The sequence below is a fragment of the Streptomyces sp. NPDC048419 genome (genome assembly GCF_043200415.1).
Lineage (GTDB): Bacteria > Actinomycetota > Actinomycetes > Streptomycetales > Streptomycetaceae > Streptomyces.
This window is the reverse complement of sequence record NZ_JBICXT010000006.1, coordinates 1-55,498: the sequence shown is the minus strand read 5'-3', so window position 1 is coordinate 55,498 and position 55,498 is coordinate 1. Positions and strand designations below refer to the sequence as shown.

The window sequence follows — 55,498 nt, the reverse complement described above, 5'->3', positions numbered from 1 at the left end:
GGAGGTCGTACAGCTCGACCATGTGCACCTCGGCTTCGCCGCGCAGACCGAGCGGGGCCTCGTCGTGCCGGTCGTACGGGACGCGCACGCCCGGGACGCGGAGGCACTGACCGCGGAGTTCGCCCGGCTGACCGAGTCGGCCCGGACGGGACGCCTCACGCCCGGCGACCTCACCGGCGGCACGTTCACGCTGAACAACTACGGGGTCTTCGGGGTTGACGGCTCCACGCCGATCATCAACCACCCCGAGGCGGCCATGCTGGGCGTCGGCCGTATCGTCCCCAAGCCGTGGGTGCACGAGGGCGAGCTGGCGGTGCGTCAGGTCGTCCAGCTCTCGCTCACCTTCGACCACCGGGTGTGCGACGGCGGCACCGCGGGCGGCTTCCTGCGCTACGTGGCGGACTGTGTGGAACAACCGGCGGTCCTGCTGCGCACGCTGTGATTGCGCGGCCACCCATACGTTCCCTGTGATCGCCACGGCACGCATACTCGGGGGGTGACCTCGTACGAGCCCTCCGGTGATCGCGCCGCCGTCCCGCCGTACGACGCCGTCGTGCTCGCGGGCGGCGCCGCGCGGCGGCTCGGCGGCGCGGACAAGCCCGGCGTCCACGTGGGCGGCCGGGCGCTGCTCGACCGCGTCCTGACCGCCTGCGCCGACGCGCGCACGACCGTCGTGGTGGCCGACGCCCGGCCCACCGCGCGGCCCGTGCTGTGGGCCCGCGAGGACCCGCCCGGCGGGGGACCCCTCGCCGCGCTCGGCGCCGGGCTGCGCCGCACCACGGCCGGCGAGCTGCTCGTCCTCTCCGCGGACCTGCCGTTCCTCGGGGCGGCCACGGTAGGGCGGCTGCTGACCGCGCTGCGCGCGAGCGACGCCGACGGCGTCCTGCTCACCGACACGGACGGCCGCGACCAGCCCCTAGTGGCGGCCTATCGCGCGGAGGCGCTGCGCCGCGGGCTGGCCGCGCTGTCCACCGAGCACGGCGGCCTCACCGGCCTGCCGCTGCGCCGGCTGACCGGCGCCCTCGACCTCACCCGCGTCCCGGACCCCGTCGCGTCCTTCGACTGCGACACCTGGGACGACATCGCCGCCGCCAGGGCACGTATCAGGGAGCATGGGCACGTGTTGGATGAATGGATTTCCGCAGCCAAGGACGAGCTGGGCATCGACCTTGACGTCGACATGCGACTCCTGCTCGACCTCGCCCGCGACGCCGCCCACGGTGTGGCCAGGCCCGCGGCGCCCCTGACCACCTTCCTCGTCGGGTACGCGGCCGGCCGGGCGGGCGGCGGCCCCGAAGCCGTCGCCGAAGCCTCCCGCAAGGCCGCCGCGCTCGCCCAGCGCTGGGCGGACGAGGCCGCCGCCGCCAAGGCCGACGCGGCACCGGACGCCACGCCCGACAGTCGTCCGGACGCCGGATGACCGCCCGCTCGGCCCGCACCGGCGAGGACGCCGAGGACCTGGACGTCGAGGAGGTGCTCGCCCTCGTGAACGACCACGACGGCCGCGTCGCCGGCGAAAGTGTGCCTGCGCCCGCCGCTTCCGGTCACCACCACGGCGCGCCGCACAAACCCGATGCCCACCACCGCGCCACCTCCTGGCCCGAGGCCCGGGTGATCGCCGCCCGCGCCGCCCGCGCCGGCACCCGCCGCGCCCTCGTCTCGGTCCCCCTCGCCTCCTCTCTCGGGCTCACCCTCGCCGCCCCGCTCACCGCCCTCACCGACCTGCCCTCCTTCGACACCTCCGCCATGGACGGCTGGGCGGTCGCGGGCCCCGGTCCCTGGGACGTGCGCGACGAGGGCGTCCTGGCCGGGCACACCGAGCCCGAGGCCCTCACCGACGGCGAGGCCGTCCGTATCGCCACCGGCGCCCGTATCCCCCTCGACACCACCGCCGTGATCCGTTCCGAGCACGGCCGCACCGACGACAAGGGCCGGCTGCACGCCACCCGCGACATGCACCACGGCCAGGACATCCGCCCGCGCGGCCAGGAGTGCCGCTCCGGCGACCAGCTCCTGCCCGTCGGCTCCCTCGTGACCCCGGCCGTGCTCGGTCTCGCCGCGGCCGCCGGCTACGACACGGTCACCGCGGTCCCCCGCCCCCGGGTCCATGTCTTCGTGCTGGGCGACGAGTTGCTCACCGAAGGAACGCCGCACGACGGGCTGATCAGGGATGCCCTCGGCCCGATGCTGCCACCCTGGCTGCGCGCGCTGGGCGCCGACGTCACCTCCGTACGACGGCTCGGCGACGACGAGAAGGCCCTGCGCAAGGCCGTCACCGGCTCGGACGCCGACCTGATCGTCACCACCGGGGGCACGGCCTCCGGCCCCGTCGACCATGTCCACCCCACCCTGCGCCGTATCGGCGCCGAACTCCTCGTGGACGGCGTGAAGGTGCGCCCCGGCCACCCAATGCTGCTGGCCCGCACCAAGGACGACCAGCACCTGGTGGGCCTTCCCGGCAACCCCCTCGCCGCCGTCTCCGGCCTGCTCACCCTCGCCGAGCCCCTGCTGCGCACGCTGGCCGCACGCCCTGCCCCGGAGCCGTACACGCTGCCGATCCAGGAAGCGGCCCACGGGCATCCGTACGACACCCGGCTCATCCCCGTCGTGCTGCGCGGCGACCGTGCGGTGCCGCTGCACTACAACGGCCCGGCCATGCTGCGCGGTATCGCGGCGGCCGACGCCCTCGCCGTCGTGCCACCGGGCGGCGCCGGCTCCGGCCAGGAGCTGGAACTTCTCGATCTGCCCTGGGCCTCCGCCGGAATCGGAGTGTGTTTCACGTGAAACTGCCGGGCCATGACGCGATCGCCCGCCAGGCGGACGAACATCTCGTGACCCACCGGGTGAAACTGCCGAGGAAGGTGGTGGAGCGCCCGATCCGGCAGGTGGGCAGGCGACTGCTGCTGGCGCTGCTGGTGCTGTTCGCGACCGCCCTGATCGTCTACGCCGACCACGAGGGCTACAACGACACCTCCGACCAGTCGGTCGACCTGCTCGACGCCTTCTACTACGCGACCGTCACCCTCTCCACCACCGGATACGGCGACATCACCCCGGTCAGCGACGCCGCCCGGTTCACCAACATCTTCGTCGTCACGCCGCTGAGGGTGCTCTTCCTGATCATCCTGGTCGGCACCACGCTCGAGGTCCTCACCGAACGCACCCGCGACGAGTGGCGACTCAACCGCTGGAGGTCCACCTTGCGTGAGCACACCGTCGTCGTCGGCTTCGGGACGAAGGGGCGCTCGGCGGTACAGACCGTCTGTGCGACGGGCCTGAAGAAGGAGCAGGTCGTCGTGGTCGACCCCAGCTCCAAGGTGATCGACGCCGCGACGGCCGAGGGCTTCGCCGGGGTGATCGGCGACGCGACCCGCAGCGACGTGCTCAAGCGGGCCGAGGTGCACCGGGCGCGGCAGATCATCATCGCCACCCAGCGCGACGACACCGCCGTGCTGGTCACGCTGACGGCCCGGCAGCTCAACCGAGGGGCCAAGATCGTGGCGGCGGTGCGCGAGGAGGAGAACGCGCCGTTGCTGGAGCAGTCCGGCGCCGACGCCGTCATCACCAGCGCGAGCGCGGCCGGCCGCCTGCTCGGCCTGTCCGTGCTCAGCCCCGTGGCCGGCATGGTGCTGGAGGACCTCATCCAGCAGGGCACCGGGCTCGACATGGTCGAACGGCCGGTCGTGAAGGCCGAGGTGGGCCGGGGCCCGAGGGAGACGGAGGACCTGGTGGTGAGCGTCATACGAGGGCACCGGGTGCTCGGCTACGACGATCCGGCCATCGGGACACTGCAGTTGACGGACCGTCTGATCACGATCGTCCGGGCGACGCCGGGCGCGCAGGTCACGCCCGGCGTCCGGTCCATGTCAAAGGAGTGATCACTTGCGGACGCTCCTCTCGGCGCAGGCCCGCGGTCCGGGTCGCCCGCGTGGCGAGGAGTAGCGTCCCCCTCATGCATGCGATCACGATTCCCGAACCTGGTGGGCCCGAGGCGCTGGTGTGGGACGAGGTCCCCGATCCGGTGGCCGGTGAGGGCGAGGTGCTGGTCGAGGTGGTGGCCGGCGCCGTCAACCGCGCCGACATCCTGCAACGGCAGGGCTTCTACGACCCCCCGCCGGGATCGTCCCCCTACCCCGGCCTGGAGTGCTCCGGCCGTATCACCGCGGTCGGCCCCGGCGTCTCGGGCTGGGCCGTCGGCGACGAGGTCTGCGCGCTGCTCGCGGGCGGCGGCTACGCCGAGAAGGTCGCGATCCCGGCCGGCCAGCTGCTGCCGGTGCCCAAGGACATCGACCTCAAGCAGGCCGCCGCGCTGCCCGAGGTGGTCTGCACCGTCTGGTCGAACGTCTTCATGGTCGCCCATCTGCGCCCCGGCGAGACGCTGCTGGTGCACGGCGGTTCCAGCGGCATCGGCACCATGGCGATCCAGCTGGCCAAGGCGGTCGGCGCCAAGGTCGCCGTGACGGCGGGCACCAAGGAGAAGCTGGAGCAGTGCGCCGCTCTGGGCGCGGACATCCTGATCAACTACAAGGAGCAGGACTTCGTCGAGGAGATCAAGAAGGCCACCGACGGCGCGGGCGCCGACGTCATCCTCGACAACATGGGCGCCAAGTACCTGGACCGCAACGTCCGGGCCCTCGCCGTCAACGGCCGCCTCGCCATCATCGGCATGCAGGGCGGCATCAAGGGCGAGCTGAACATCGCCATGCTGCTGAACAAGCGGGCCGCGGTCAGCGCGACCTCGCTGCGCGCCCGTCCGCTCGGGGAGAAGGCGGCGATCGTCGCGGCCGTACGCGAGCATGTGTGGCCCCTGCTCGACGGCGGCCACGTCCGCCCGGTCGTCGACCGTGAGCTCCCGATGAGCGACGCCGCCGCGGCCCACCGGGTCGTGGAGGAGAGCGGTCACGTGGGCAAGGTGCTGCTGGTCGTGCGCTGAGGCCCGGTGGCCGCCGGGCTTCCTAGGCCCGCCGCAGCCGCAGGCCGATGAAGGCGAACCCCAGACCGAGCCCGATCAGGACCAGGCCGCTGCCGAGCGGCAGGATCCGCAGGACGGGCTCGGCCGGGGTCGCGGCCTGCTGGGCGGGGTGCCGCGCCGGCTGCGACGGCACCATTCCCGCCTCCGCGGGCGGCGTCGCGGACGCGTCACCCGTCCCGTCCCCTTCGTCCTGCCCCTGCGGGTACCCCGGGTCCGCGCCCTGGTCGCTCTGGTCCTCCCCTTGGTCCGAGGAGTCGCCGGCCGACTCGTCCGCCGACGGCGTCTCCCGCCGCCCGGGCCGCTCCCGCCCCTCACCCGCCACACTCCCGGCGCGCGACGGCTTCGGCGTGACCTCGGGGGAGTTGGACCGGCGGGGCGCGGCCTCCGGGGTGCCGGCGTCGTGCGTGTGCCTGGCGTGGGACCCCATCCCGGTCTCGTCGCCCGATCCGGCCTCGTCTCCGCTCCCGGCCTCGTCCCCCGAGTCGCCCTCGTCCCCCCGTCCGGCTTCGTCCGACGGGGCGGGCCCGTGCGTCGGACCTGGCTTGTGGGTCGATCCGGGGGAGTGCGTCGCGACAGGCCCATGGCCGGACAGAACCGCCCCCGACGACCCGGCCGCGTACGACGAGACGGCGCGGTCCGACGAAACGCTCCCGTACGACGAAACGCTCCCGTCCGACGAGACAGCCCGGTCCGACGAAACGCTCCCGTACGACGAAACGCCCCCGTACGACGCGACAGCCCCGTACACCTCAGCCCCGTACGCCACCCCGCCCCCGCAGGGGGACACGAGCACGCCCGTGCCCACCCCCACCACCAGTCCGGCCCCCTGCAAAGCACGCAGCCATGGAGTCACGCCTCAAGGCTCACACCGGGCCGCACTTCCGGCACGCTGTGTACCGCCAAAAATCCGAAATCGCTGCACAATCCGGGTATGTCGATACGTCATGGACTGCTGGCGCTCCTCGAACAGGGCCCCCGCTACGGCTCACGGCTGCGCACCGAGTTCGAGGCGCGCACCGGCGGTACCTGGCCCCTGAACATCGGACAGGTCTACACCACTCTCGGCCGACTGGAGCGGGACGGGATGGTCGTCCACGACGGCGAGGACGAGGCCGGTCGGGCACTGTACGCGCTGACGGGGACCGGCCGGACCGAGCTGGCGGCCTGGTTCGCGCGCCCCGTGGAGCGGGCCGGCCCGCCGCGCGACGAGCTGGCGATCAAGCTGGCGCTGGCGGTCGGCGCACCCGGCGTCGACGTACGCGCGGTCGTCGAGGCGCAGCGCCACCATGTGGCGGAGGCGCTGCACGAGTACGTGCGGCAGCGGGCGCAGGCGCTCGCGCGGACGCCCGGGCACCCGGACGAGGTGGCCCGGCTGCTGGTCCTGGAGCAGATCATCTGCCACGCGGAGGCCGAGATCCGCTGGCTGGAGCACTGCGAGGCCCGGCTGCTGCGGCTGCGCACGGAAACTCCCGCCCCGTAAACGGTGGATCACCGCACACGGGGGGCACCACGGTGATGAGATGCATGGGTGCGAGAGAATGGCGGCATGGAGATGCCGAGGAACGACAGGTCGCCGGAGAATCCCCAGATCCTGGTCGTGGGCCAGGACGGTATGGCGATTGGCGGCGGCACAGACGAGGACTCCCGCGAGATTCCGGTGACGGAGCAGGTCGAGCAGCCGGCCAAGGTGATGCGGATCGGCAGCATGATCAAACAGCTCCTGGAGGAGGTGCGCGCGGCTCCCCTGGACGAGGCGAGCCGGGCCCGGCTGAAGGACATCCACCGCAGCTCGGTGAAGGAGCTGGAGGACGGGCTGGCGCCCGAGCTGGTGGAGGAGCTGGAGCGGCTCTCTCTGCCGTTCACGGACGACGGCACTCCGAGCGACTCCGAACTGCGTATCGCGCAGGCCCAGTTGGTGGGCTGGCTGGAGGGTCTCTTCCACGGGATCCAGACCACGCTGTTCGCCCAGCAGATGGCCGCGCGGGCCCAGTTGGAGCAGATGCGGCGCGCGCTACCGCCGGGCGTCGGCCCTGACGGTACCGAGGACCGCCAGGCCGGCGGCCACTCGGGCGGACCGTACCTCTAGGAACTCGAGAGAAAGGGCCCGGCAGCCGAGGCTGCCGGGCCCTTCCATGTCTGGCGCGCCGGTCAGGACGGCGGGTTGCCCGACGAGACGCTGAGCTCGATCTGCGGCATGTTCTTCGGGTCGAGGTCCGTCGTGGCGGAGGGGAACTGGTCGATGACCGAGCCCTCGCCGTACGTGTTCTCGTCGACCTTCTTGATCTTCAGCTGCCAACCCGCCGCCTGCAGGCACTCCTTGACCGATCCGATGTACTTGAACCGGAAGTTGGGCAGCTGGATCTTGTCGGGGTCGTTGTACGACTCCTGCGGCTCCTTGCACTCGCTCACGTCGATCTTCTTCGACGTGTCCGGCCCGCGGTAGCCCGCCGCCTTCGTCGTCGACGCGCTCGCGCTGCCGCCGCCGCCCTTGCCCTCGTCGCCGCTGCCGCCGCCGTTGAGCATCAGCGCGGCGACCAGACCGCCGACCGCGATGATCGAGACGACGATCGAGCCGATGATCACCGGCTTGTTGGTCCTGCCGCCGCCCGCGGGGGCCGCGGCGGGCTGAGGCGTGAGGTTGTACGGCGGCGGGGTCGACGGCTGCCCGTACGGGGACGGCGTCTGGTAGCCGCCCTGCTGCGGGTAGCCGTAGGCCGGGGACGGCGCGGACGGGGCGCCGTACGGGTTCGGGGCCGGCTGGTACGGCGTCTGCACGGGGCCCGTCGGCGCCGTGGTCGACTGGTCGACCGGCGGGAAGACCGCGGAGCCGACGCCGGAACCGGCCTGGGCGGGCGCGCCCGGCACGATGCTCGGCGGGGTGGCCTGGAAGGACGCGGCCACGCGCAGGCACTCGTCGCGCATGGACTCGGAGTTCGGGAAACGCTCGTTGGGGTTCTTCTTCAGCGCGCGGGCGACCAGCGCGTCCACCGCGGGCGGCAGCGCCCGGTTGATCGACGACGGAGCGACCGGCTCCTCCTGCACGTGCGCGTACGCGATCGCGAGCGGCGAGTCCGCGTCGAACGGCAGCCGCCCGGTGACCAGTTGGAACAGCATGATGCCGACCGAGTAGAGGTCGGACCGGGCGTCCACGCCCCGCCCCAGCGCCTGCTCGGGCGAGAGGTACTGGGGGGTGCCCACGACCATGCCGGTCTGCGTCATCGAGGTCACACCGGACTGCATGGCGCGCGCGATGCCGAAGTCCATCACCTTGACCACGCCGCGCTTGGTCATCATGACGTTGCCCGGCTTGATGTCGCGGTGGACCAGGCCCATCTCGTGGCTGATCTCCAGCGCCGCGAGCACGTCCGCGGTGATCTTCAGCGCCTTGTCGGCGGGCATCGCGCCGAACTGCCGTACGTCCTCGTCGAGCACCGAACCCAGCGGGCGGCCCTCGATGTACTCCATGACGATGTACGGCGTCGTCATCCCGTCGAGGTTGTCCTCGCCGGTGTCGAAGACCGAGACGATGTTCGTGTGCGTGAGCTTGGCCACGGCCTGGGCCTCACGGCGGAAGCGCTCGCGGAAGGCCTGTTCCCGGCCCAGGTCGGTGTGGAGCGTCTTGATCGCGACCTGTCGGTCGAGCACGCTGTCGTACGCGAGGTGGACCGAGGCCATGCCGCCTTCGCCGAGCAGGTCGCGCAGCTGATATCGGCCACCGGCCAACGCCCGCCCCTGGTACCGGTCCTGTGCGCCGTCCTGGCTCATGTTCCGCTTCCCCCGTGGCCCTACAGGCGCCATTGACTGTCGTTGATCCAAAGTGCTATTCCCGGCCAAGTCTGCCCCAGGGCAGTGACACGTCAAGTTCGGTGCCCGATCCGTGACCGTACGCGATACAAGCGTCGCGGGAGCGTTACAGACGCTGTACGGGCGGTACACACAATTTGCACGAGAGTGCCGGATGACGGTTTGATGGCCGGTCCGTCCCGATCCGGTTCCGGCCCTCTTCTCGGACCGGCGGGTTGCGTTGAGGCTGTAGCGTGGCCGACGGAGACCGTAACAACACCGCGCTCACCGCGGGCAGAAACGACGGCGAGGACTGATGGCACAGCAGCAGCGCGCTCAGGGCCCGTCCGACCCCGAGGCGACTGGCGGCGGTATGTCAGATGCGCCGGAGATGTGGGGTAACGGCGGGCTTGTCGGGGACGGCCGGTACCGGCTGACCCGCAGACTCGGCCGCGGCGGCATGGCAGAGGTGTTCGCCGCCGAGGACGTGCGCCTCGGGCGCACCGTCGCGGTCAAGCTGCTGCGCGCCGACCTCGCCGAGGACCCGGTGTCCAAGGCCCGGTTCACGCGCGAGGCCCAGTCCGTGGCCGGCCTCAACCACCACGCGATCGTCGCCGTGTACGACTCCGGCGAGGACTTCGTGGGCGGCCAGGCGGTCCCGTACATCGTCATGGAGATCGTCGAAGGCCGCACCATCCGCGACCTGTTGATCAACGCCGAGGCGCCGGGTCCCGAGCAGGCCCTGATCATCGTCTCCGGTGTCCTGGAGGCGCTCGCCTACTCGCACCAGCACGGCATCGTGCACCGCGACATCAAGCCGGCGAACGTCATCATCACCGACACCGGCGCCGTCAAGGTGATGGACTTCGGCATCGCCCGCGCCCTGCACGGCGCGTCCACGACGATGACGCAGACCGGCATGGTCATGGGCACCCCCCAGTACCTCTCCCCGGAGCAGGCGCTCGGCAAGGCCGTCGACCACCGCTCCGACCTGTACGCGACGGGCTGCCTGCTCTACGAACTCCTCGCACTGCGGCCCCCGTTCGTCGGCGAGACCCCGCTGTCGGTGGTGTACCAGCACGTCCAGGACGTGCCCGTGCCGCCCTCGCAGACCTCCGGCGGCGCAGCCCCGCCCGAGCTCGACGGTCTTGTCATGCGCTCGCTGGCGAAGGAACCGGACGACCGCTTCCAGACCGCCGAGGAGATGCGCGGGCTCGTCCAGTACGGCCTCCAGATGCTCTACGACCAGGGCGGCCACACCGGCACCTGGAACACCGGCCCGGTCGACATGCACGAGGGCCGGCACACCCCTGCGGCGGGCTTCGCCGGCACCCAGGTGCTGCCGCACCCCGGTGACGCCTCCGGGACCACGCAGATCCCGCAGCAGGGCATGCCCGGCGGCTACGGCGGCCGGGACGACGGCGGCTTCGAGGGGCACGGCAACAGGGGCGGCGGCCGCGGCAAGCTGTGGATCCTCGCCGTGCTCGCGGTGATCGCCATCGCGGCGGGCGTCGCCCTTGCGCTGAACAAGGGCGGCGGCGGTGGCGCCGACCCGGGCACCACCAAGTCGCCCAGCGCCACCCACTCCACGAAGGACGACTCGGCCAGCCGGACGCCCAGCTCCGAGCCGACCGACGACTCGACGGACACCTCCACGGACGACAACTCCACGAGCGGCGGCTCGGGGGACTACACGCCCTCGTACACGCCGTCGTCCACGCCGTCCGCGAGCGAGACGAACCAGCCCACCGACGAGCCGACGGACCAGCCGACGTCCTCGAAGCCGACGGCGCAGCCGACCCAGTCGCAGACCGACCCGACGGGAGACCCGACCGGGGACCCGACGGACGGCGGTGCCGCCAACGGCGGCGTGACCCAGGGCATCGGCGGCTGACGGATCAGTCCACGAACGCCCCGCACACCGCGTCGTACTCCCGCGTCCACCACACCGCCAGGGCGGAGGCGGCCGGGAACTGGGGGTCGGCGCGGGTGTCGCCGCGTTCGTAGTGCCAGCGCAGCATCCAGAAGTCGTTGAGCCGCTCCCACCACACGCGGTGCACGGCCGCCGCGAGCTCGGAGGGCGTGGCGCCCGCCGCCCGCCGGTACGCGCGCGCGTAGGCGCGCACCTTGGGCAGGTCGAGCGCGCCGGCGGGCCGTACGAAGAAGATCGCGGCGGCCCGCACCGCCTCCTCCGCGCGCGGGCCGAGGCCCAGCCGGTCCCAGTCGACGATCGCCGCGGGCGCGTCTCCCCGGTAGAGCAGGTTGAACGGGTGGAAGTCGCCGTGCACCCAGCCCACCGAACTCCCGCAACGGGGACGCCTCTCGGCGTGCTGCTCCAGGAGCGTGCGGCGTTCCAGGAGCCGGTGGCGGGCCAGCTCGTCGAAGGAGTCGGCGGGGTGGTGCCGGCGTACCCGGCCCAGCAGGTCGTCGATGAGGGTGAAGGTGTCGGCGGGGTCGGCGGCCTCGGGCGCGGTGCGGGCACGCGCGTGTGCCGGCATCACCCGATCCAGGCTCGCGTGCACCACCCCCAGCAGCGCCCCGAGCCGGCCGCACTGCACGGTGGTGAGCTGCCCGCCGTGCCGATGCCGTCCCTCGACCCAGGGGTGCAGCGCGTACGCGTGCCCGCCGACGACGGCGACCGTACGGCCGTCCCGGCCGGGCAGCGGGGGCGCGACCGGCACGCCCAGGTCGGCCAGGCGCTGGGTGGCCCGGTGCTGGCGGGCGATGGCGGCCGGGTCGGCGGTCTCGGGGTCGAAGTGGTGCTTGAGGAAGTAGCGGCCGCGCGTGGTGCACAGCCGGTAGCCCCGGTTGAGCAGGCCCTGGTCGACGGGCTCGCAGGTGACCGCGGAACCGGCGGTGTACTGGCGCAGCAGGTCGCCCAGCGGGGGCGCGTGAGGCACGGGGGGTGGTACGGAGGAGCGCGGCACGCGCCAGATGGTAGGGCACGAGCCAGGCCTGTGAGCTGGGCGTTGTCACAGGCAGTCGCAATCGGTCACAGCATGTGCGCGAAATGGCGTTCCAGGCCGTCGTCGGCCGAGTGCACCGTCCCGAACCGCGGCTCGATGCGCAGATGGACGGGCTCGTACGGCACTCCGTCCACCAGCCGGGGCGCCGCCCCGAACCGCTCGGCCTCGGCGGCCGTCGGCTCGTGGGCCGTGCACTCGCCGACGATCTGGACGCACCACAGGCTCTCGCCCGGCCGCACCGAGCTCAGGTTGTCGGAGCCGTACGCGACGACGCTGCCGACGCAGGCCCGGTGGTAGCCGCAGCTGCGGGGCAGGCGCAGCAGTACCCGGCCGTCCTCGACGACGTGCCGGGCGAAGGCGAGGAAGGGCAGGGCGCGCATGCTCGTGGCGACGCGGCCGTAGTCGGTGCGGGCCGGCAGGTCGACGGCGAGCCGTTCGTCGGAGTGCATGCACTCACTGTGCGTGCGGGCGAGGAGCGGCGGCAGGGACGTAAGTCCTCAATTGCTCGTTTCCCGATCACTCTCAGTGCTTTTCCGCCTGCATTCGTGCCACGTACGCGGCTGCCTGGGAGCGCCGCTGCATGCCGAGCTTGGGCAGCAGGCTCGACACGTAGTTCTTGATCGTCTTGGCCAGATGCAGCTGCTCGCCGATCTGGCGGTTGGGGAGGCCCTCGCCGACGAGGTCGAGAATCCTGCGCTCCTGGTCGGTGAGGTGCGCGAGCCGGTCGTCCTGCTTGGGGCCGCCCCCGTCGCGCAGCCGCGCCGGCACGCGCGCGGTGGCCACCGGGTCGAGCAGGGACCTGCCGGCCGCCACGTCCCGCACGGCCGTCAGCAGCTCGAACCCCCGGATGGCCTTGAGAACGTAGCCGGAGGCGCCCGCCATGATCGCTTCGAACAGGGCCTCGTCGTCGGCGTACGAGGTGAGCATCAGGCACTGCACGGACTCGTCCCGGGAGCGGACGTCGCGGCACACCTCGACGCCGCTGCCGTCCGGGAGGCGTACGTCGAGGACCGCGACGTCGGGCCGGGTGGCCGGAATCCGTACCAGCGCCTCGGCGGCCGTGCCCGCCTCGCCGACCACCTCGACGTCGCCCTCGACCGACAGCAGTTCGTGCACACCGCGCCGGACCACTTCGTGATCGTCGAGGAGGAATACCCGGATTTTTCCTTCTCCGCGCACGTACGCAGTCTCACACGGGGGTAGGAGTACCGCCCGAGGTGGACTCTTCCCGTGAGCTGGGTCACCGGGATAACGTGCCGTTGTTCCGGCCCCCTGCAAGGCTGTGACCAGGAGTTGTTCCAGACTTTCGCGATTTACTTGGAAATCCAAGCAAAATCGCAGGTCAGGAGGGGTTTCACAGAATTGTGGAGCACTGGGTAACGTGCCTTCTGCAGGGCGCTCGCCGGGGCACCTGTCACACCTGTTCCCGACCGGGCCGCACCCACCCTGTGCGTCCGTGGGACAACAGGTGAGCCGCACTGGCACCCGGCGAACCCGGGTAGCCGGACCGACGGAGGAGCACACGTGACCGTGGAGAGCACTGCCGCGCGCAAACCGCGACGCAGCGCCGGAACCAAGAGCACGGCCGGCAAGCGCACGACCGCAAGGAACGCGCCGGGCACCGACCCCGAGCTCGTGCAGCTGCTGACGCCCGAGGGCGAGCGGCTGAAGCACGCAGACAACGCGGTGTACGAAAAGTACGTCGCCGACATCACCCCGGATGAGCTCCGCGGCCTGTACCGCGACATGGTGCTCACCCGCCGCTTCGACGCCGAGGCCACCGCGCTCCAGCGCCAGGGCGAGCTGGGTCTGTGGGCCTCGCTGCTGGGCCAGGAGGCCGCCCAGATCGGCTCCGGCCGGGCCACCCGCGAGGACGACTACGTCTTCCCGACCTACCGCGAGCACGGCGTCGCCTGGTGCCGCGGGGTCGACCCCACCAACCTGCTGGGCATGTTCCGCGGCGTGAACAACGGCGGCTGGGACCCCAACAGCAACAACTTCCACCTCTACACCATCGTCATCGGCTCCCAGACGCTGCACGCGACGGGCTATGCGATGGGCGTGGCCAAGGACGGTGCGGACAGCGCGGTGATCGCCTACTTCGGCGACGGCGCCTCCAGCCAGGGCGACGTCGCGGAGTCCTTCACCTTCTCCGCGGTCTACAACGCGCCGGTGGTCTTCTTCTGCCAGAACAACCAGTGGGCGATCTCCGAGCCGACCGAGAAGCAGACCCGCGTCCCGCTCTACCAGCGCGCCCAGGGCTACGGCTTCCCGGGCGTGCGAGTGGACGGCAACGACGTGCTGGCCTGCCTCGCCGTCACCCGGTGGGCACTGGAGCGGGCGCGCAACGGCGAGGGCCCGACGCTCGTCGAGGCGTACACCTACCGCATGGGCGCGCACACCACCTCCGACGACCCGACGAAGTACCGGGCCGACGAGGAGCGCGAGGCCTGGGAGGCGAAGGACCCGATCCTGCGCCTGCGCCGGTACCTGGAGGCCGCAAACCACGCGGACGAGGGATTCTTCGCGGAACTCGAGGCCGAGAGCGAAGCGTTGGGCAAGCGAGTGCGTGAGGCGGTCCGCGCCATGCCGGACCCGGACCACTTCGCCATCTTCGAGAACGTGTACGCGGACGGGCACGCGCTCGTCGACGAGGAGCGAGCCCAGTTCGCCGCCTACCAGGCGTCGTTCACGGATGCAGAGGGGGTCTGACCATGGCAGCGGAGAAGCTGGCCCTGGCCAAGGCGATCAACGAGTCGCTGCGGCGCGCCCTGGAGGCCGACCCCAAGGTTCTCGTCATGGGCGAGGACGTCGGCAAGCTCGGCGGCGTCTTCCGGGTGACGGACGGACTGCAGAAGGACTTCGGCGAGAGCCGGGTCATCGACACCCCGCTGGCCGAGTCCGGCATCGTCGGCACCGCGATCGGCCTGGCCCTGCGCGGCTACCGCCCGGTCGTGGAGATCCAGTTCGACGGCTTCGTCTTCCCGGCGTACGACCAGATCGTCACGCAGCTCGCGAAGATGCACGCGCGCTCGCTGGGCAAGGTCAAGCTCCCGGTCGTCGTCCGCATCCCCTACGGCGGCGGCATCGGCGCGGTCGAGCACCACTCCGAGTCCCCGGAGTCGCTGTTCGCGCACGTGTCGGGCCTGAAGGTCGTCTCGCCGTCCAACGCCTCGGACGCCTACTGGATGATGCAGCAGGCCATCCAGAGCGACGACCCGGTGATCTTCTTCGAGCCGAAGCGGCGTTACTGGGACAAGGCCGAGGTCAACAGCGAGGCCATCCCGGGACCGCTGCACAAGGCGCAGATCGTCCGCCCCGGCACCGACGTCACCCTCGCCGCGTACGGCCCGATGGTGAAGCTCTGCCAGGAGGTGGCCGACGCGGCCGCCGAGGAGGGCAAGTCCCTGGAGGTCCTGGACCTGCGCTCGGTGTCCCCGCTGGACTTCGACACCATCCAGACCTCGGTGGAGAAGACGCGCCGCCTGGTCGTGGTCCACGAGGCGCCGGTGTTCTTCGGCTCGGGCGCGGAGATCGCCGCCCGGATCACGGAGCGCTGCTTCTACCACCTGGAGGCCCCGGTGCTCCGGGTCGGCGGCTACCACGCCCCGTACCCGCCGGCCCGCCTGGAGGAGGAGTACCTGCCGGGCCTGGACCGGGTGCTCGACGCCGTCGACCGCGCCCTGGCGTACTGAGGAGAGGGTCGTGACGACGATGACGGAAGCGTCCGTACGCGAGTTCAAGATGCCGGACGTGGGCGAGGGCCTCACCGAGGCCGAGATCCTCAAGTGGTACGTCCAGCCCGGCGACACGGTCACCGACGGCCAGGTGGTGTGCGAGGTCGAGACCGCGAAGGCGGCGGTCGAACTGCCCATCCCGTACGACGGGGTGGTCCGCGACCTGCGCTTCCCCGAGGGCACCACGGTGGACGTGGGCACGGCGATCATCGCGGTGGACGTGTCCGGCGGAGCGGCCGCCCCCGCGCCGGAGTCCGAGGAGACGGCCTCGGATGTCTCGGACGGCTCGGACGCCTCGGAGGAGAAGAAGCCCGAGGGCTCCGGCCGCCAGCCGGTCCTGGTGGGTTACGGCGTGGCCACGTCCTCCACCAAGCGCCGCCCGCGCAAGGGCCCCGAGGCCGTGGTCTCCCAGGCCTCCACGGCCCTGCAGACGGAGCTGAACGGCCACGGTCCGGCCGACACGGCTGCCGCCCCCTCCGCCGCCTCCGCCGCCTCTGCGGCCTCCGCGGGGACGGCCGAGAAGCCGCGCCCCCTCGCCAAGCCGCCGGTGCGCAAGCTGGCGAAGGACCTGGGCGTCGACCTGGCCACGATCACCCCGTCCGGCCCGGACGGCATCATCACGCGCGAGGACGTCCACGCCGCGACCGTACCGGCCCAGGCGCCGCAGCCGGCGGTGGAGGCCCCCGCGGCCCCCGCCCCCGCCCCCGTCGCGGCTCCGGCGCCGGCGTACGACGCGGCCCGTGAGACCCGTATCCCGATCAAGGGGGTGCGCAAGGCCACGGCCCAGGCCATGATCGGCTCGGCGTTCACGGCGCCGCACGTCACGGAGTTCGTGACGGTGGACGTGACCCGCACGATGAAGCTGGTCGAGGAGCTCAAGCAGGACAAGGAGTTCGCGGGCCTGCGGGTGAACCCGCTCCTGCTGATCGCCAAGGCCCTGCTGGTCGCGATCCGGCGCAACCCGGACATCAACGCCTCCTGGGACGAGGCGGCGCAGGAGATCGTGGTCAAGCACTACGTCAACCTGGGCATCGCGGCGGCCACACCGCGCGGCCTGATCGTCCCGAACATCAAGGACGCGCACGTCCAGACCCTGCCGCAACTGGCCGAGTCGCTGGGCGCGTTGGTGTCCACCGCGCGCGAGGGCAGGACGTCCCCGGGCGCGATGCAGGGCGGCACGGTGACGATCACGAACGTCGGCGTCTTCGGCGTCGACACCGGTACGCCCATCCTCAACCCCGGCGAGTCCGCGATCCTCGCGATCGGCGCGATCAAGCTCCAGCCGTGGGTCCACAAGGGCAAGGTGAAGCCCCGTCAGGTCACCACCCTGGCGCTGAGCTTCGACCACCGACTGGTCGACGGTGAGCTGGGCTCCAGGGTCCTGGCGGACGTGGCCGCGATCCTGGAGCAGCCGAAGAGGCTGATGACCTGGTCGTGACGGTCCGGCACGGCACCCGCTGAGACGAAAGGGCCCCGTCACCGATGGCGACGGGGCCCTTCGTGCGTCATGCGTGCCGCGCGGGCTTCAGATCTTGGCGAAGCCGTAGGTCATGAGCTTCTTCGCGTCCGACTCGCGCTGGGCGATCGAGGAGGAGGCGAGGACGGTGCCGATGACCGTCTTGCCGCCGCGGGTGGCGGCGAAGACGAGGCAGTACTTGGCCTCGGGGCCGGAGCCCGTCTTCACGCCGATGGTGCCGCTGTAGCTGCTGAGCAGGCCGTTGGTGTTGGTCCAGGCGGCCATCGTGCGGGTGCTGCCCGTCTTGGTGACGGTCTTGGCCGTGTACTTCTTCGTCTTGACGACCGTGCGGAACATGGAGTTCTTCATCGCGCTGCTGGCGATCTTCGTCAGGTCGCGCGGCGTCGAGTAGTTGGACCCATTCCCTATGCCGTCGAACGAGTCGAAGTGGGTGTGGGTCAGGCCCAGGTTCTTGGCGGCGGTGTTCATCTTGCCGATGAACGACTTCACCCGCGCGGCCCGCGTCGAGCCCGCGCCGAACTTGTCCGCGAGCGCGTAGGCGGCGTCGCAGCCGGAGGGCAGCATCAGGCCGTACAGCAGCTGGCGGACCGTCACCTTGTCGCCGACGATCAGATGCGCCTGGGAGGCGTTGTTGGCGACGACGTAGTCGCTGTACGCCTTCTGGATCGTCACCTTGGAGTCGAGGTTCAGGTTCGACTGCGCGAGCACGACCTTCGCGGTCATGATCTTGGTGGTGGAACCGGTGGAGCGCTTGGTGTCCGCGGCCTTGGTGTACAGCGTCTTGGCGTTGGAGTTGTTCATCACGAAGCCGCCCTTGGCCACGATGGAGGGCGTCGTGACCGCCTGTGCGGGCGCGGCGGCCAGGGCGCCGGTCACGAGCACCGCGCCTGCGGTGACGCTGACCGCGGCGGCTCTGCGCAGCCGGCGACCCTTCATGCCGATGTTGGCACTAATCAACTGAGATACCCCGATTACGTTGAATGCCCCTGATGCGCGGCCGAGTTGAAGGGGAAAGAAAGGAGGGCCGCAGGTGTGTGACACGTAAGTAGCACAGAAGGTTGTGTTCTTGCTGGGGCGGATTATCTCCGACGCGGGGCCGTCCGGATGATGGACCGGATCTTTCATGCGTACCTGTTGTATCTATGCTGTCCGCATGAGCACCCCGGGGACCCTGGCCACCAAGCAACCACCTGCCGCCGATCGCGTGTACACCCACGTCAAGCAGGGTGTCCTGGAGCGGCGCTACGAGGGTGGCACCCTGCTGACCGAGGGTGAACTCGCCGAGGCCGTGGGGGTGTCGCGCACCCCGGTGCGCGAGGCGCTGCTGCGGCTGGAGGTGGAAGGGCTGATCAGGCTCTACCCGAAGAAGGGAGCCCTGGTCCTGCCCGTGTCCGCGCAGGAGATCGCGGACGTGGTGGAGACCCGGCTGCTGGTCGAGGAGCACGCGGCGCGCAAGGCCGTGCCCGCGCCCGCGGGCCTGGTGGAGCGGCTCGGGGAACTCCTCGCGAAGCAGCGGGAGCAGGTCGCCGCGGGTGACCTCGCCGCGGCCGCCGTGACCGACCGCTGCTTCCACGCCGAGATCGTCCGCAGCGGCGGCAACGAGATCCTCTCCCGGCTCTACGACCAGCTGCGCGACCGCCAGTTGAGGATGGGCGTCGCCGTCATGCACTCCCACCCCGACCGGGTCGCCAAGACCCTCGCCGAGCACGCGGAGATCCTCCAGGCGCTGCGCTCGGGTGACGTGGAGGCGGCGGTCGACGTCGTCCACCGGCACGTCAGCTGGTTCTCGCACCTGGCGCGGGGTGAGGTCCGATGAGCTCCGCCTCGTCCTCCTCGGTCACCCTGCCGGGTGATCCGCCGGGCGGCCGCCGCGCGATGACCGTGTGGAGCATCGGCGTCTCCGTCTACTTCGTCGCCGTGATCTTCCGTACGTCCCTCGGGGTCGCCGGACTCGACGCCGCCGACCGCTTCCACGTCAACGCCTCGGCGCTGTCCACCTTCTCGATCCTTCAGCTGCTGGTCTACGCCGGCATGCAGATACCCGTCGGCCTGCTGGTCGACCGGCTCGGTACGAAGAAGGTGCTGACCATCGGGGTGGTGCTGTTCACGGCGGGGCAGCTGGGCTTCGCCTTCTCCCCCTCGTACGGCACGGCGCTCGCCTCGCGCGCGCTGCTCGGCTGCGGTGACGCGCTGACGTTCATCAGCGTGCTGCGGCTCGGCACCCGCTGGTTCCCGGCCCGCCGCGGACCGATGATCGCGCAGCTCGCGGGTCTCGTCGGCATGGCGGGCAACCTGGTCTCCACGCTGGTGCTGTCCCGGCTGCTGCACGGCGTGGGATGGACGGCCGCCTTCGCGGGCAGCGCGCTCGCCGGCGTCGTCGTCCTCGTCCTGCTCCTGCTGTTCCTCAAGGACCACCCCGAGGGCCACGAACCGGAGCCGCTGCCGCACCAGGGCGCCGCGTACGTGCGGCGGCAGATCGCGGCCTCGTGGCGGGAGCCGGGGACCCGGCTCGGGCTGTGGGTGCACTTCACGACCCAGTTCCCGGCGATGGTGTTCCTGCTGCTGTGGGGCATGCCGTTCCTGGTCCAGGCGCAGGGCCTCTCCCGCGCCACGGCCGGCGAACTGCTGACGCTGGTCGTCCTGTCGAACATGGCCGTGGGCCTCGTCTACGGCCAGATCATCGCCCGGCACCACGCCGCGAGGCTGCCGCTGGCGCTCGGGACCGTGGCGGCGACGGCGACGGTGTGGGCGGCGACGATCGCCTACCCGGCCGACACGGCGCCGATGTGGCTGCTGATCGTGCTGTGCGCGGTGCTCGGCGCGTGCGGTCCGGCGTCGATGATCGGCTTCGACTTCGCGCGGCCCGCCAACCCGGCCGCGCGTCAGGGGACGGCCTCCGGGATCACCAACATGGGTGGTTTCGTGGCGTCGATGACCACCCTCTTCGCGATCGGCGTGCTGCTCGACGCCACCGGCGACGACTACTCCATCGCCTTCTCCGCGGTGTTCGTGCTCCAGGCGCTCGGGATCAGCCAGATCCTTCGGCTGCGCAGGCGGGTCGCGCGGCGCGAGCGGGAGCGGCTGGTGGCGAGCCGGGTGGAGACGCTGCACGTGCCCGTGTGAGGCGGTGCGGTGCACCGCGACAGGCCTTTCACAGCACAGGTGTTGCTCTGTCCCAGGCGTGTGACAACGGTGTCGTGAAGCGAGGACAGGCGTGACCTGAGGGACCTCCGGGCCCTCATAGTCGGAGAACGCAGTCCTCGCCTCCGAAGGGAACCCGTCGATGAACCGCCAGGTCCGCAAGGCCGCCCTCGTCACCGCAGCGATCACCGCCGGCCTGCTGATGACGGCCTGTCAGAGCGGCTCCGCGCACAGCGGCTCGTCGAGCGACGGCGCCAGGAACGGGAGCGGCTCCCAGCACCGGTCGGTGTCGAAGACGTCCCGGCACGGGACGTCGTCCTCGGGCTCGTCCGCCAAGCACGGCTCTTCCGGCGCGGCCGCGCGGAACGCGTCGAGCACCAGGCACGGCGTCACCGGCGCCTTCACCGGCGGCACGGTCAGCTACCTCGCTCCCGGCAAGTACATCGTGCACGCCCCCGGAAAGACCGACCAGGAGTTCTTCGTCGCCGACGACACCGCGGTCTACGGCGCCGGCAAGGTGTGCGGCAGCCCCCGCTCCGAGGCCCGCCCGCGCTGCACCCTCGACCAGCTGGAGACGGCCACCGAGAAGGCGGCCGTCACCGCCGACGTGACGCTGAAGAACGGCATCGCCACCGTCGTACGCGAGCGCCACGACGTCGAGAACGGCTCGGGCACCGGCGCGAAGGGCGTGAGCGGCACCTGGCTCGGCAACGTGAGCTACCTCGCGCCGGGCAAGTACACGGTCTCCGACATGAAGGGCGTGGAGCAGGCGTTCTACGTCGCCGACGACACCGCCGTCCGAGGCGCCGGCACCATCTGCGGCAGCCCGATGTCCCAGTCGATGTACACGTGCACGCTCGACCAGCTCGAGGCCGCCGCCAAGAAGGGTGTGTCGGCCAAGGTCGTGATCGCCGGCGGTGTCGCCACCTCGGTGACCGAGGACCGCTGAGCCGGCCCGCGTCCTACGACGTCACCGTGAAGTTCCGCAGTATCGCCGACGTCAGCTCCGGGTCGCCCTCCGCCTTCACCCGGTCGGCCACGGCCTCCGCAGTCACCCGGCCGCAGGCCAGGCGGACGAAGGTCTCCCAGTCGAGGGTGAGCGTGGCGGCGGGGCCGAGCGCCGGGGCGGTCTCGAGGGTGCCGCGGCCCTGGATGTCGACGCGGATGGTGCGCAGGAACTCGATCGGGCCGTGCACGTCGAAGACGATCGCCGAACTGCGCGGCGCGCCCGCCATGTCGGCGACGACCTCCGGCAGCTTGGCGAGGAGCACGTCCCGGGCGATGTGCGCGCCGGGGGAGTCGAGGTCGCCCGGGCGCCCGAGGGCGGCGCGCAGGTCCTGCTCGTGCACCCACACGTCGAAGGCGTGCTTGCGCATGGATTCTTCGAGCGTGGTCTCGGCGCCGAGCGGGCCGCGCACCTTGGTGCCGGGGTCCCGGTTCTCGTTCCGCAGCTGGCGGTTGCGGCGGATGATCACGTACTCGAGCTCGGAGGTCATCTCCGGTGCCGTGTGGTGGCGGCGGACGTCGACCTGGATCTCCGTGTAGCGCTGCTGGTCGTTGGTGACGTGGTACAGGTCGCGCGGCAGCGTGTGGATGGGGCGCGGGTCGCCGAGCATCTCGCAGTCGAGGCCGATGACATGGGAGACCACATCACGTACGGACCAGCCCGGGCACGGCGTTCGCCTGTTCCACTCTCCCTCCACAAGCGGCCCCACCAGTTCGGATATCGCTTCGATGGAGTGGGTCCAGGCGTCGGCGTAGGGCTGGAGGGTGGGATGCAGACTCACGGAACGGGACCCCTCGGCGGTCGGTACACGGGCGGTTGGTGGCAGCGTTGCCAGCGGGAGGTGGCTGCACTCGGCGGGTGTCTTGAGACGCTAAGTTACGCTGCTGTGAGGCACCCCGGCAGTGCTTTCGTGTGACGATCGTAGGCCCGTGTGGACGGCTCGAATGCCAGGACGGTGGTACTGTGCGCGCCTCTGTGCTCCAGATCGACGTGAACGAGGGCGAATCGGTCGAATCGCGTCGGCGCCGGGTGGCGTCGCTGGTACGGGATCAGGCCGGGGCCGATCTGGTCGTGCTGCCGGAGCTGTGGACCACGGGCGCCTTCGCCTACGAGGACTTCGCCACCGAGGCCGAACCGCTCCAGGGCCCGACTCTCGAAGCCATGGCGAAGGCCGCGAGCGACGCGGGCGTCTGGCTGCACGCGGGCTCGATCCCCGAGCGCGACCCGAAGGGCTCCCTCTACAACACCTCGCTCCTCCTCTCCCCCTCCGGCGACCTCGCCGCCGCCTACCGCAAGATCCACCGGTTCGGCTTCGACAAGGGCGAGGCCGTGCTGATGGGCGCGGGCCAGGACCTGGTGACGGTTCGTCTGCCCGGGACCACCCTCGGCCTTGCGACCTGCTACGACCTCCGCTTCCCCGAGCTCTTCCGCGGTCTCGTCGACGCCGGCGCCGAGACCCTTGTCGTCCCGGCGGGCTGGCCGGAGCGCCGCCGGTCGCACTGGACGCTGCTGGCCCAGGCGCGGGCGGTCGAGAACCAGGCGTTCGTGCTCGCCTGTGGAACGGCCGGGACGCATGCCGGAGTTCCGCAGGCGGGTCACTCGATCGTGGTGGATCCGTGGGGCGAGGTGCTCGCGGAGGCGGGCGCCGGCGAGGAGGTCCTCACCGTGGAGTTCGAGCCCGGGAAGGTCGCGACGACCCGGGAGCAGTTCCCGGCCCTCAAGGACCGCATGCTCGGCCTGGAGCCGCCGCGCCGCCGCTAGGTCCTGTCGCGAACGCCCCGCCTCCCTACGTCGGTTCTCGCATTCCTCAGTCCTCCCGTTCCTCAGTCCTCCCGTTCCTTCTCCGCCAGGTGGATCACGCACACCGCCACGGCGATCAGCAGCGCCGGGTCCGCGTCGTCGCGCACCACGTCGACGCCGTACGTCTCACGGACGTGCAGCCAGCGCCGGGAGATCACCGCCAGCAGCTCCCCGTCGTACTCGACGGCGAACTCCCGATCCAGGATCTTGCCGCTGACGTCGAGCTCGGTGCCGTCGACCAGGGCCACCCGGTAGTGGTTGCGCAGCAGGGACAGGCGCTTGCGCCTGATGGTGGCCAGGGCCTCGCCCTCGCGCTCGATCACCATCGTGTCGCGCAGGGCGAACATCTTCTGGTGGATGTCGATCAGGACGCGCCCGCGCGTGTCCTTGATCTCGAAGGTGTCCCTGAGGCGCATGGCCTTGCCGTCGACGAGGAACACCTTGTTGCCGTGGTCGTCCTCGATCCAGTAGTCGTCACCGAAGCCGAGGAGCCGGTCGCGTACGAGGAATCTCATACCGTCACCGCTTCCCCGGCGGCCGGTCCGAAACGCCGCCGGTAGGCCGACGGGCTGAGTCCGGTCCCGGCCCGCACGCGCGCGCGAAGGTTCGCCGCGGTCCCCAGACCGCTCCTCGCCGCCACCACGTCCAGCCGCTCCTCCCCGCGCTCGATCAGCCGGCAGGCGAGCGCCACCCGCTCCCCCGTCAGCCAGGCCAGCGGGGTCGTGCCGAGTTCGGTACGGAAGCGCCGGTGCAGGGTGGCGGAGGAGACGGCCGCGCGGGCCGCGAGGTCCCCTACCGTCAGCGGCGCGTCCAGCCGCTCCTGGGCCCACGCCAGCAGGGGAGCGAGCGACTCCTCGGGCACCGCGGGCACCGGACGCTCCACGAACTGCCGCTGCCCGCCGTCCCGGTGGGCGGCGAAGACCAGGCGCCGGGACACGGCGTTGGCGATCTCCGCGCCGTGGTCCTGCCGTACGACGTGCAGCCCGAGGTCGAGCGCGGCCGCGCTGCCCGCGGCGGTCAGGATGCGGTCCTCGTCGACGAAGAGCACGTCGGGCTCCAGCAGGACCTTCGGATGCAGCTCGCGGAAGGTGCCTGCCCACATCCAGTGGGTGGTGGCCCGCCGTCCGTCGAGCAGCCCGGCCTCGGCGAGCGCGAAGCTGCCGGTGCACAGGCTCATGACGCGCGCCCCGCGCGCGTGGGTGCGCCGGATCGCCTCCAGAACGGCTTCGCCGCGCGGTACGACGTTGTCCGGCCGGCCGGGCACGACGAGGGTGTCCGCGTCGTCCACGGCGTCCAGCCCCGCCACCCCGGTCAGCGTGAAGAAGCCGTGGTTCATGCGCACCTCGCGCGCGGGCGCGCACAGCGTCACCTCGTACAGCGGGGCGGGAAGGCTGAGTTCGGGCCGCGGCAGCCCGAAGAGCTCGGTCGCGACGCCCACCTCGAAGGGGTTGGTGCCCTCGTCGACGATGACCGCGACCCGGTGCGGCCGTCCTGTGCGCGTACCGGTCCGCTGCGTGCGCGTCCGTGCTTGCGAGGATCCTTGCGGCATGTGCGATTTCTAGCACTCGTGCCCGGGCCGGGCCACCGCCGACGATGGTGTGCATGACCGCCGAACCCGTCCTGCTGACCGATGCCCTCGCCTCCTTCACCGACCGGTGGAGCCCCCGCATCGTCATCTCCGTCAACGACTACGACGTCCGTGTCGCCAAGGTCGAGGGCGAGCACGTCTGGCACGTGCACGACCACACCGACGAGTTCTTCCTGGTGCTCTCGGGCGAGCTGCACATCTCCCTGCGCGAGCCGGCCGGCGAGCGCACGGTCGTCCTCGCGCGCGGTGCGGTCTTCACCGTCCCCCGCGGCACCGAGCACAAGCCGTACGCGCGCGTGCCCACCGAGATCCTCATGCTCGAACCGACCGGCACCTCGACCGTCGGCGACCGCCACGACGAGGTCCCCGGGCACGTCGACGCGACCACCGGACACGCCCTGCGCTGACCGGGCCCCGGACTCCACCGGGCCACAAGGTGTCCCGGAATTGAACTTCCCGTGCCCGGGCGGGAGTTGGCCAACCAAACGGGCGGGACCCGAGTCGGACGTTGAGCAAGCCGCACGGCTGCTCACGTTTCTCTCGGAGGTCTTTCATGCGCTTTCGTCCCGCCCGCCGCAGGCTGATACGCGCCGTTCTGGCGGTGACGCCGGCCCTCGGCGCGGCCGTCGCCGTCCCGTTCGCCGTGGCCGGACCGGCCGCCGCCGCGACGGCACCGGCCACCGCCGCGGTCAACGGCTACGACTGGCAGCTCACCTACAAGGCGGCCCCCGGCCAGACCAACACGGCCATGGTCACCGCGTCGTACACCGCGGACCGCACCGGCATCACCTACGTGATCGACGACGTCGTCCCGATCAGCGCGGGCCACGACTGCACGTACCTCGACGGGTCCGACCTGACCAAGGTCTCGTGCACGGTCACGAACGTGGACAGCCAGGACCCGTACGCCGCCCTGGTCATGGACCTCGGCGACGGCAACGACAAGGCCGCGTACAACAACGCGACCGACCAGATCTACTACTACGCCGAGATCACCCTGGGCGCGGGCGACGACAAGGCGATCGACACCGGCCGCCTCGACGGCGCCTACGTCTCCGGCGACGCGGGCGACGACACGATCACCGTGGGCGCCGAGGGCCTGGCCTGGGGCGGCGACGGCAAGGACACGATCTTCGCGAGCGGTGGCGACAACATCGTCCAGGGCGGCGCGGGCGACGACGAGCTGCACGGCGGCGACGGCGCCCAGTACCTGTCGGGCGACGACGGCAACGACAGCATCTACGGCGGCACCGGCGACGACTCGCTCTACGGCGGCAAGGGCAACGATGTCCTGTACGGCAACAGCGGCAACGACAAGCTCTACGGCAACAGCGGCAACGACCGGCTCTACGGCGGCCCCGGCACGGACACGCTCTCGGGCGGTCCGGGCAGCAATGTGATCCACCAGGACTGAGGGGGCGAGCGGGGTCCGGGGGCCGGCCCGGAAGCGGGTGCCGGGCCGGTTGTCGGTGTCGGGTGGCACCCTTGATCCATGACCGAATCCACTCCCCGCCGCGTCCGGGTTCGTGCCCCCGAGCTGATCGGCAAGGGCGGCTGGCTGAACACGGGTGACAAGCAGTACACGCTGGCCGACCTGCGCGGGCGCATCGTCCTGCTCGATTTCTGGACGTTCTGCTGCATCAACTGCCTGCACGTCCTGGACGAGCTGCGTGAGCTGGAGGAGAAGCACGCGGACACCGTCGTGGTGATCGGTGTGCACTCGCCGAAGTTCGTCCACGAGGCGGAGCACGCGGCGGTGGTCGACGCCGTGGAGCGGTACGGGGTGGCGCACCCGGTGCTGGACGACCCGGAGCTCGCGACCTGGAAGCAGTACGCGGTGCGCGCGTGGCCGACGCTCGTGGTGATCGACCCCGAGGGGTACGTCGTCGCGCAGCACGCCGGTGAGGGCCATGTGCACGCCATCGAGCGCCTGGTGACGGAGCTGGAGGCCGAGCACGCGGCGAAGGGGACGCTGCGGCGCGGGGACGGTCCGTACGTCGCGCCGGAGCCGCAGCCGACCGCCCTGCGCTTCCCGGGCAAGGCGCTCCTGCTGCCGTCCGGGACCTTCCTGGTGAGCGACACCACCCGGCATCAGCTGGTGGAGCTGGCGGCGGACGGGGAGAACGTCGTGCGGCGCATCGGATCCGGCACGCGCGGGTTCACGGAGGGCCCGGCGGACACCGCCGCCTTCAGCGAGCCGCAGGGACTCGCCCTGCTCGACGGGGGCTCGGTCGTCGTCGCCGACACCGTCAACCACGCCCTGCGGCGGCTCGACCTGGCCTCCGGCGAGGTCACCACCCTGGCGGGCACCGGCCGGCAGTGGTGGCAGGGCTCACCCACCTCGGGCCCGGCCCGGGAGATCGACCTGTCCTCACCGTGGGACGTCGCCCTTTTCGGCGGCAAGGTCTGGATCGCCATGGCGGGCGTGCACCAGCTGTGGGCCTACGACCCGGCGGCGCAAACGGTCACCGTCGCGGCGGGCACGACCAACGAGGGGCTCGTGGACGGGCCCGGCGCCGAGGCGTGGTTCGCGCAGCCCTCCGGGCTCGCCGCCACCGCCGACCGCCTCTGGCTCGCCGACTCCGAGACGTCCGCCCTGCGCTGGGTGGACCTCGACGGCGGCGTCCACACTGCCGTGGGCACCGGGCTGTTCGACTTCGGGCACCGCGACGGCGCCGCCGAACAGGCCCTGCTCCAGCACCCGCTGGGCGTCACCGCGCTGCCCGACGGCTCGGTCGCGGTCAGCGACACCTACAACCACGCGCTGCGCCGCTTCGACCCCGCGACCGGCGAGGTCACCACCCTGGCCACGGACCTGCGGGAGCCGAGCGACGCGGTGCTCGCCGGCGACGACATCGTGGTGGTCGAGTCGGCCCGGCACCGGCTGACCCGGCTGCGCCTGCCGGAGGAGGCCGTGAAGGTGGCCTCGGTGGCCCACCGCACCCGGCGCGCCGCCACCGAAGTCGCTCCCGGCAGGCTGGAGTTGGACGTGGTCTTCCAGGCCCCCGCGGGCCAGAAGCTCGACACGCGGTACGGCCCCTCGACCCGTCTGCTGGTTTCCGCGACCCCGCCGGAGCTGCTGCTCGCAGGGGAGGGCGCGGGCACGGACCTGACCCGTGCCCTGGAACTGAACCCGAAGATCACCGAGGGTGTCCTCCACGTCTCCGCGATGGCCGCGTCGTGCGACGACGACCAGGCGGGTGGCAGCTTCGGGTCGAAGACCGGGGCAGAGTACCCGGCCTGCCATGTGCATCAGCAGGACTGGGGCGTACCGGTCCGCCTCACCGAGGGTGGAGCGGACCGGCTGCCGCTGGTGCTCGCCGGGATGGACGATCAGATGCCGTAGCCGTCGCTGTAGCCGTCCCGGTGATGGTGGTGGTGGCCCTCCTCCTCCACGACCGGGGTCGTGGGCGGCACCACCACGCGCCGGCGGCGCGCGATGCTGCTGAAGGTGGTGACGCCGATCAGTCCGACGACCATGAGGATGATGCCGACCAGGTCGAGGTTGACCCCCTTCATGTGCCAGTCGGTCGCGAAGGTGAGAATTGCTCCCGCGGCGATGAGGATGATGCATCCGCCGAGGCTCATGAGTGTCGCCTCCCTGTCCGGTCCGGTTGCTTCCGGACTCCCGGTCAACTCCGTGTACCCGGAGGGCCGCTGCTCATGCGGAGGCGACCGCTCAGGCCGTGGCCACGCATCTCACGTAACGTCGACGTGGTCCTCCCGGCCGCCCCTCACCAGGTGGATGCTCGCCGGGAAGACCGGCTCGGCCACCCAAGTGCCGTCCTACGCAGGGGACCCGGGCCGGAGGCTAGCCATCCAGGAATGCCACCAGCGCGTTCGCCAGCAGATGCGGGTCGTCCGCCCCGCACAGCTCGCGGGCGCTGTGCATCGACAGGATCGCCACCCCGATGTCAACGGTCCTGATGCCGTGCCGGGCCGCGGTGATCGGGCCGATCGTGGTGCCGCACGGCATGGAGTTGTTGGAGACGAACGACTGGAAGGGGACGTTGGCTCTCTCGCAGGCGGCTGCGAAGACCGCGCGGCCCGAACCGTCGGTGGCGTAGCGGTTGTTGACGTTGACCTTGAGGATCGGCCCGCCGTTGACCCGCGGGTGGTGCGTCGGGTCGTGCCGCTCCGCGTAGTTGGGGTGAACCGCGTGACCGGTGTCCGACGACAGGCAGACCGTGCCCGCGAAGGCCCTCGCCCGGTCCTCGAAGGTCCCTCCGCGCGCGAACACCGAACGCTCCAGCACGCTGCCGAGCAGCGGCCCGTCCGCGCCGGTGTCCGACTGCGAGCCGTTCTCCTCGTGGTCGAAGGCGGCGAGCACGGGGATGTACGGCAGGTCGTGTCCGGCGACCCCGGCCAGCGCGGCCACGCCCGCGTGGACCGAGAGCAGGTTGTCCATGCGCGGCCCGGCGACGAGTTCCTTGTCCCGGCCCAGGTAGGACGGCGGCTCCACGGAGTGCGTCATCAGGTCCCAGCCGGTGACCTGGCCCGCGCCGAGCCCCGCCTCCTCCTCCAGGAAGGCGATCAGATCGCCCTCGCGCACGTCGTCGGCCAGCCCCCAGATCGGCAGCATGTGGCGCTGCTTGTCGAGCTTGAGGCCCTCGGCCGACACCGAGCGGTCCAGGTGGATGGCGAGCTGGGGGACCCTCAGCAGCGGCCGGTCGACGTTGACCAGGCGCGTCGAGCCGTCCCGCAGGGTCAGCCGGCCCGCGAGGCCCAGATCGCGGTCGAGCCAGGAGTTCAGCAGCGGCCCGCCGTAGATCTCGACCGCCACCTGGCGCCAGCCGTGCGCTCCGGTGTCCGGCTGCGGCTTGACCCGCAGATTCGGGGAGTCGGTGTGCGCGCCGACGATACGGAACGGCGTGTGGGGCGCCGCTCCCTCGGGGACGTACCAGGCCACGATCGCGCCGCCGCGCAGCACGTACCGGCCGCCGCTGCCCGAGGCGGAGACAGCCGATGCGTCCGAGTCCCAGGCGTCCGTCTCCGAGACCTGCCGGAACCCGGCCTTCTCCAGCCGCTCGGCGGCACTCGCCACCGCGTGGTACGGCGACGGGCTCGCCGCGAGGAAGGACATCAGGTCGTCGGTGTGGCCGCGGTCGAAGCGGTGGGGTTCGCTCATGGGGTTCACCTTAACGACGTACGAGGGCCCACTCCTCGTCCTGGGAGCGGGCCCTCGTGAGGGCGATATGGAATTCTGGCTACCCAGAAGCCGGGCTGCCGGAACCCCTGGCGGGTGGGCTAGAACGCGGCCTCGTCCAGCTCCATCAGGTCCAGCTCGACACCCTCGGCGAGCTTGCGCGCGCCGGTGACGCCGGGCAGGACGTTCGCCGCGAAGAACTTCGCCGCCGCGATCTTGCCCTGGTAGAACGCCTTGTCCTTGCCGGCCGCAGTCGGAAGCTTCTCGGCGGCGATCGCGGCACCCTTCAGCAGCAGGTAACCGACGACCACGTCACCGGAGGCCATGAGCAGGCGGGTGGTGTTCAGGCCCACCTTGTAGATGTTCTTGACGTCCTGCTCGGTGGCCGCGAGGTCGGTCAGCATCAGGCCGACGATGGCCTCCAGCTCGACGGCGGCCTTCGCCAGGTACTCGCGGGCGCCCGCCAGCTCCTCGCCGCCCTCGCCGAGCGCCAGGAACTTCTTGATGTCCTCGGCGAGCGAGTTCAGCGCGGCGCCCTGGTTGCGGACGATCTTCCGGAAGAAGAAGTCCTGGCCCTGGATCGCGGTGGTGCCCTCGTAGAGGGTGTCGATCTTGGCGTCGCGGATGTACTGCTCGATCGGGTACTCCTGCAGGAAGCCGGAGCCTCCGAAGGTCTGCAGCGACTGGGCGAGCTGCTCGTAGCCCTTCTCGGAGCCGTAGCCCTTCACGATCGGCAGGAGCAGGTCGTTGAGCGCGTTCTCGGCCTTGGCGTCCTCGCCGTTCGCCTCCTTGACCTGGATGTCGTCCTGGATCGAGGCGGTGTACATGACCAGCGCGCGCATGCCCTCGGCGTACGCCTTCTGCGTCATCAGCGAGCGGCGCACGTCGGGGTGGTGCGTGACGGTGACCTTCGGCGCGGACTTGTCCATGAAGTTCGCCAGGTCGGGGCCCTGGACGCGCTCCTTGGCGTACTCGAGCGCGTTCAGGTAGCCGGTCGACAGCGTCGAGATCGCCTTCGTGCCGACCATCATGCGGGCGAACTCGATGATGCGGAACATCTGGCGGATGCCGTCGTGCTTGTCGCCGATCAGCCAGCCCTTGGCGGGGTGCCGGTCGCCGAACGTCATCTCGCAGGTGTTGGAGGCCTTCAGGCCCATCTTGTGCTCGACGTTCGTCGCGTACGCGCCGTTGCGCTCGCCCAGCTCGCCGGTCTCGAAGTCGAAGAGGTACTTCGGGACGAGGAAGAGGGACAGGCCCTTGGTGCCGGGGCCGGCGCCCTCGGGACGGGCGAGGACGTAGTGGAGGATGTTCTCCTCCATGTCGTGCTCACCGGAGGTGATGAAGCGCTTCACGCCCTCGATGTGCCAGGAGCCGTCCTCCTGCTGGACCGCCTTGGTGCGGCCGGCGCCGACGTCGGAGCCCGCGTCGGGCTCGGTCAGCACCATGGTGGAGCCCCAGGTCTTCTCCACGGCGATCTTCGCGATGTGCTTCTGTACGTCGTTGCCCTCGTCGAAGAGGATGCCGGCGAAGGCCGGGCCGGAGGCGTACATCCACACGGCCGGGTTCGAGCCGAGCACCAGCTCCGCGTACGCCCAGATCAGGGAGCGCGGGGAGGTGGTGCCGCCTATCTCCTCGGGCAGGCCCAGGCGCCAGTACTCCGAGTCCATGAAGGCCTTGTAGCTCTTGCGGAACGTCTCCGGGACGGGAGCGGTGTTCGTCTCCGGGTCGAAGACCGGCGGGTTGCGGTCTGCGTCCGCGAAGGAGTCCGCCAGCTCGTTCTCCGCGAGCCGGGTCAGTTCCTCGAGGATGCTCTTCGCGGTCTCGGAGTCCATCTCGGCGAACGGCCCGGTGCCGTACACCTTGTCCCGTCCGAGGACTTCGAACAGGTTGAACTCGATGTCGCGGAGATTCGACTTGTAGTGCCCCATGGCGACGGCTCCGTTGAGAGATATCGGCGAGGCACTGGTTGTGGACCCTCGCGCTGCTTCTAGTTCACGTACCAACAAGTAGCTACGATGATGCTACCCGTCGGTAATAAGAAGCAACCCCGAATGGGTCATCTGTGACTCAGTACTCTTGCGCTCATGTACGGCTACGACCAGAACGTGGGTGCGGGTACTCAGCAGCAGTACGCCCAGGCGCCGCCGGGCCCGGGCGGCTACGGGCAGCAGCCACCGCTGTATCCCGAGCCGTCCCCGCCGTCGCTCGCCGACGCGGTGCGGGCCTTCACCACCGGCCAGCTGTCCGCGGAGGACTTCCAGCAGGTCTTCGCCACGTCGAAGGTCTACTGCCCACGCGGCGACAACCCCGGCTTCCTCGCGCTGCACAACACCCAGCAGCCGGTGATCCCGATGTTCACCTCCCTCAAGGAGCTGCGCCGGTACGCCGGCAAGGAGTCCAAGTACTTCGTGATCACCGGGGCCGAGGTCATCGACCTGCTGCCCACCGGCTACGGCTTCGTCGTCGACATGGAGGGCGAGCACCGGATGGTCTTCGACGCGAAGGCCGTGGAGCAGATGGTCGAGTTCGCGATGCGCCGGATGTACGGCTGACACCCACCCCAGGGAGCCCGGAGGGAATGCCCTCCGGGCTCCCTCTGTTGTGGGTGGCAGAAAGTTTAATACTCAACTAAACTGGTCGCACACAAGGAGGTACCGACATGCCTGCAGTGACCGTCGAGAACCCGCTGACGTTGCCGCGCGTGACCGCGCCGGCCGATGCCGTGGCACGTCCCGTGCTCGCCGTCACGACCGCGCCGAGCGGTTTCGAGGGCGAGGGCTTCCCGGTGCGCAGGGCGTTCGCCGGGATCAATTACAAGTACCTCGACCCGTTCATCATGATGGACCAGATGGGCGAGGTGGACTACGGGCCATCCGAGCCGAAGGGGACCCCCTGGCACCCGCACCGGGGGTTCGAGACCGTGACGTACATCATCGACGGAACGTTCGTCCACCAGGACAGCAATGGCGGCGGCGGCACCATCACGAACGGCGACACCCAGTGGATGACGGCGGGCTCCGGCCTGCTGCACATCGAGACCCCGCCCGAGTCGCTCGTCATGTCCGGCGGCCTCTTCCACGGCCTTCAGCTCTGGGTCAACCTGCCCGCCAAGGACAAGATGAAGGACCCGCGCTACCAGGACATCCGTGGCGGCCAGGTGCAGCTGCTGACCTCGCCGGACGGTGGTTCGCTGCTCCGCGTCATCGCGGGCGAACTGGACGGCCACCAGGGCCCCGGCATCACGCACACGCCGATCACGATGGTCCACGCGACCCTGGCGCCGGGCGCGGAGATCACGCTGCCGTGGCGCGCGGACTTCAACGGCCTTGCGTACGTCCTGGCCGGGCGCGGCAGCGTGGGCGCCGAGCGCCGCCCGGTCCACCTGGGTCAGACGGCGGTCTTCGGCGCCGGCGGCTCCTTGACCGTCCGCGCGGACGAGCAGCAGGACTCCAACACGCCGGACCTGGAGGTCGTGCTCCTGGGCGGGCAGCCGATCCGTGAGCCCATGGCGCACTACGGCCCCTTCGTCATGAACACCCGTGACGAACTCCAGCAGGCCTTCGAGGACTTCCAGAAGGGCCGCCTGGGGACGATCCCCGCGGTGCACGGGATGACGGAGGGCGGCCTGTAGATCCTCTGCAGTCCGAGAGCCGCATCGTGGCCCGGACAAGCCCCCGCCACGACATGGAGCGTTATGGCGGGGGCTGCCGGGAAGCCGAGTGCCGGGCCGCTGCTCAGGCGCTCTCGGGAGGCTTCCCGGCATCTGGCGGGCCATCGAGGTTCGCGCCACCCGCCCACGTGATGCTGACGCGTGAGCAGGCGGGTACGCCCTGTCCGGCGTGCCGGTAGGCCTTGCGGACCTCCACACGGTCCAGGAAGAGCCGGAGGAAGGCGCGCTTGTCGTCGCGGGTGGTCTGCCCCCACCATGACCCGGGTCCGATCGGGTCCGATCCGTCTTGTGGCAGCCAGACCGAGCAGGGCAGTTCCATTCGCGTGCTGTTCTCCAGCGTTGCGATGCGGGCGTCAAGCGCCCTCATGCGATCAGCGAGGATGCGGTCGGCTTCGTCCCACTCGTCTCGCGCCAAGGCGTCGGCAAAGCCGCCTTTCAGTATCGTGCGTTGCTTGTCCGCGTGATGCTGCAGCCGTGCGTGCCGCAGGTTGGACCGTTCGGCCAAGAGATCGTCTCGCTCCTGTGTGACCTGCGCAGGCTCCTGCTGCTCTTGGTCGCGTGCATACCGCGACGACGCGTTGGCGAGAACGTTCATCGCCGCTCCGTCGCTCCTTGGGGCCACCACCAGGGCCAGAATCCGGTGTGCCAGATACTCCTCGACGCCCTTGGCTCCGATGGTCACGCCGCCGGTGTGCTGTCCGGGCTTCACGACCCGCCGACGGCACCGATAGTGCTTCTTGCCGCCGCTTCCGCCATAAGTCATGAGCGCGCCGCATTCGCAGTAGAGGAGCTTCATCGCGGATAGGACGCCTGACGGCTTGCCTTGCCAGTCCCCGCCTGGGTGGCGATTTTCGACCCACTCCTGCACGCGGCGCCAACGCTCAGGGCTGACGATCGGTGTGTACGCCGATGCGGGGTCACCGTTGCCGTCCCTGATGATCCGGTACTCGACGATCTTGTTGCTCGGCGTACCGTCCCGGCGGAAGCCGTACGCGCCCTCGCAGGCGAATCCGGCGATACGCGGGTCGGTCAGAATGCGTTTTACGGTCTTGTCTTCCCAGCGTGCGTCTCGGCGTTGCTGCAGGGTCCTCTGGCCGCGCGTCAGGTGTCCTTCCGCTTCGAGTTGACGGGCAATTTTCCAGCACGAGCCGGATGTGTCGTCCGTCGTGATCCACGTCTCGACGATCTCCACGATGCGGCGGACGACGGGTGCTTCGTGCTCCGCATCGGGCGTGAGGATCTTTACGTTCACCGGTCGGCCGTCGGCAGCCATTCGTGTTTCGTGGACGAGAGTGAAGCCGAAGGGGGCCTTGCCCGTGTAGCCGCCCAAGCCGGCCTCCAGGGCCTTCGCGGCCTTGACGGCGACGCTCTTGTTCAGACTCTCTTCGTGGTTGGCCTGAAGCTTGAACAGGAGTTCCATGAGGGCGAATTGGTTGTCCGCGTGGAACTCGCGATGCTCGCCGACGCTGACGATTCGAACCCGGTTCAAGAGCAGGGGGCGAAGTTCGTCGAAGGTCTCCATGGCGGTCTTCCGACTGAGCCGGGACATGTAGTGCACCATGATCACGTTGATGCGTCCGGCTCGTACATCACGCAGCAGCTGCTCGTATGCGGGGCGCGTCACGTTCTTGAAGGCGCTTACCCCCAGGTCCTCGTACACCTCGACGCGGGCCGGCCGAACGTCCCATCGCTGCAGGGCCTTCAGACACTCGTCGCGCTGCGCAGCGGTGCTGGCTTCGCTGCCGGTGGCTCGGCGCTCGGACTGTCGTACGTACACGGCTGCGTGAATCGCCATCCCGGTAGCCACGAGGCGGTCGGGAGCGGGCAGGGCGGCGTTAGAGTCGCTGATATCCATCAGATCGGTCCTGTCGATCCTGTGGTGAGACCCCGGCGGGTGCTGGTAACACCCGACCGGGGTTGTTTGTTACCGCGAACGCTAAGTGATCGCTGAGGGGTGTCGCAGTCGATTGCGTAAAGTGATCTGCGCTGGTGGGCCCGGCAGTTGAAGCGTGAACAGTGGGAAAACGGGGGCGCCTCGTTCGGCTGTGCCTGCGCGACCCTGGGACTGACGTATGGCCAGATGGAAGGATGCAGGCGCCCCCGCAATCGCTGCTACCCGGCCCCGTCCGCCGTCTCGCCGCCTGGTGTGCCGTCATTTTGTTGGTAACCGGGGTCGTGTACGTCGGCATCCGGCTCTGCGCGGAGCTCAGGACCGCCGTCACGCCGGTGTTGCTCGCGCTGCTGGGTACGGCGCTCCTCAGGCCGCTGCACCGGCGGCTGGTGAAGGCGAAGGTCAACCGGTCCGTGGCGGCCGGGCTCACATGTGTGGCTGTCCTGGCTGTCGTCGGCGGGGCCGTGTACATCGTTGTTGCCGCGCTCATCGACACCGGGGACCAGATCATCGCCTCGCTGAAGGACGCGGGTTAGGGGGTCGCCGACCGCTTCGGCGCCGCCGGGACCTCGCTGGACGATCTCGCCTCCAACGCGAAGGACCTGCTCGGCAAGTTCGGCGGTACGGCCGCCTCCAACGTCATCAGCGGGGTCAGCGTGGTCGGGGAGAGCATCGCCATGGCCGTGCTCGCCCTGTTCCTCGTCTTCTTCTTCCTGCGGGACGCGCCCAGAGCCGTCGGCCTGATCCGCGGCATCGCGCCGGGCCAAAGCGGCGACACGCTCGAGGCCATGGCGCGACGGGCCTTCGAGGCCGTCGAGGGGTTCATGCGCGGCGCCACCCTCATCGCGCTCATCGACGCCGTCTGCATCACTGTCGGGCTGCTGGTGCTGGACGTGCCCGGTGCCGTCGGACTCGGTGCGCTCGTCTTCGTCGGTGCCTACGTCCCCTACCTGGGCGCTTTCCTCTCCGGTGCGGTGGCCGTGCTGGTCGCCCTGGCGGATCGGGGTTTCGTGATCGCGCTGTGGGCGCTCGGGGTCGTCCTTGCCGTGCAGGTCCTGGAGGGGCATGTGCTCCAGCCGATGATCCAGAGCCGGACGGTGCAGATGCACCCCGCGGTGGTGCTGCTCGCGATCACGGCGGGAGCGTCCGTGGCGGGCATCCTCGGCATGCTGCTCGCCGTACCCCTCACGGCGGCGGCCTTCGGGGTCGTCCACGAACTGCGGGCGCGCTATCCCGGGAGTGAGCCGTCCGGCTCCTCCGGGGCCGAGGCGTCGGACTCGTAGAGCTCGAACCAGATGCTCTTGCCTTCACCTTGAGGGTCCACGCCCCAGGCATCGGCGAGGAGTTCCATGAGGACCAGGCCGCGACCGGAGGAGGCCAGTTCGCCGGGGCGGCGCTTGTGCGGGAGGGCGTCGCTGGTGTCGGTGACCTGGACGCGCATCCGGCGGCTGCCGGGCTCGCCGCGCACCTCGGCCAGCAGCAGGGCGTCGGCGTCGGTGTGCACCAGGACGTTGGTGAGCATCTCCGAGACCAGCAGCACCGCCGAGTCGACCTGGTCCGGCGAGAGCCAGTCGTGCAGCAGCTCGCGCAGCTGCTGGCGGGCCACCGCCACCCGCTCCGGTTCGGCCTGCGCGACGGACAGCATGGTGCGGCGCACGGGCGGCGGCGCGAACAGGGTCTCGCCGCTGCTCTCCCCCGGCCGGTGCAGCAGCAGTACGGCTATGTCGTCCTCGCGCCGGTCGGCGAACGGGCCGGTGGTGTGGTGCGAGGAGGGCCCGTGCACGCCCTGCACCAGGGCGTCCGCCAGCTCCTCCAGATCACCCTTGTGCTCCTCGAGGATCGTGCGCAGCCGCTGCCAGCCGCTCTCCAGGTCGTGCCCGCCGGTCTCGATCAGACCGTCGGTGCAGATCAGCATGGTCTCGCCGGGTTCGAGGGTGATCCGGGTGGTCGGGTAGTCGGCGTCCGGGTCGATGCCGAGCGGCAGGCCGCCCGCCGTCGGCCGGGCCAGCACCGTGCCGTCCACCATCCGGATCGCCGGGTCGGGGTGCCCGGCGCGGGCGATGTGAAGGGTGCCGGTCGCCGGGTCGGCCTCCACGTACAGACAGGTCGCGAAGCGCAGGTCGTTGAACGCGTCGTCCTCGGTGACGCCGTCCGTCATGCCGTGGAGGAAGCGCGAGGCGCGGGAGAGCACCGCGTCGGGGCGGTGGCCCTCGGAGGCGTAGGCCCGCAGGGCGATCCGCAGCTGGCCCATCAGGCCGGCCGCCCGGACGTCGTGGCCCTGGACGTCGCCGATGACCAGGGCGATCCGTCCCGCCCCGGTGGAGGGGCCCCCGGGCAGCGGGATCATGTCGTACCAGTCGCCGCCCACCTGGAGGCCGCCGCCGGTGGGCACGTAGCGGGCGGCGACGCTCATACCCGGTATCTGCGGGCCGAGCGTCGGCAGCATCGAGCGCTGGAGGCCGTCGGTCAGCGCGCGCTCGGTCTCGGCGGCGCCGGCCCGGGACAGCGCCTGGGCCAGCATGCGGGCCACCGTCGTCAGCACGGACCGCTCGTCCGGATTGAAGGTGACGGGGTAGGCGAAGGCCGCCATCCAGGCGCCCATCGTGCGCCCGGCCACGGTCAGCGGCAGAAAGGCCCAGGAGTGGCGGCCGAACGAGGAGGCGAGCGGCCAGGTGGCCGGGTAGCGGGCCTTGTACTGATCGGGGGTGGAGATGTAGACGGCACGGCCGGTGCGGGCCACCTCGGCGGCCGGGTAGTCCGTGTCCAGGGACATGTGCGAGAAGGGGCCGTCATCGCCGGGCTGGTGCCCGTGGTGGCCGATGATCGTCAGCCGGTCGCCCTCGACGCCGAAGACCGCGAGCCCGTCCGGGGTGAACCCCGGCATCGACAGACCCGCCGCCACCCGCAGCACCTCCGCCGTCGACCGCGCCTCGGCCAGCGCACGGCCCGCGTCCAGCAGGAACGCCTCCCGGGAGCGCCGCCAGTCGCCGGTGACGGCGCTGCGCCCGGCCGGTGTGCCCGGCGTCGGCTCGGCGACCTCCTGAAGGGTGCCGATCAGCTGGAAGGCCCGCTTCTCGGGGTCGAACGACGGCTTGGAGCGGGAGCGGACGACACGGATCACCCGGCCGTGCTCGTCCATGATCCGGATCCGCACCTCGGCCAGCGTGCCCTCGGCGACGGCCAGTCCGACCACGCCCGTGATCTCGTTCCAGTCGACCGGATGGAGACGGGCCCTGGCCTGGGCCTCCGTGAGGGTGGTCTCCTCGGCGGGCAGGCCGAGCAGCCGAGCGGCCTCGGCATCGACCGTGACCTTGTCGGTGGCGGTGTCCCAGTGCCACATGCCGGTCGCGAGGGCGGCGAGGACCTCCCCCACGGCGGGCAGAGGCTCACCAGTGCGCATTGCCCCACTTTATGGAGAGGAGATCCTCAAGTGCCACCGATCGCCACCTCTTAATGGTGGGGAGCCGATCTTGGGGTGCCCGGTACGCTGGGGGTGTTTCACGTGAAACGTGCCCCCGATCCGCGAAGACTGGATGAACGACGATGCATCGGTACAGGTCCCACACCTGCGGCCAGCTCCGCTCCTCTGACGTCGGCACCGACGTCCGGCTGAGTGGCTGGCTGCACAATCGGCGCGACCTGGGCGGCATCCTCTTCATCGATCTGCGCGACCACTACGGCATCACGCAGCTCGTCGCGCGCCCCGGCACCGCCGCCTACGAGGCCCTCGACAAGGTCACCAAGGAGTCCACGGTCCGTATCGACGGCTCGGTCGTCTCCCGCGGCGCCGAGAACGTCAACCCGGATCTGCCGACCGGTGAGATCGAGGTCGAGGTGGGCGAGGTCGAGCTGCTCGGCGCCGCGGCCCCGCTCCCCTTCACGATCAACGCCGAGGACGGGGTCAACGAGGAGCGGCGTCTGGAGTACCGCTTCCTGGACCTGCGCCGCGAGCGCATGCACCGCAACATCCTGCTGCGTACGTCGGTCATCTCGGCGATCCGCCACAAGATGACCGCGCTGGGCTTCAACGAGATGGCGACGCCGATCCTGTCCGCCACCTCCCCCGAGGGCGCCCGCGACTTCGTCGTCCCCTCGCGCCTGAACCCCGGCAAGTTCTACGCGCTGCCGCAGGCCCCGCAGCAGTTCAAGCAGCTGCTGATGATCTCCGGCTTCGACCGCTACTTCCAGATCGCGCCCTGCTTCAGGGACGAGGACGCGCGTGCGGACCGTTCGCCGGGCGAGTTCTACCAGCTCGACATCGAGATGTCCTTCGTCGAGCAGGAGGACGTCTTCCAGCCGGTCGAGAAGCTGATGACCGAGCTCTTCGAGGAGTTCGGGGGCGGCCGGCACGTCACCTCGCCCTTCCCGCGGATCCCGTTCCGCGAGGCGATGCTCAAGTACGGCTCCGACAAGCCGGACCTGCGGGCCAAGCTCGAACTCGTCGACATCACCGACGTCTTCGAGGGCTCGGAGTTCAAGGCGTTCGCGGGCAAGCACGTGCGCGCGCTGCCCGTCCCGGCGGTCCAGGACCAGCCGCGCAAGTTCTTCGACCAGCTGGGTGACTTCGCCGTCTCCCAGGGCGCGAAGGGCCTGGCCTGGGTGCGGGTCGCCGAGGACGGTTCGCTGACCGGCCCGATCGCCAAGTTCCTCACCGAGGAGAACGTCGCCGAGCTGACCAAGCGGCTGCAGCTCGCCGCCGGTCACGCCGTGTTCTTCGGCGCAGGCGAGTTCGACGAGGTCTCCAAGATCATGGGCGCGGTGCGGGTCGAGGCCGCCAAGCGCGCCGGGCAGTTCGAGGACGGCGTCTTCCGCTTCTGCTGGATCGTCGACTTCCCGATGTACGAGAAGGACGAGGAGACCGGCACGATCGACTTCTCGCACAACCCCTTCTCGATGCCGCAGGGCGGCCTGGAGGCCCTGGAGACCCAGGACCCGCTGGACATCCTCGGCTGGCAGTACGACATCGTCTGCAACGGCGTGGAGCTGTCCTCCGGCGCGATCCGGAACCACGAGCCGGACATCATGCTGAAGGCCTTCGAGATCGCGGGCTACGACCGCGAGACCGTCGAGGAGAAGTTCGCGGGCATGCTGCGCGCCTTCCGCTTCGGCGCCCCGCCGCACGGCGGCATCGCGCCCGGCGTCGACCGCATCGTGATGCTCCTCGCCGACGAGCCGAACATCCGCGAGACCATCGCCTTCCCGCTCAACGGCAACGCCCAGGACCTGATGATGGGCGCGCCGACGGAGCTGGAGGAGGCGCGGCTGAGGGAGCTGCACCTGTCGGTGCGCAAGCCGCAGCCGAAGTAACCCCGGCGCGGATTCTTAGGGCCCGGGACCGGCGACGGTCCCGGGCCCTTTCGCGTGCGGGGCCGCCCCGGACGAGCTCACCGGAAGCCCACAGCAGGCCCGGGGAGGGTGCACAGCGGCCAGTCGTGTCATAGGGGGAGGGACACACGCACGCGGGAGGTGAGCCATGGGGTACGCGATCGCACTGGCGGCGCTGCTGATCGCAGGGGCGGTGTGCACGGCCGTGCGCCGGGCGCGGGGCGCACGGGGTGCGTCCCGGCTGGACGCGGAGGCCGAGGCCCACCGCCTGCTGCTCCGGCTGGCCGCCGGCCTCGCCCCGCCGGGCGCGGCGAGCTGGGCGGGTGCCGACGCCGCGGCGGGGCGGGCGCTGACGGAGGCCGCGGAGTGCCATCGCACCGCCCGGGCCCTGCTGGCGCAGGCCCGTACGACGGCGGAGTACGAGCGGGCCACTCGCATCGCACAGGAGGGCCTGCGGCACGTCCGGACGGCGCGCGAGGGCGCTGGGACACGGTGCTCTGCCCGGGGATGGCGCGAATCCCACGGTGGTTTCGAGCCGACCTGAAGGATTCATGGCTCTCCACAGTCCTTTCCCACGCTCCTGACAGGCGCCACTCCTACCTTCGCCGCCCATGACGGGAAAGCAGACGGCCGAAGAGCCGCAACACAAGAAGGACCTGACGCGCCGCAAGGTCGTAGCCGTGGGCGCGGGCGCCGCGGCGGCGGTGGGCATCGGAGGAGGCTTCGCCCTGAACGCCTCAGCGGACGAGCCGGCCACCGACGCCTCGGCGAGCGGCAGCAGTGCCGAGGCCTGCTACAAGCTCACCTCCGAGACCACCGAGGGGCCGTACTACATCGACGCGGACAAGATCCGCCGGGACATCACCGAGGACAAGGAGGGCATCCCGCTCACGCTCAGCCTCAAGGTGATCGACTCCGAGACCTGCAAGCCGGTCCGGAACGCGGCCGTGGACATCTGGCACTGCGACGCGCTGGGCATCTACTCCGGCTACGAGAGCCTGTCGACCGGCGGCGGCAGCGCGCCGACCGACGCGCCCTCCGGCACGCCGACCGGGACCCCTACCGGCGCGCCGCCGTCCGGCGGGACCGGCGGTGGCGGCCACGAGGAGCCAACGGACGAGAAGCGCTACCTGCGCGGCACCTGGAAGACCGACCGGCAGGGCCGGGTCACCTTCAAGACGATCTTCCCGGGCTGGTACCGGGGCCGCTGCGTCCACATCCACGCCAAGGTGCATGTGGACGGCACCTGGACGGACGCCGGTTACGAGGGCGGCCACAGCTGCCACACCGGCCAGTTCTTCTTCGCCGAGGAGGCGGTCCTCGCCTCCGCGAAGGTGGAGCCCTACTCCACCAGCACCACCGAGCGCACCACGCTCACCGAGGACACGATCTACGACCAGAGCGGCACCACCGGCGGCCTGCTCAGGCTGGCGTACGACAAGAAGCGCATCGCGAAGGGCGTGCGCGCGTCGATCACGGTCGGCGTCGACCCCGACCAGACCCATGACGGCACGGACGACGCGGTGCAGCCGGGCGCCTCGGCGTCGGCCTCGGCGTCGTCGTAGGCAGCCGGTGCGCGCGTGGCCGGGGCGAAACCCCGGTCACGTGTCGTAGGTGCCGTCCCATGGTTCACCGAAGCCGAGGTGGTCCGGGTACAGCTCGGCCCACGCCTCGCCGTCCTCCTCGCCGGTCAGCAGGCCGAACAGGACGCCGTCCACGGTGACGCGGAAGGGGCGGACGGCGATGTCCGTGTACGAGCGGCGCGGGAGGCTGCGCAGGAGCTTGGCCAGATGGACCCGGGCGCGGGCGAGCACGGAGCCGTCGCCGTCCGGGTCGCGCTGCTGCTCGGCCCAGGTGCCGGCGCACCAGATCTCGGAGTCGCGGTAGTGGCCCTCGGCGTCGAAGAGATGGAGCACGGTGTAGAGGCGTTTGTGCTCTTCCCAGCCGTCGTCGGGGCGGAACCCTTCGGGGAACGCATAGGTGACCGACGCCAGGAACTGACCGTCTGCGTACCGTCCGATGCTCTCGGTACGGTGCCTCGGCGCGTAGGCGATCGGAATGACCTCTGGGACTGCCATGGCGGAAACCATAAGGGTGAGCTGCAACACTCCGGAACCGGGGGCCGGTTGACTACGGCAACGAATTACTGCGGCTCGCCGCCGAAGCGCTCCTTGTAGGCCTGAAGATCCTCGTCCGTCAGCTTTGCGAAGAGCACAGGCGGGACCGTGAACGGGGTGCCGGCGGGGACCGCGGTGAGGGCCTTCGCCTCCTCGGGGGTCACCCAGGTCGCGGTGTCGTCCTTGAGGGCGAACGCCTGGCGCATGGCGGCCGACGTCGTCGGGATGAAGGGCTCCGAGACCACCGCGTACAGGTGGATGAGGTTCATCGCGGTGCGCAGGGTGAGGGCCGCGCCGTCCTTGTCCGTCTTGATCTCCAGCCAGGGGGCCTTCTCCTCCAGGTAGGAGTTGCCGGCCGACCACAGGGCGCGCAGCGCCGCCGCCGCCTTGCGGAACTGGAGGGACTCCATCTGCGCCTCGTACTCGGCGAGGAGCTCGGCGATCTGCCCGCCCAGCTTCGCCTCCGCCTCGCCGGGCACGCCGCCCGCCGGGACCTCCTCGCCGAAGCGCTTCTTGGAGAAGGACAGGACGCGGTTGACGAAGTTGCCGAGGGTGTCGGCGAGGTCCTTGTTCACCGTCGCCGTGAAGTGCTCCCAGGTGAAGGACGAGTCGTCCGACTCCGGGGCGTTGGCGATGAGGAAGTACCGCCAGTAGTCCGCCGGCAGGATCTCCAGCGCCTGGTCGGTGAAGACGCCCCGCTTCTGGCTCGTGGAGAACTTGCCGCCGTAGTACGTCAGCCAGTTGAAGGCCTTGACGTAGTCGACCTTCTTCCACGGCTCGCGCACGCCGAGCTCGGTGGCCGGGAACATCACCGTGTGGAAGGGGACGTTGTCCTTCGCCATGAACTCGGTGTAGCGGACGTCCGTGTCGACGTCGTACCACCACGACTTCCAGTCGCGGTTGTCCGGGTCGAGGTCCGACCACTCCTTCGTCGCGCCGATGTACTCGATCGGGGCGTCGAACCAGACGTAGAAGACCTTGCCCTCGGCGGCCAGCTCCGGCCAGGTGTCGGACGGGACCGGGACGCCCCAGTCCAGGTCGCGGGTGATGGCGCGGTCGTGCAGGCCTTCGTTCAGCCACTTGCGGGCGATCGAGGAGGCGAGCTGCGGCCAGTCGTCCTCGTGGCGGGAGACCCACTCCTCGACCTCGTGCTGGAGCTTCGACTGCAGGAGGAAGAGGTGCTTGGTCTCGCGGACCTCCAGTTCGGTGGAGCCGGAGATCGCCGAGCGGGGGTTGATCAGGTCGGTCGGGTCCAGGACGCGGGTGCAGTTCTCGCACTGGTCGCCGCGCGCCTTGTCGTAGCCGCAGTGGGGGCAGGTGCCCTCCACATAGCGGTCCGGGAGGAAGCGGCCGTCGGTCGGGCTGTAGACCTGGCGGATCGCCCGCTCCTCGATGAAGCCGTTCTCGTTGAGGCGGCGCGCGAAGTGCTGGGTGATCTCGACGTTCTGCGGGCTCGAGCTGCGGCCGAAGTAGTCGAAGGCGAGCGCGAAGCCGTCGTAGACCGCCTTCTGGGCGTCGTGGGCCTGGGTGCAGAACTCGTCGACCGGCAGGCCCTGCTCCTTCGCGGCCAGCTCGGCCGGGGTGCCGTGCTCGTCCGTCGCGCAGATGTACAGGACGTCGTGGTCGCGCTGGCGGAGGTAGCGGGAGTACACGTCCGCCGGGAGCATGGACCCCACCATGTTGCCCAGGTGCTTGATTCCGTTGATGTACGGAAGGGCGCTGGTGATGAGGTGTCGAGCCATCGGGGGCTGCTCCCAGGTCGGATGTGCTGCTGCTTTTGCGAACCTTGAAATCGTAGCCGACATGGGTGGGCCGCCCGCCTCCCGTTTTGCAGGGTGGGAAGGGGCGGCCGCTTGTCGTCCGACGGCTGTACGGGGTCTACGGGGTTACGGGCGCCAGTCGATCAGTACGCCGTCGTAGAGCTCCGCGTCCGTGAGCTCCTTGGGGGTCGGGCCCGCGTGGAAGAAGGCCGTGTTGCCGGTCTTCAGCTTGCGGAGGTAGTCGAAGGCCTTGTTGTCGTGGTCGCCGAAGGCGACGAAGGAGAAGAACACCGAGGGGTGGGACTTCGCGGCGTCGGTGAGGGACTTCGTGGCCGGGGTCTTGGCGTCCGGGGCGCCGTCCGTCTGGAAGACGACGAGGGCGGGGGTGCCGGGGGCGGCGTGCTGGTCGTAGTGGGCGAGGACCGCTTCCACGGCGGCGTGGTAGCTGGTACGGCCCATGCGGCCGAGGTCCGCGTGCGCGGCGTCGACGGCGTTCTCGGGGGAGGTGGGGGTGAGGTCGGTGGTGCCGTCCACTTCCGTGGAGAAGAAGACGACGTGGAGGGTGGCGTCCGGGGCGTCGGGGTCCAGGTGCTCGGCGAGGGCGAGGGTCTGGTCGGCGAGGGCCTGGGCGGAGCCGTCCTTGTAGTACGCGCGCATGCTCGCGGAGCGGTCGAGGACGAGGTAGGTCTTCGCGCGGGTGCCGGTGAGGCCGGCCTTGGCGAGGGCGGTGCCCGGGGCGTCGGTCTTTTCGGCGGTCACGGCCTCGGCTTCGTCTTCGGCCGCCGTGCTCCCACCCGCACCACCCGTACCGCTCTCGTCGTCGGGTGCGAGTGGCCCCTGCGGGGCTTCCTCGCCGTCGGCGGCCTCGGGTCCGTCTACGGCCGCGGCGACCGGCTCAGGGGTCTGTGCCGGTTCCTCGACCTTGGCGACGAGCTCCGTCTCGGTGGCCTGGGCCACCGGCTCGGGCTCGGCTTCCGCGACCGGCTCCAGGGCGCTCTCGGCAACGGGCTCGGGCGCGGGCTCGGGGGCGACCTTCGTGGCCGATTCCCGCTGCTCCTCCGGCTCGGACTTCGGCTCCTCGGCGACGGGCGTCGGCTCGGCTTTAGCCTTCGCCTCGGTCTTAGTCTTCGGCTCAGTCTTGGCCGCCGGCTCCGCCGCAACCGGCTCCTCAGCCGGCGTCGGCTCGGCCTTCGGATCCGCCGCAACCGGCTCCTCGACCGGCGTCGGCTCCGCCTTCGCCTCGGCCTCCGCTTCGGCGACCGGCTCGGCGGCGGCTTCGGCCACCGGCGCCGACTTCTCCGCCACGGCCGCGGGCTCGGCTTCGGCCACCGGCGCCGACTTCTCCGCCACGGCCGCGGGCTCGGTTTCGGCCACCGGCGCCGACTTCTCCGCCACGGCCGCGGGCTCGGTTTCGGCCACCGGCGCCGACTTCTCCGCCACAGCCGCGGGCTCGGTTTCGGCCACCGGCGCCGACTTCTCCGCCACGGCCGCAGGCTCGGTTTCGGCCACCGGCGCCGACTTCTCCGCCACGGCCGCGGGCTCCGGCGCCGACTTCTGCGACTCAGCCACCGCCGCCGGCTCCGCCGGACTCGTCGGCGGCTCGTCGTCCAGGGGTTCCGACGGTCTTGGGACCGTCACGTTGTCGAAGGCCGCCGAGACCAGGTCGTGTTCGTCGTCGGTCTCCGTGGTCGACGAGCGGGGCTCGGGGACCTGGGCTGTGGTGGGGGGCTGAGGTTCGGGGGACGGGGAGGGGACCGTCGGCTCCGTAGAGCGCGAAGGGGTTAGGTCCGCACCCTCTGCCTCGGCGGCACGCCCTTTGCGTGACCTGCCGAACGCATTCCGCAGGAGAGTGAGAATGCCCATGTGCGCAACCCTTCGCGTGAGTTGATGCCCGTAAATCCCTGGCCAGGACGGACACGTAAGGTTAGCGGCCCCGGATGGTGATCTTGGGGAGGGGCAAGGGACAGTGTGACCGGTTGTGTCAAGCACCCCTCAACCGCCGCTCGGATCACCGCAATTACCGAAGCGCCGGGGCCGGAGTGCTCGTACCCGTGCGTTCCAGCCACTCCCGGTACGTCGGTGCCTGCCGGGCCGATTCCCAGTACGCCTCCTCCAGTGCGGGCAGGGCGCCGTCCAGGTCCGTCTCGGTGCGGGCCGCCAGCAGCAGGCGGACGCCGAGCGGGTCGCCCTTGAGGCGGCGTACGACCATGTCGGCGTGGGAGACGGCGGTCGGCTGGCAGATGGTGACCACCTCGCCGGTCGCGACCAGCGCGGCGGCCGTGTGGTAGTCGCCGTGCAGCACGTGCGGATTGATCTCCGCCCGGCGGAACATGTGCTGCACGGCGTCCCACTCGCCGTCCACCGTGGGGTCGATCATCCAGCGGTCGGCGGCGAGGTCACGGACGTCGACCGCCGGGTGCGCGGCCGCCGGATGGTCGGCCGGCAGGTACACGAACTGCGGCTCGCGCTCGACCAGGACGCGCAGCCGCAGCCCCTCGGGCATGCGCAGCCAGCTGCCCTCGACCTCGTGCACGAAGGCGACGTCGAGCTGGCCGTCGGCGACCATGCGCAGCAGGGCGTTCGGGGAGACGTTCATGTGCAGGGTGGGGTCCTGGCCGCGGGCGCGCAGCCGGCGCAGCCAGCCCGACAGGGCCTTGCTCGCGGTGGAGCCCACGCGCAGTTCGGGACCGCCCGTCGCGGCGGCCCGCGCCTCACTGACCAGGGAGCGCATTTCGGCCACCAGCGGGCGGGCGCGGCTCAGCACCAGGCTGCCCAGCGGGGTGGGCCGGCAGCCGGTGCGCGCGCGGACGAACAGCGCGCCGCCCAGCTCCTGCTCGATACGGCGCAGCTGTGTGCTCAACGACGGCTGGGCGACGCCCAGTTGGCGCGCGGCACGGTGCAGGCTGCCGGTGTCGGCTATGGCGCACAGCGCACGGAGGTGTCGCACCTCGAGGTCCATGCCCTCGGAGCGTAAAGCGGAATCAAAGCTTTCACCAGACGCATAAATCCCGGCAGGAACACGCGAATCAGGACGTCCGGCCGAATCGCGATAGGGCCGCGCTATCGCCGGTTGGCATCATCACAGCGCTCGCACAGGCGCACACACTCACCGGTGACGACTGACTCACCCCCACCTAGGAGTCATCGATGCACCAGCGCACTCCCCTGCCCATGTCCCGATCCATGTCCCGGTCCAGGTTCGCGCGTACGGCGGCGGCCGCCGGCGTCGGCCTCGCGGTCCTCGGCCTCGGCACGGCGGTTCCGGCCGCCGCGTCCCCGGCTCCGGCACCGTACTCCGGCTACACCGGCTCGGCCGCCGAGGCCAAGGCGAACCGGGCGTTCTTCCAGGCGGTCCTGAAGTCCGTCGCCGAGAAGCGCGCCGCGCATCCGAGCAGCGCCGCCGCCGTCACGGTCACCTACGACCCCTCCGGGGCGCCGACGTTCAGCGCCCAGATAGCCCGCGCCGCCCAGATATGGAACGGCGCGGAGTCGAACGTGAAGCTCCAGGCCGGTTCGTCGGGCGCCGACTTCAGCTACCGCGAGGGCAACGACTCGCGCGGCTCGTACGCCTCGACCGACGGTCACGGCAGTGGCTACGTCTTCCTCGACTACGCGCAGAACCAGGAGTACGACTCCACGCGCGTGGCCGCCCATGAGACCGGCCACGTCCTCGGCCTGCCCGACCACTACGAAGGCCCGTGCAGCGAGCTGATGTCCGGCGGCGGGCCCGGCCCGTCCTGCACCAACCCCAACCCGGACGCCAACGAGCGGGCCCGCGTGGACCAGCTGTGGGCCAACGGATTCGCCGCCGCGCTCGACAAGGCGATGAGCGAGAAGTCCCTGCACAAGTCCGGCCGTTAGGCCTCGCGGCGCCACCCCCCACACCACGGTGCGGGCCGTCCTCCTGCACAGGGCGGCCCGCACCGGCCTGTCCGGGCGGACCTCAGTGCGGTGACGCGATGGCCCGCGCCGCCGCCACCTCCTGCCGCAGCGGCCCCAGCACGCTGCCGTCCGGCCCGGCGAGGTCCGTACGGACGGGGACCAGCACCTCGCCGAAGGCGCACTCCACATAGCGGTACGTGTCCGCGACCGCGTCCGCGAGCGATGGGGAACTCGCGGGACGTGCGCTCATCATGAGCACCGGGCTCCGGGGCGCTCAGGGGCGCCCGCGCTGGTGAAGCGTGACGTCCACCAGGAGGGCGCGGTGGTCGGTGCCGGTCAGGCGCAGGAAGCGCGCGCTGCTCGCGGAGAAGTCCCGGGAGAGCAGCACGTGGTCGATCTGCGTGCCGAACGTCGGGGTCAGCCGGGCGGGCCAGCTCGGCGTGCGGTCGTGCCCGGCGAGCGCGGCGGCGTCGCTCAGCCCCGTGTCCAGGATGCGGCGGAAGGCGGCATGGTCCTGCGAGGAGTTGAAGTCGCCGGCCAGGACGAGCGGGGTGCGGGTGGACGCGGCCGTGTCCCGCAACCGTCCCAGCTCCCGGCGCCAGACGCCGACCTGTCCCGGCAACGGCGGCATCGGATGGGCGAGTTGGAGCCGTACCTCGTGCCCGCCCACATCGGCGACGGCACCGGGCATCCCCATGGTGCCGCGCACCCCGCCCGTGTCCTTGAGGGGAAAGCGGCTGAGGATGACCGACCCCTTGGACCCCTCGGCCGCGACGGCCTGCCGGTAGGGATACTCGGTCCCGAACTCCCGCCGCAGCGTGTCCTGGCAGCCGTACTCGCACTCCTCGACGAACACGACGGCGGGCCGGTGCCGCCGGATCTCCGGCACGAGCGAACCGGTGCCGCGCCCGAACTCGACGTTCGACGTCAGCACCTGGAACTCGGCGACCGGCGTACCACCGGCGTCGTCCGTCCTGCCGTACGGCTCGATGAACCAGGCCAGCAGCCCCAGCAGGGCGAGCGCCCACACCATGCCGAGCCGCCATCGCGCGAGCAGTGTGAGCAGCAGCGCCAGTGCGGCGGGTACGAGGAGCCAGGGCAGGAAGGCGAGGACCTGGGGGACCGGGGTGATGCCGTCCGTGTCGGCGACACGGCAGCCGACGACCGCGCTCACGGCGAGGAGCAGCAGGCCGGCGCACCAGGCGGCGAGGCGCCGGCCGGGGTGCCGTACGGGTTCGTCCTCGCTCGCGGCGGTCCACTCGGCGGTGGCAGTGTCCACGTCCCGGCCTTCCGCTCGCGAGTGAGATGCCCGAATCATCCCCCAGCCGGGTCGACTCGCGCCAGGAACTTCCCCAGTACGCCGTTGAACTCCTGAGGGCTCTCCAGGTTCGGCATGTGGGCCGTGTTCCCGACGACGTGGAGGACCGAGTCGGGAAGGGCCGCGTGCATGGCCTCCGCGTCGGAGACCGGGGTGTAGGTGTCGTCCGCGCCCACGACCACCAGGGCCGGGACCGTGACCCGGGCCAGCAGGGGGCGGTAGTCGGGCCGGGCGGCCCGGGCCCGCAGGGCCGCCGCGGCGGACTCGGGCCGGGTGGCCGTCATCATCGCGTGGACATGCGCCTTGACCTGGGGGGCGGCGTACGGGGCGACCATCTTCTCCAGCACGTCGTCGGCGTATCCGCGCATGCCCTCGCGCAGCAGCCGGTCCGCCATGGCGTGGCGGGCGCGGACGCCCTTTGGGGTCTCGGGTGCCGGGAAGGTGTCGGCGAGGACGAGTCCGCGGACGCGGTGGGGGGACCGGCGGACGAGGTCCATCGCGATCTGCCCGCCCATGGACAGGCCCGCGAGCACGAACCCGCCCACCTCCAGGTCGTCCAGCAGCGCGGTGATGTCCTGGGCGAACTCCTCGAAGCGGGTGACCTCGGGGGATGCGGGGGAGGCGCCGTAGCCCCGCAGGTCGGGGGCGATGACGCGGCGCTCGGCGGAGAAGGCGTCCAGCTGGGGTGCCCACATGGTGCGGTCGAAGGGATGGCCGTGGACGAGGACGAGGGGGAGCCGTGCGGAATCCGGCCCTTTGTCCTCGTACGAGAGGAAGGGTGCCATGTGGCCGACCCTAGGACGCCCCAACTCCTCGGTGCAATAAGATCTTTGTCCTCGGTGCAATGTCGGCAGGGGGGTTCATGGACGCGTACCGGCGTATCGCCGACCGGATAGCGGACGACATCGCCGCCGGACGGCTCCGGCCAGGTGAACGGCTGCCCGCGCAACGCAGGTTCGCCCGGCGGCACGGCATCGCCGCGTCCACGGCGGAGCGGGCCTACGGCGAACTGGTGCGGCGCGGGCTGGTCGTCGGCGAGGTCGGCCGCGGCACCTTCGTGCGGGCCGCGGTGGAGGGGCCGGCCGGGCGGGCGCTCGTCGAGCCGGCCACCGCGGCGCCGGTGAACCTGGAGCTCAACTACCCTTCCGTGTCCGGCCAGTCGGAGCTGCTGGCGCCTGCCCTCGCCCCGCTTCTGCGGCCGGACGTCCTTGCCGAGGCCCTGCGCCCGGGCCCCGCGGACGGCACCGCGGAGGCCCGCGAGGCGGTGGCCGGCCTGCTCGCCACGCCCGGCTGGCGCCCGGACCCCGGGCGGCTGCTCTTCACCGGGAACGCCCGCCAGGCGATCGCCGCCGCCCTGGCCTCCCTGGTCCGGCCGGGTGGCCGCGTCGGGGTCGAGGAGCTGACGTATCCGCTGGTCAAGGAGATCGCGGCGCGGCTGGGCATCCGGCTGGTGCCGCTGGCCACGGACGCGGAGGGGCTGCGCCCGGAAGCGGTCGCGGCCGCGCACCGCACCGCTCCCCTGTCCGCGCTCTACGTCCAGCCGACGCTGCACAATCCCACGTCGGCGACGACGGGTCCGGAGCGGCGACGCCAACTCGCCCGCACGGTGACCGACTTGAACATCCCCGTCGTGGAGGACCGCATCTGGTCCTTCCTGGCAGACCCGGCGGACCCGGCGGATCCTCTCGCCGCCCACGCCCCCGACCTCAGCCATGTCGTCGACGGTCTTTCCAAGCGGGTCGCGCCCGGGCTGACGGCCGGCTTCCTCGCCGTACCGGCGCACCGGGTGCCCGCCGTCGCGGACGCGGTGCGGTCCGGCGGGTGGAGCGCGGGGCGGTTCGCGCTGGAGGCGGGCGTGCGGTGGATCGAGGACGGGACGGTGGCGCGGCTGGTTGCGGCCAAGCGGGAGGAGGCGGCGCGCAGACAGCGCCTGGTCGCCGGGCGCCTCCGCGGCTTCCGCATCCGGTCCGACCCGCGCGCCTGCTTCGCGTGGTGGGAGCTGCCCGCCCCCTGGCGCGCGGACACCTTCACCGCCGCGGCCGCAGCCCACGGCATCGCCGTCACACCCGGCCCCGCCTTCTGCGTCGATCCCGGCCGCACCCCGGACGCGGTCCGGCTCGGCCTCGCGTCGGCCGCCCTCGCGGATCTGGAGCGGGCGTTGGGGACGCTCGCCGTCCTGGCACGGGACGGTGCGGGGCGGGTCGGAGGCTGAGCCGGCTTCGCGCCGGCCGTACCGCGGGCGGGTCAGATGCGGACCCTGGTCGGTCGCTCCGCCGGATCCGGCGCGGGGCTCGACGGTTCTCGCGGGCGGCGCAGGCGGGCGGTGAGCCAGGTGGCCAGGGCGACCGTCAGGCCCAGGGCGACCAGGAGCCAGGAGGCCTGGCGGAGGGTGGCGGTGAGGGCGTCGTAGACCGCGCCCGCGGCCGGCTGATGGGCCTCCTCGGGCAGGTCGGCCAGGGTGAGGCGGCGTCCGATCATCACGGCGAGGGCGAGCAGCGCGCCGCCGAGCGCCGTGCCGAGCGCGGTCGCGGTGACGGCGCGGCGGCGGCAGGTGGCGACGGCGATCCCGGCGACGGCCAGGACGACGGCCGTGACGGGCAGCCAGAAACCGGCGACTTCCAGCACGTGGAATCCTTTCCGGAGCCGGTCCAGTTCCTGGACCGGCAGAACCGACACCTCGGTGTGCTCGACCGGGATGCGGTTCGCGAACGGGACGTGGTCCACGGCCAGTTGACGTTTGACCTGGGCGGTGACGGGGGCGAGGTCCACCGTGACGTCGTGCTCGCTCTCGTCGTGCAGGGCGCGCAGCACGGCGTCGTGCACGGCACGGTTCGCCGCGTCCCAGGCCAGGCGGAAGGCCTCGGTACGGGTGAAGGAGTGGACGGCGTCGTGCACATAGGGGCGCACGGCGCCCCGCAGCGGACGCACGTCCACCCGCGCGTCGACCTCGTCCATGATCCCGGCGCCCACGGTGTCCGCGATCGCGTTCCGCACGGCCGGATCCGCGGCCAGCGGCGCCATGGTCGTGACGTAGCGCCCCGTGTCGGCGAGGTCGTACGCCGCCCAGGCCGCCAGCGCGCCGCACGGGGCGAGCAGACAGGCGAGGGCGATCAGTGCCGCCGACAGGGCGCTCCGCAGGCGCGCAGGACGTGGGGCCACCCCTCAAGGCAACGGCCCGGGGGCGCCGCGCGCGAGCGCTGCGGCGCCGAACGGGTTACCGCGCGCCGCCCGTCACGGTCAGCGGACGCGGTTGCCCACGGCGTCCTCACGCGTGTAGTAGCGGTAGAAGAACACCAGGAAGACGGCCGCCGTGACGATCACGCCCACCGCCACCGACCGGTAGATCGACTCGCCGGTCTGGCTGTAGAGGAAAGCGACCGAGGCTCCGGCGAATGCGGACTTCACCAGTGAGTGCAACTCGCGCTTGAGCAGGGGCGCGAACGTCGCGACGGCGATGCACAGCACGATGAACACGGCCGCGCTGATGAAGCCGAACAGGATGTTCCAGCCGGTGATCTCGCCGCCGCCGCGCCGGTTGGCCGCCGCCCAGAAGCCGTAGAGGAGCCCCAGGACGACGGGAATCCCGTACCGGCCCACGGTGTGGACCCGCTCGTCGAACAGATCCGGTGTCCGGGTGGGACGTGCCGCCCGGTTCGCCCTGACCCGTCCCATCATGCCGCCGGACGTCGGTGCCGCTTGCGCCATGAGAGCACTCCTCTCTCTCCTCGCCCCCGACTACCAGAGCACACCTGCGAGCAGGCCCTGGCAAGTCGGTCGACAGAGCGGATGCGCACCGAACGGGGACATGTTTCGCTGGGCCCCATGACGAAGGTGCTCGACCGGCTGCCACGGTCCGGGCACCTCGACGCTTTCCAGCGGCACCAGCTGCTGTGGGTGCGGGGCCGCAGCGTCGCCTGGCTGCCGCCCGCGCTGCTGCTCGTGGCCATCACGCTCGTCGACTTCAACACCACGGGCGAGTTCCGGGTCATCTCCTGGCTCGCGCTCGTGCCGGCCATCGCCGCCGCGATCTGCGGGGTGTGGGCCACGACCGCCTTCGCCGTGCTGGCGCTGGTCACCTATGTGCTGGCGGACCACGCCTGGCCGCACCAGTACCAGACCGGACTGCCCGACTTCATCCTGGTCGCCCTCGGCGGCGTGCTGGCCGTCCTCGCCTGCACGGTGCGGGTGCGCGGCGAGAAGCGCATGCTGCACATGCGGGACGTCGCCGAGACCACCCGCCGCACCGTGCTGCGCCCGCTGCCCCCCGACTGGAGCGGCCTGGAGCACGCGGCCGTCTATCTCGCCGCCGACAGCGAGGCCCGCGTCGGCGGCGACTTCTACGACATCCAGCCCGGCCCGCGCGGCACCCGCGTCCTCGTCGGCGACGTGCAGGGCAAGGGCCTCGGCGCGGTCGAGGCGGCGGCCGCGCTGCTCGGCACGTTCCGCGAGGCCGGGTATCACGAGGCCGACCTCGCGACGGTCGCCGAGCGCCTGGAGGTGCGGATGATCCGTCACCGCGGGCACACGGCCGCGCTCGGCCGTCGCGACGGCGACCGCTTCGCCACCGCGGCGCTGCTCGACTTTCCCGACGACGAGCCCGGCGTGGTGGACGTGGTGCTGTTCGGCCACGATCCCCCGCTGTTGGTCGGTCCCGGGGGCGTACGGACCCTGCCGCCCGGCGACGGTCTCCCGCTCGGCCTCGTCGAACTCGCCGCCGACGGACGCCCGCACGTGCACCGTGTGCCGCTCGCCACCGGCGAGACCGTCCTGCTCACCACCGACGGCGTGACCGAGGCGCGGGACGGCGAGGGGGCGTTCTACCCGCTCGCCGGCGACGTCGCCCGCGCCGTCGCCGCCGACCCGCGCCTCGTGGAACCCCGGCGCCTGGTCATCCGCGTGCGGGACGGCACGCTGCGGCACTGCGGGAACCGCCTCGCGGACGACACCACGGTCTTCGCGGTACGGCGATCGCGGTCCTGAGGCCCACCTTCGTCCTGAGTCCTGCCTCCGTCCTGAGGTCCACCTTTGCAGCCGCAGCGGATACGGTTTGCCGTAAGTGATCGACGGGGGATGGGGAGGGAACGATGCCCGGGACCGTGCTGTTGCTCGCCGCATCCCCGGTGGGCAAGGGGTGTCTGGTGGACGCGGCGTCCGTGCTCCCCGTCCTCGCGGCCGTCGCACCCGGCGTGCTGTCCGGCACGGACACCGCGAACGTCGTCGAACTCGCCGACCCGCTGGAGCCGCAGGCCGTGCTCACCCGGCTGCGGGCCGCGGCGGCGGCCCCCGGGCCGCTGACCGTGTTCGTCACCGGGCAACTGCAACTCGACCGGCGCCAGCGGCTGCCGCACCTCGCCCTGGCCCGTACGACGCCCTCCACGGTGCGGTACACCGGGCTGCCCTGGCACTGGGTGCGGGAGGAACTCCGGCTGCGTGCGGCCGGTTCCACGACGCTGGTCCTCGATCTGCACGCCGACGCGGAGACCTGGGAGTGGCTGCGGTCCCGTCCGCTGGACTGCGGGCGCAACGTCGCCGTCTACGGCCGGATCGCGCCGCCTCCGCCGTCGCGGCGGGCGGTGGCGGCGCCGGCGTACATGAAGGCGGTGGCGACGATCCTGCGAAGCGGCTGGCGGCCGCCGGTCCCGCAGTTGCATGAGCAGGCGCTGGCTCGGGTGGGGGTCGGGGGGTATGCGGACCTTGTGCTCGCCGTGGCCGGGGGTGGGGTGGCCGTCCCGGGGGGGGGGGGGGGGGGGGGGCGGGCCCCCCCCCCCCCCCCGCCGGGGGGGGGGCCCCCCGGGGGGGGGGGGGGGGGGGGGGGGGCCGGGGGGGGCCCGGGAAGGACTGCAGGGCGCCTGCCGTCGGCGGACGCTAGACGGCCATGCCGTACACGATGGTGAAGAGCGTGCCCAGGGAGCCGATGAT

49 protein-coding genes and 2 pseudogenes (1 of these 51 cut by a window edge) are annotated in these 55,498 nt (G+C 71.3%); 28 read left to right on the top strand and 23 right to left on the bottom strand.

The window, feature by feature from the left end; genetic code table 11:
• From ACGFYN_RS15370 to ACGFYN_RS15350, 5 genes are all read left to right on the top strand, one after another.
• Nucleotides 1-442 carry the end of a dihydrolipoamide acetyltransferase family protein gene (locus tag ACGFYN_RS15370; protein WP_393866316.1) on the top strand. It extends 875 nt beyond the left edge of the window, so only the last 442 of its 1,317 coding nucleotides appear in the window; its start codon lies off the left edge, out of view; the stop codon is at nt 440-442.
• A 54-nt stretch (nt 443-496) separates the two neighbouring features.
• Complete coding sequence (locus ACGFYN_RS15365; RefSeq protein ID WP_393866315.1) at nt 497-1,420, top strand: NTP transferase domain-containing protein; 924 nt, start codon at nt 497-499, stop codon at nt 1,418-1,420.
• Entirely contained in the window at nt 1,417-2,784 is a 1,368-nt protein-coding gene (locus ACGFYN_RS15360; protein ID WP_393866314.1) for a molybdopterin molybdotransferase MoeA, read from the top strand. The genes ACGFYN_RS15365 and ACGFYN_RS15360 overlap by 4 nt, the downstream gene beginning before the upstream one ends.
• Nucleotides 2,781-3,878, top strand: a complete 1,098-nt coding sequence (locus tag ACGFYN_RS15355) for a potassium channel family protein (protein ID WP_393866313.1) — start codon at nt 2,781-2,783, stop codon at nt 3,876-3,878. The genes ACGFYN_RS15360 and ACGFYN_RS15355 overlap by 4 nt, the downstream gene beginning before the upstream one ends.
• A 74-nt stretch (nt 3,879-3,952) precedes the next feature.
• Nucleotides 3,953-4,933 carry an NAD(P)H-quinone oxidoreductase gene (locus tag ACGFYN_RS15350; protein ID WP_393866312.1) on the top strand — a complete coding sequence of 327 codons (981 nt, stop codon included), beginning with the start codon at nt 3,953-3,955 and terminating at the stop codon, nt 4,931-4,933.
• A gap of 22 nt (nt 4,934-4,955) precedes the next feature.
• On the opposite strand, the gene ACGFYN_RS15345 is transcribed toward ACGFYN_RS15350, so the two are convergent.
• Nucleotides 4,956-5,399: a hypothetical protein gene (locus ACGFYN_RS15345; protein ID WP_393866311.1), complete on the bottom strand. Its 444-nt coding sequence runs from the start codon at nt 5,397-5,399 to the stop codon at nt 4,956-4,958.
• Between the two features lie 504 nt (nt 5,400-5,903).
• Here ACGFYN_RS15345 and ACGFYN_RS15340 point away from each other — a divergent pair.
• Together ACGFYN_RS15340 and ACGFYN_RS15335 are read left to right on the top strand one after the other, a co-directional pair.
• Nucleotides 5,904-6,452 carry a PadR family transcriptional regulator gene (locus ACGFYN_RS15340; protein ID WP_393866310.1) on the top strand — a complete coding sequence of 183 codons (549 nt, stop codon included), beginning with the start codon at nt 5,904-5,906 and terminating at the stop codon, nt 6,450-6,452.
• 66 nt (nt 6,453-6,518) lie between these two features.
• Nucleotides 6,519-7,058, top strand: coding sequence for a bacterial proteasome activator family protein (locus ACGFYN_RS15335; protein WP_393866309.1), 540 nt, complete (start codon nt 6,519-6,521; stop codon nt 7,056-7,058).
• A gap of 62 nt (nt 7,059-7,120) precedes the next feature.
• On the opposite strand, the gene ACGFYN_RS15330 is transcribed toward ACGFYN_RS15335, so the two are convergent.
• A complete protein-coding gene (locus ACGFYN_RS15330; protein ID WP_393866308.1) occupies nt 7,121-8,737 on the bottom strand; it encodes a protein kinase in 1,617 nt (538 codons plus the stop codon).
• Between the two features lie 334 nt (nt 8,738-9,071).
• On the opposite strand from ACGFYN_RS15330, the gene ACGFYN_RS15325 reads away from it, so the two are divergent.
• Nucleotides 9,072-10,649, top strand: a complete 1,578-nt coding sequence (locus ACGFYN_RS15325; RefSeq protein ID WP_393866307.1) for a protein kinase — start codon at nt 9,072-9,074, stop codon at nt 10,647-10,649.
• 4 nt (nt 10,650-10,653) lie between these two features.
• Here the strand turns inward: ACGFYN_RS15325 and ACGFYN_RS15320 are convergent, their stop codons facing one another.
• From ACGFYN_RS15320 to ACGFYN_RS15310, 3 genes are all read right to left on the bottom strand, one after another.
• Complete coding sequence (locus ACGFYN_RS15320) at nt 10,654-11,655, bottom strand: phosphotransferase (protein WP_393866576.1); 1,002 nt, start codon at nt 11,653-11,655, stop codon at nt 10,654-10,656.
• 92 nt (nt 11,656-11,747) lie between these two features.
• Nucleotides 11,748-12,170, bottom strand: coding sequence for a pyridoxamine 5'-phosphate oxidase family protein (locus tag ACGFYN_RS15315; RefSeq protein ID WP_393866306.1), 423 nt, complete (start codon nt 12,168-12,170; stop codon nt 11,748-11,750).
• A 73-nt stretch (nt 12,171-12,243) separates the two neighbouring features.
• On the bottom strand, nt 12,244-12,900 hold the full coding sequence (locus ACGFYN_RS15310; RefSeq protein WP_393866305.1) for a response regulator: 657 nt from the start codon (nt 12,898-12,900) through the stop codon (nt 12,244-12,246).
• Between the two features lie 345 nt (nt 12,901-13,245).
• Here ACGFYN_RS15310 and pdhA point away from each other — a divergent pair, with 345 nt between their 5' ends.
• From pdhA to ACGFYN_RS15295, 3 genes are read left to right on the top strand one after another with little or no spacing between them, the layout of a single operon-like run.
• Nucleotides 13,246-14,433: a pyruvate dehydrogenase (acetyl-transferring) E1 component subunit alpha gene (gene pdhA, locus ACGFYN_RS15305; RefSeq protein ID WP_393866304.1), complete on the top strand. Its 1,188-nt coding sequence runs from the start codon at nt 13,246-13,248 to the stop codon at nt 14,431-14,433.
• A 2-nt stretch (nt 14,434-14,435) separates the two neighbouring features.
• The gene (locus ACGFYN_RS15300; RefSeq protein WP_393866303.1) at nt 14,436-15,416 is read left to right on the top strand and encodes an alpha-ketoacid dehydrogenase subunit beta; all 981 of its coding nucleotides are present in this window, start codon (nt 14,436-14,438) and stop codon (nt 15,414-15,416) included.
• 10 nt (nt 15,417-15,426) lie between these two features.
• Nucleotides 15,427-16,896: a dihydrolipoamide acetyltransferase family protein gene (locus ACGFYN_RS15295; protein ID WP_393866302.1), complete on the top strand. Its 1,470-nt coding sequence runs from the start codon at nt 15,427-15,429 to the stop codon at nt 16,894-16,896.
• Between the two features lie 87 nt (nt 16,897-16,983).
• On the opposite strand, the gene ACGFYN_RS15290 is transcribed toward ACGFYN_RS15295, so the two are convergent.
• Nucleotides 16,984-17,871, bottom strand: a complete 888-nt coding sequence (locus ACGFYN_RS15290) for a D-alanyl-D-alanine carboxypeptidase family protein (RefSeq protein WP_393866301.1) — start codon at nt 17,869-17,871, stop codon at nt 16,984-16,986.
• A gap of 217 nt (nt 17,872-18,088) precedes the next feature.
• Between ACGFYN_RS15290 and ACGFYN_RS15285 the strand changes: the two genes are divergently transcribed.
• The 3 genes from ACGFYN_RS15285 to ACGFYN_RS15275 all read left to right on the top strand — a co-directional run bounded on the left by ACGFYN_RS15285 (nt 18,089) and on the right by ACGFYN_RS15275 (nt 21,025).
• A complete protein-coding gene (locus tag ACGFYN_RS15285; protein WP_393866300.1) occupies nt 18,089-18,751 on the top strand; it encodes a GntR family transcriptional regulator in 663 nt (220 codons plus the stop codon).
• A complete protein-coding gene (locus ACGFYN_RS15280; RefSeq protein ID WP_393866299.1) occupies nt 18,748-20,058 on the top strand; it encodes a nitrate/nitrite transporter in 1,311 nt (436 codons plus the stop codon). The genes ACGFYN_RS15285 and ACGFYN_RS15280 overlap by 4 nt, the downstream gene beginning before the upstream one ends.
• A gap of 160 nt (nt 20,059-20,218) precedes the next feature.
• Complete coding sequence (locus ACGFYN_RS15275) at nt 20,219-21,025, top strand: hypothetical protein (RefSeq protein WP_393866298.1); 807 nt, start codon at nt 20,219-20,221, stop codon at nt 21,023-21,025.
• Between the two features lie 13 nt (nt 21,026-21,038).
• Here ACGFYN_RS15275 and ACGFYN_RS15270 read toward each other — a convergent pair whose 3' ends face one another.
• The gene (locus tag ACGFYN_RS15270) at nt 21,039-21,863 is read right to left on the bottom strand and encodes a maleylpyruvate isomerase family mycothiol-dependent enzyme (protein ID WP_393866297.1); all 825 of its coding nucleotides are present in this window, start codon (nt 21,861-21,863) and stop codon (nt 21,039-21,041) included.
• Nucleotides 21,864-22,045: 182 nt separating this feature from the next.
• Here ACGFYN_RS15270 and ACGFYN_RS15265 point away from each other — a divergent pair, with 182 nt between their 5' ends.
• A complete protein-coding gene (locus ACGFYN_RS15265) occupies nt 22,046-22,843 on the top strand; it encodes a carbon-nitrogen family hydrolase (protein ID WP_393866296.1) in 798 nt (265 codons plus the stop codon).
• Nucleotides 22,844-22,905: 62 nt separating this feature from the next.
• Here the strand turns inward: ACGFYN_RS15265 and ACGFYN_RS15260 are convergent, their stop codons facing one another.
• Both ACGFYN_RS15260 and ACGFYN_RS15255 read right to left on the bottom strand, forming a co-directional pair.
• Nucleotides 22,906-23,397, bottom strand: a complete 492-nt coding sequence (locus ACGFYN_RS15260) for an LURP-one-related/scramblase family protein (protein ID WP_393866295.1) — start codon at nt 23,395-23,397, stop codon at nt 22,906-22,908.
• Nucleotides 23,394-24,431: a GlxA family transcriptional regulator gene (locus tag ACGFYN_RS15255; RefSeq protein ID WP_393866294.1), complete on the bottom strand. Its 1,038-nt coding sequence runs from the start codon at nt 24,429-24,431 to the stop codon at nt 23,394-23,396. Before ACGFYN_RS15255 ends, ACGFYN_RS15260 begins: the two co-directional genes overlap by 4 nt.
• Before the next feature lie 53 nt (nt 24,432-24,484).
• Here ACGFYN_RS15255 and ACGFYN_RS15250 point away from each other — a divergent pair, with 53 nt between their 5' ends.
• The 3 genes from ACGFYN_RS15250 to ACGFYN_RS15240 all read left to right on the top strand — a co-directional run bounded on the left by ACGFYN_RS15250 (nt 24,485) and on the right by ACGFYN_RS15240 (nt 27,816).
• A complete protein-coding gene (locus ACGFYN_RS15250) occupies nt 24,485-24,877 on the top strand; it encodes a cupin domain-containing protein (RefSeq protein WP_393866293.1) in 393 nt (130 codons plus the stop codon).
• A gap of 146 nt (nt 24,878-25,023) precedes the next feature.
• On the top strand, nt 25,024-25,884 hold the full coding sequence (locus ACGFYN_RS15245) for a calcium-binding protein (RefSeq protein WP_393866292.1): 861 nt from the start codon (nt 25,024-25,026) through the stop codon (nt 25,882-25,884).
• Nucleotides 25,885-25,962: 78 nt separating this feature from the next.
• Entirely contained in the window at nt 25,963-27,816 is a 1,854-nt protein-coding gene (locus ACGFYN_RS15240) for a thioredoxin-like domain-containing protein (protein ID WP_393866291.1), read from the top strand.
• Here the strand turns inward: ACGFYN_RS15240 and ACGFYN_RS15235 are convergent.
• From ACGFYN_RS15235 to ACGFYN_RS15225, 3 genes are all read right to left on the bottom strand, one after another.
• On the bottom strand, nt 27,804-28,058 hold the full coding sequence (locus ACGFYN_RS15235; protein WP_393866290.1) for a hypothetical protein: 255 nt from the start codon (nt 28,056-28,058) through the stop codon (nt 27,804-27,806). The two genes, ACGFYN_RS15240 and ACGFYN_RS15235, sit on opposite strands and share 13 nt — an antisense overlap.
• A gap of 223 nt (nt 28,059-28,281) precedes the next feature.
• Nucleotides 28,282-29,598, bottom strand: coding sequence for a M18 family aminopeptidase (locus ACGFYN_RS15230; protein ID WP_393866289.1), 1,317 nt, complete (start codon nt 29,596-29,598; stop codon nt 28,282-28,284).
• A 119-nt stretch (nt 29,599-29,717) separates the two neighbouring features.
• On the bottom strand, nt 29,718-31,544 hold the full coding sequence (locus tag ACGFYN_RS15225; RefSeq protein WP_393866288.1) for an acyl-CoA dehydrogenase: 1,827 nt from the start codon (nt 31,542-31,544) through the stop codon (nt 29,718-29,720).
• 156 nt (nt 31,545-31,700) lie between these two features.
• On the opposite strand from ACGFYN_RS15225, the gene ACGFYN_RS15220 reads away from it, so the two are divergent.
• Together ACGFYN_RS15220 and ACGFYN_RS15215 are read left to right on the top strand one after the other, a co-directional pair.
• A complete protein-coding gene (locus ACGFYN_RS15220) occupies nt 31,701-32,168 on the top strand; it encodes an SseB family protein (RefSeq protein WP_393866287.1) in 468 nt (155 codons plus the stop codon).
• Nucleotides 32,169-32,275: 107 nt separating this feature from the next.
• Nucleotides 32,276-33,247: a pirin family protein gene (locus ACGFYN_RS15215; protein WP_393866286.1), complete on the top strand. Its 972-nt coding sequence runs from the start codon at nt 32,276-32,278 to the stop codon at nt 33,245-33,247.
• Nucleotides 33,248-33,350: 103 nt separating this feature from the next.
• Here the strand turns inward: ACGFYN_RS15215 and ACGFYN_RS15210 are convergent, their stop codons facing one another.
• Nucleotides 33,351-35,141 carry a recombinase family protein gene (locus tag ACGFYN_RS15210; protein ID WP_393866285.1) on the bottom strand — a complete coding sequence of 597 codons (1,791 nt, stop codon included), beginning with the start codon at nt 35,139-35,141 and terminating at the stop codon, nt 33,351-33,353.
• A gap of 233 nt (nt 35,142-35,374) precedes the next feature.
• Between ACGFYN_RS15210 and ACGFYN_RS15205 the strand changes: the two are divergent.
• A pseudogene (locus ACGFYN_RS15205) lies at nt 35,375-36,460 on the top strand (AI-2E family transporter).
• On the opposite strand, the gene ACGFYN_RS15200 reads toward ACGFYN_RS15205, so the two are convergent.
• A complete protein-coding gene (locus tag ACGFYN_RS15200) occupies nt 36,406-38,577 on the bottom strand; it encodes a SpoIIE family protein phosphatase (protein WP_393866284.1) in 2,172 nt (723 codons plus the stop codon). The pseudogene ACGFYN_RS15205 and the gene ACGFYN_RS15200 sit on opposite strands and share 55 nt — an antisense overlap.
• 143 nt (nt 38,578-38,720) lie before the next feature.
• Here ACGFYN_RS15200 and aspS point away from each other — a divergent pair, with 143 nt between their 5' ends.
• The 3 genes from aspS to ACGFYN_RS15185 all read left to right on the top strand — a co-directional run bounded on the left by aspS (nt 38,721) and on the right by ACGFYN_RS15185 (nt 42,067).
• A complete protein-coding gene (aspS, locus tag ACGFYN_RS15195) occupies nt 38,721-40,484 on the top strand; it encodes an aspartate--tRNA ligase (protein ID WP_393866283.1) in 1,764 nt (587 codons plus the stop codon).
• Between the two features lie 166 nt (nt 40,485-40,650).
• Entirely contained in the window at nt 40,651-41,046 is a 396-nt protein-coding gene (locus ACGFYN_RS15190) for a hypothetical protein (protein ID WP_393866282.1), read from the top strand.
• A gap of 67 nt (nt 41,047-41,113) precedes the next feature.
• A complete protein-coding gene (locus ACGFYN_RS15185; protein ID WP_393866281.1) occupies nt 41,114-42,067 on the top strand; it encodes an intradiol ring-cleavage dioxygenase in 954 nt (317 codons plus the stop codon).
• 36 nt (nt 42,068-42,103) lie between these two features.
• Here ACGFYN_RS15185 and ACGFYN_RS15180 read toward each other — a convergent pair whose 3' ends face one another.
• From ACGFYN_RS15180 to ACGFYN_RS15165, 4 genes are all read right to left on the bottom strand, one after another.
• Nucleotides 42,104-42,580, bottom strand: a complete 477-nt coding sequence (locus ACGFYN_RS15180) for a hypothetical protein (RefSeq protein ID WP_393866280.1) — start codon at nt 42,578-42,580, stop codon at nt 42,104-42,106.
• A 65-nt stretch (nt 42,581-42,645) separates the two neighbouring features.
• Nucleotides 42,646-44,361: a methionine--tRNA ligase gene (gene metG / locus ACGFYN_RS15175; protein ID WP_393866279.1), complete on the bottom strand. Its 1,716-nt coding sequence runs from the start codon at nt 44,359-44,361 to the stop codon at nt 42,646-42,648.
• A 144-nt stretch (nt 44,362-44,505) separates the two neighbouring features.
• Nucleotides 44,506-46,242, bottom strand: a complete 1,737-nt coding sequence (locus ACGFYN_RS15170) for a VWA domain-containing protein (protein ID WP_393866278.1) — start codon at nt 46,240-46,242, stop codon at nt 44,506-44,508.
• Nucleotides 46,243-46,396: 154 nt separating this feature from the next.
• Nucleotides 46,397-47,338 (bottom strand): LysR family transcriptional regulator, encoded by a 942-nt coding sequence (locus ACGFYN_RS15165; RefSeq protein WP_393866277.1) that lies wholly within the window; start codon nt 47,336-47,338, stop codon nt 46,397-46,399.
• Nucleotides 47,339-47,562: 224 nt separating this feature from the next.
• On the opposite strand from ACGFYN_RS15165, the gene snpA reads away from it, so the two are divergent.
• A complete protein-coding gene (gene snpA / locus ACGFYN_RS15160; protein ID WP_393866575.1) occupies nt 47,563-48,240 on the top strand; it encodes a snapalysin in 678 nt (225 codons plus the stop codon).
• Nucleotides 48,241-48,322: 82 nt separating this feature from the next.
• Here the strand turns inward: snpA and ACGFYN_RS15155 are convergent, their stop codons facing one another.
• The 3 genes from ACGFYN_RS15155 to ACGFYN_RS15145 are packed head-to-tail and all read right to left on the bottom strand — an operon-like array spanning nt 48,323 to nt 50,364.
• Complete coding sequence (locus ACGFYN_RS15155; protein WP_393866590.1) at nt 48,323-48,514, bottom strand: hypothetical protein; 192 nt, start codon at nt 48,512-48,514, stop codon at nt 48,323-48,325.
• A gap of 21 nt (nt 48,515-48,535) precedes the next feature.
• Nucleotides 48,536-49,540 carry an endonuclease/exonuclease/phosphatase family protein gene (locus ACGFYN_RS15150; protein ID WP_393866276.1) on the bottom strand — a complete coding sequence of 335 codons (1,005 nt, stop codon included), beginning with the start codon at nt 49,538-49,540 and terminating at the stop codon, nt 48,536-48,538.
• A gap of 35 nt (nt 49,541-49,575) precedes the next feature.
• The gene (locus ACGFYN_RS15145; RefSeq protein ID WP_393866275.1) at nt 49,576-50,364 is read right to left on the bottom strand and encodes an alpha/beta fold hydrolase; all 789 of its coding nucleotides are present in this window, start codon (nt 50,362-50,364) and stop codon (nt 49,576-49,578) included.
• Between the two features lie 77 nt (nt 50,365-50,441).
• On the opposite strand from ACGFYN_RS15145, the gene ACGFYN_RS15140 reads away from it, so the two are divergent.
• Nucleotides 50,442-51,791: a PLP-dependent aminotransferase family protein gene (locus ACGFYN_RS15140; RefSeq protein WP_393866274.1), complete on the top strand. Its 1,350-nt coding sequence runs from the start codon at nt 50,442-50,444 to the stop codon at nt 51,789-51,791.
• Between the two features lie 32 nt (nt 51,792-51,823).
• Here ACGFYN_RS15140 and ACGFYN_RS15135 read toward each other — a convergent pair whose 3' ends face one another.
• Together ACGFYN_RS15135 and ACGFYN_RS15130 are read right to left on the bottom strand one after the other, a co-directional pair.
• Nucleotides 51,824-52,738, bottom strand: a complete 915-nt coding sequence (locus ACGFYN_RS15135) for a hypothetical protein (protein ID WP_393866273.1) — start codon at nt 52,736-52,738, stop codon at nt 51,824-51,826.
• Nucleotides 52,739-52,816: 78 nt separating this feature from the next.
• The gene (locus ACGFYN_RS15130; protein ID WP_393866272.1) at nt 52,817-53,284 is read right to left on the bottom strand and encodes a hypothetical protein; all 468 of its coding nucleotides are present in this window, start codon (nt 53,282-53,284) and stop codon (nt 52,817-52,819) included.
• Nucleotides 53,285-53,401: 117 nt separating this feature from the next.
• On the opposite strand from ACGFYN_RS15130, the gene ACGFYN_RS15125 reads away from it, so the two are divergent.
• Together ACGFYN_RS15125 and ACGFYN_RS15120 are read left to right on the top strand one after the other, a co-directional pair.
• The gene (locus ACGFYN_RS15125) at nt 53,402-54,559 is read left to right on the top strand and encodes a PP2C family protein-serine/threonine phosphatase (protein ID WP_393866271.1); all 1,158 of its coding nucleotides are present in this window, start codon (nt 53,402-53,404) and stop codon (nt 54,557-54,559) included.
• A gap of 104 nt (nt 54,560-54,663) precedes the next feature.
• Nucleotides 54,664-55,293, top strand: a pseudogene (locus tag ACGFYN_RS15120) (hypothetical protein); the annotation flags it as partial.
• Nucleotides 55,294-55,498 lie beyond the last annotated feature (205 nt).

Excerpts from the sequence above, each read along its gene's own strand:
- ACGFYN_RS15220 (WP_393866287.1), top strand. The coding sequence starts at position 31,701 with ATGTACGGCTACGACCAGAACGTGGGTGCGGGTACTCAGCAGCAGTAC.
- ACGFYN_RS15275 (WP_393866298.1), top strand. The coding sequence starts at position 20,219 with ATGAACCGCCAGGTCCGCAAGGCCGCCCTCGTCACCGCAGCGATCACC.
- ACGFYN_RS15145 (WP_393866275.1), bottom strand. The coding sequence starts at position 50,364 with ATGGCACCCTTCCTCTCGTACGAGGACAAAGGGCCGGATTCCGCACGG.
- ACGFYN_RS15170 (WP_393866278.1), bottom strand. The coding sequence starts at position 46,242 with ATGGGCATTCTCACTCTCCTGCGGAATGCGTTCGGCAGGTCACGCAAA.
- ACGFYN_RS15260 (WP_393866295.1), bottom strand. The coding sequence starts at position 23,397 with ATGAGATTCCTCGTACGCGACCGGCTCCTCGGCTTCGGTGACGACTAC.
- ACGFYN_RS15140 (WP_393866274.1), top strand. The coding sequence starts at position 50,442 with ATGGACGCGTACCGGCGTATCGCCGACCGGATAGCGGACGACATCGCC.
- ACGFYN_RS15200 (WP_393866284.1), bottom strand. The coding sequence starts at position 38,577 with ATGCGCACTGGTGAGCCTCTGCCCGCCGTGGGGGAGGTCCTCGCCGCC.
- ACGFYN_RS15240 (WP_393866291.1), top strand. The coding sequence starts at position 25,963 with ATGACCGAATCCACTCCCCGCCGCGTCCGGGTTCGTGCCCCCGAGCTG.
- ACGFYN_RS15125 (WP_393866271.1), top strand. The coding sequence starts at position 53,402 with ATGACGAAGGTGCTCGACCGGCTGCCACGGTCCGGGCACCTCGACGCT.
- ACGFYN_RS15230 (WP_393866289.1), bottom strand. The coding sequence starts at position 29,598 with ATGAGCGAACCCCACCGCTTCGACCGCGGCCACACCGACGACCTGATG.
- ACGFYN_RS15130 (WP_393866272.1), bottom strand. The coding sequence starts at position 53,284 with ATGGCGCAAGCGGCACCGACGTCCGGCGGCATGATGGGACGGGTCAGG.
- ACGFYN_RS15330 (WP_393866308.1), bottom strand. The coding sequence starts at position 8,737 with ATGAGCCAGGACGGCGCACAGGACCGGTACCAGGGGCGGGCGTTGGCC.
- ACGFYN_RS15290 (WP_393866301.1), bottom strand. The coding sequence starts at position 17,871 with ATGAAGGGTCGCCGGCTGCGCAGAGCCGCCGCGGTCAGCGTCACCGCA.
- ACGFYN_RS15345 (WP_393866311.1), bottom strand. The coding sequence starts at position 5,399 with ATGGGGTCCCACGCCAGGCACACGCACGACGCCGGCACCCCGGAGGCC.
- ACGFYN_RS15255 (WP_393866294.1), bottom strand. The coding sequence starts at position 24,431 with ATGCCGCAAGGATCCTCGCAAGCACGGACGCGCACGCAGCGGACCGGT.
- ACGFYN_RS15190 (WP_393866282.1), top strand. The coding sequence starts at position 40,651 with ATGGGGTACGCGATCGCACTGGCGGCGCTGCTGATCGCAGGGGCGGTG.
- ACGFYN_RS15250 (WP_393866293.1), top strand. The coding sequence starts at position 24,485 with ATGACCGCCGAACCCGTCCTGCTGACCGATGCCCTCGCCTCCTTCACC.
- ACGFYN_RS15335 (WP_393866309.1), top strand. The coding sequence starts at position 6,519 with ATGGAGATGCCGAGGAACGACAGGTCGCCGGAGAATCCCCAGATCCTG.
- ACGFYN_RS15325 (WP_393866307.1), top strand. The coding sequence starts at position 9,072 with ATGGCACAGCAGCAGCGCGCTCAGGGCCCGTCCGACCCCGAGGCGACT.
- ACGFYN_RS15180 (WP_393866280.1), bottom strand. The coding sequence starts at position 42,580 with ATGGCAGTCCCAGAGGTCATTCCGATCGCCTACGCGCCGAGGCACCGT.
- ACGFYN_RS15315 (WP_393866306.1), bottom strand. The coding sequence starts at position 12,170 with ATGCACTCCGACGAACGGCTCGCCGTCGACCTGCCGGCCCGCACCGAC.
- ACGFYN_RS15340 (WP_393866310.1), top strand. The coding sequence starts at position 5,904 with ATGTCGATACGTCATGGACTGCTGGCGCTCCTCGAACAGGGCCCCCGC.
- ACGFYN_RS15285 (WP_393866300.1), top strand. The coding sequence starts at position 18,089 with ATGAGCACCCCGGGGACCCTGGCCACCAAGCAACCACCTGCCGCCGAT.
- ACGFYN_RS15360 (WP_393866314.1), top strand. The coding sequence starts at position 1,417 with ATGACCGCCCGCTCGGCCCGCACCGGCGAGGACGCCGAGGACCTGGAC.
- aspS (WP_393866283.1), top strand. The coding sequence starts at position 38,721 with ATGCATCGGTACAGGTCCCACACCTGCGGCCAGCTCCGCTCCTCTGAC.
- ACGFYN_RS15245 (WP_393866292.1), top strand. The coding sequence starts at position 25,024 with ATGCGCTTTCGTCCCGCCCGCCGCAGGCTGATACGCGCCGTTCTGGCG.
- ACGFYN_RS15235 (WP_393866290.1), bottom strand. The coding sequence starts at position 28,058 with ATGAGCCTCGGCGGATGCATCATCCTCATCGCCGCGGGAGCAATTCTC.
- ACGFYN_RS15215 (WP_393866286.1), top strand. The coding sequence starts at position 32,276 with ATGCCTGCAGTGACCGTCGAGAACCCGCTGACGTTGCCGCGCGTGACC.
- ACGFYN_RS15185 (WP_393866281.1), top strand. The coding sequence starts at position 41,114 with ATGACGGGAAAGCAGACGGCCGAAGAGCCGCAACACAAGAAGGACCTG.
- ACGFYN_RS15280 (WP_393866299.1), top strand. The coding sequence starts at position 18,748 with ATGAGCTCCGCCTCGTCCTCCTCGGTCACCCTGCCGGGTGATCCGCCG.
- ACGFYN_RS15165 (WP_393866277.1), bottom strand. The coding sequence starts at position 47,338 with ATGGACCTCGAGGTGCGACACCTCCGTGCGCTGTGCGCCATAGCCGAC.
- snpA (WP_393866575.1), top strand. The coding sequence starts at position 47,563 with ATGTCCCGGTCCAGGTTCGCGCGTACGGCGGCGGCCGCCGGCGTCGGC.
- ACGFYN_RS15300 (WP_393866303.1), top strand. The coding sequence starts at position 14,436 with ATGGCAGCGGAGAAGCTGGCCCTGGCCAAGGCGATCAACGAGTCGCTG.
- ACGFYN_RS15225 (WP_393866288.1), bottom strand. The coding sequence starts at position 31,544 with ATGGGGCACTACAAGTCGAATCTCCGCGACATCGAGTTCAACCTGTTC.
- ACGFYN_RS15155 (WP_393866590.1), bottom strand. The coding sequence starts at position 48,514 with ATGATGAGCGCACGTCCCGCGAGTTCCCCATCGCTCGCGGACGCGGTC.
- ACGFYN_RS15210 (WP_393866285.1), bottom strand. The coding sequence starts at position 35,141 with ATGGATATCAGCGACTCTAACGCCGCCCTGCCCGCTCCCGACCGCCTC.
- ACGFYN_RS15350 (WP_393866312.1), top strand. The coding sequence starts at position 3,953 with ATGCATGCGATCACGATTCCCGAACCTGGTGGGCCCGAGGCGCTGGTG.
- metG (WP_393866279.1), bottom strand. The coding sequence starts at position 44,361 with ATGGCTCGACACCTCATCACCAGCGCCCTTCCGTACATCAACGGAATC.